Origin of the sequence: Streptomyces sp. NPDC050287 (assembly GCF_044459385.1) — a bacterium.
Taxonomy (GTDB): Bacteria; Actinomycetota; Actinomycetes; order Streptomycetales; family Streptomycetaceae; genus Streptomyces.
On the sequence record NZ_JBITIY010000001.1, the window covers coordinates 1 to 55,302 of the forward strand.

Sequence of the window (55,302 nt, forward strand, 5' to 3'; positions counted from 1 at the left end):
ACGCTGTTGAGTTCTCAAGGAACGGACGCTTCCTTTGTACTCACCCGAGAGACTCTCTCGCGGCTTTCCTCCGGGCGCTTCCCTTCGGTCTTGCGTTTCCGACTCTATCAGATCATTTTCTTGATCCGATTCCCTGTCGGCGGGATCTGTCGAAGGCCTGGGCTTTCGCTGTCGGCCTTTCGACATTCACTACGTTAGCCGATTCCCGAGCCAACTCATAATCGAGTTCCGCGAGTTCCGAATTCAGACGTGCGGACACGCCGAACTCACCCTCGCTGGAGGGAGTCGTAGGTAGTGGGTTGGCCGCTCCGGCTGCTGGCGATTGCCGTACCCGGTTCAGCGGCTCGGGCTACATTACGCGCCTGCCCTGGGCGAGTCAACTTCGGCGCCGCCTCGGCACGTGGGCCCGATAGGGGCTCACCGTCGGGTCGTTGGCGATCCAGAAGCGCCACGGGTGGACGTCTCCGTCGCCGCCCTCGCCGGCAACGCCGGTGCGTGGACCGTTGCGTACCTGGTCGGAGGCGACCGGGGTGCCGCTGAAGACCTTCAGCGGCGTCTCGCCGGGGGCGCAGGCGTCCGTGCCGTCCAGGGCTCGGTCCACTCCCAGCGCCGTGGCCAAGCGGGCCGGGCCTTTGGCCAGTTCCTTGTCGTTGCGGGCCGAGAGCCGACGGGTGCGGGCCAGTTCGGCGCCCTCGACGATCTCGCCGGCGCGGAGCAGGACCGCGCTCGCCGTGCCTACCGGGCCGCACACCAGGTTCATGCAGAACCACATGCCATAGGTGAAGTAGACGTACACGTGTCCGGGGGGACCGAACATCACGTCATTGCGGGCCGTGCGGCCGCGGAAAGCGTGTGAACCGGGGTCGTTCGGACCGTCGTAGGCCTCGACCTCTGTCAGGCGCAGGGTGATCGGACCGTCCGGGGTGGAGCGGACGAGCAGTCGGCCGAGCAGGTCGGGGGCGACCTGCAGTACGGGGCGGTCGAAGAACTCCCTGGGCAGGGGCGTACGGTCGGGGGTCGCGATCATGCCGTCCGAGGGTAGTGCAGACGGGTGGTCGTAACGGGGTGGTGCGGGGGCGTCCGCCTTGCCAGGGTGAGGACGCGGAACCGGTCGCGACCGGATCGCGTTTCTAAGGATCAAGGTTCCACACGCAGAAGCAGGACGACGGAACAGGCGGCGCTCTGTCGGTCGCCTGGAGAGGGAGAGACATGGCGTTCAAGAAGCTGCTCGCGAGCCTGGGGGCCGGCGGGGCTTCGGTGGAGACGGTGCTGACCGAGGTCAACGTCGTGCCGGGGGGTGTCGTCCAGGGTGAGGTGCGGATTCAGGGCGGGTCCGTCGACCAGCAGATCGAGGGGCTGTCGGTCGGGCTGCAGGCCAAGGTCGAGGTGGAGAGCGGCGACCAGGAGTACCGGCAGGACATCGAGTTCACCAAGCAGCGGCTCGGCGGCGCCTTCGAGCTGAAGTCGCAGGCCGTGCACGTGGTGCCGTTCGGTCTTGAGATCCCGTGGGAGACGCCGATCACAACGATCGACGGGCACCCGCTGCCGGGGATGCACATCGGGGTGTCCACGGAGCTTGAGATCGCGCGTGCGGTGGACTCCAGTGACCTGGACCCGGTCAACGTGCACCCGCTGCCCGCGCAGAAGGCGATCCTGGACGCCTTCATCCAGCTGGGCTTCCGGTTCAAGAACGCGGACATGGAGCGCGGCCTCATCCGGGGTACCCGGCAGAAGCTGCCCTTCTACCAGGAGATCGAGTTCCTGCCGCCGCAGCAGTATCGCGGGCTGAACCAGGTCGAGCTGAGCTTCATCGCCGACGGCAGCGCGATGGACGTCGTCCTGGAGATGGACAAGAAGCCGGGTCTGTTCAGCGAGGGCAGTGACACCTTCCGCTCGTTCCAGGTGGGTCTGCACGACTACCAGAGCACCGACTGGGCGGCGTACCTCAACCAGTGGCTGTCCGAGGTCGGCAGCAGGCGCAACTGGTTCTAGGCTCGGAACTGCTGATTCCAGTCATCGATCAGGAGGTACCGAGGTGACCGAGCTCAAGAGGCGGCCGCTCCCCCACGACTTCCATCCGCCCGTGCCGTCGTTCACGGTCGCGAGCGAGGACGTCACTCAGGGCGCGGCGCTCAAGGACGCTCAGGTCCACGCGGCCGGCAACACCTCGCCGCAGCTGCGGTGGGAGGGCTTTCCGCCCGAGACCAAGAGCTTCGCCGTGACCTGCTACGACCCGGACGCCCCGACGGGCAGCGGGTTCTGGCACTGGGTCGTGTTCGACATCCCGGCCTCGGTGACCGAGCTGCCGGCGGGCGCGGGCAGCGGCAAGTTCGAGGGGCTGCCGGAGGGTGCCGTCCAGGCGCGCAACGACTACGGGACGAAGGACTTCGGTGGTGCCGCGCCGCCGCCCGGGGACGGACCGCACCGGTATGTGTTCACGGTGTACGCCGTGGACCAGGAGAAGCTGGGTCCGGACGCGGATGCCACGCCCGCCGTCGTGGGCTTCAACCTGCGGTTCCACACGATCGCGCGTGCGCAGTTGATCGGTGAGTACGAGGTGCCCGCCGAAGGCTGAGGTTCATGGAACGTTTGCTCGCCCCTGGTCTTGGAAGTGATCAGGGGCGGGCACTTTTTATTTCGTTGTCCATCTCGGCGTGCCCGGCCAGAGTTGATCCCAGTCCGCCGAGGGGTGGGCGGGTGCACACGGGAGGTGGGCTGGTCGTGCGGGACACGTTGGTGCTGAACGCGAGCTTCGAGCCGCTGTCGACGGTGACGTTGAACCGAGCCGTCGTTCTGGTGCTTCAGGACAAGGCCGTCGTCGAGCAGGCCCACCCCGAACTGCGTATGCGGGGAGCCGAGGTCGACATACCCGCGCCCCGGGTGATCAGGCTGTGCAGGTATGTGAGGGTGCCCTTCCGAAGACAAGCCCCGTGGTCGAGGCGGGGTGTGCTGGTGCGGGACCGGCACAGGTGCGCGTACTGCGGCCGGCGGGCGACGACCGTGGACCACGTGGTGCCGCGGTCGCACGGTGGTCAGGACACCTGGCTGAACACGGTGGCCTCGTGCGCGGAGGACAACCACCGCAAGGCGAACCGGACTCCGGAGCAGGCGGGGATGCCGTTGCTGCGGGAGCCGTTCGAGCCGACGCCGGCGGACGCGATGCTGTTGTCGCTCGGGCGTGAGGACCTGGGGGCTCTGCCGGACTGGCTGGCACGAGACGCGGCGTAGGGCTGCGGTTGTTCGGTGGCTGCGAGTGGTTGGTGGCCGGCTGCGCGGTTCCCCGCGCCCCTGAGGGGGTGCGGGGAACGCTCGTCTCCGGCAGGCGTCAGTCGATCGACGGCTTCTCGCGGCGTTCCGCCCCGCCGCTGTTGCCGCCGCCGCCCGAACCGCCGCCCATGCCGCCGAAGTTGCCCATGGCGCCGGACAGGCCCTTGAGGGCGTCGCCGATTTCGCTGGGGACGATCCAGAGCTTGTTGGCGTCTCCCTCCGCGATCTTCGGGAGCATCTGGAGGTACTGGTAGGAGAGGAGCTTCTGGTCCGGGTCGCCGGCGTGGATGGCCTCGAAGACCGTACGGACGGCCTGGGCTTCGCCCTCTGCTCGCAGGGCGGCGGCCTTGGCCTCACCCTCGGCGCGCAGGATCTGGGACTGCTTCTCACCCTCGGCGGTGAGGATGGCGGCCTGGCGCGTGCCTTCGGCGGTGAGGATCGCGGCGCGCTTGTCACGGTCGGCGCGCATCTGCTTCTCCATCGAGTCCTGGATGGAGGTCGGCGGCTCGATCGCCTTGAGTTCGACGCGGTTTACCCGGATGCCCCACTTGCCGGTGGCCTCGTCGAGGACGCCGCGCAGGGCCGCGTTGATCTCCTCGCGGGAGGTCAGGGTCCGCTCCAGGTCCATGCCGCCGATGATGTTGCGGAGCGTGGTGACGGTGAGCTGCTCGATCGCCTGGATGTAGCTGGCCACTTCGTAGGTCGCGGCCCGGGCGTCGGTCACCTGGTAGTAGATGACGGTGTCGATGTTGACGACCAGGTTGTCCTGGGTGATCACCGGCTGGGGCGGGAACGGCACGACCTGTTCGCGAAGGTCGATGCGGTTGCGGATGGTGTCGATGAACGGGACGACGATGTTCAGTCCCGCGTTGAGGGTCCGCGTGTAGCGGCCGAAACGCTCGACGATCGCGGCGCTCGCCTGCGGGATGACCTGGATCGTCTTGATCAGGGCGATGAAGACCAACACCACCAGGATGATCAAGACGATGATGACCGGTTCCATCGTGCTCCCCGTACCCTTCTCCGCCTCGGCGCTTTCGGAAGATCTTATGGTTGTTGAAGATCTTGCTGGTCGAGTGTGACAGACCGCCGCGAACCTCGTGGCCGTTCCGTCCAGTTACGTCGTACGAGGTCACATCACGATCGCGGTGGCGCCCTCGATCTCCACGACGTCCACTTCCTGGCCCACGTCGTAGGCGCGACCGGTGTCGAGGGAGCGGGCCGACCAGACTTCGCCGGCGAGCTTGATCCGGCCGCCCGAGCCGTCGACGCGTTCCAGGACGACGGCTTGTCTGCCCTTCAACGCGTCCACGCCGGTGACGAGTTGGGGGCGCTGTGTGCGGTGCCGCGTGGCGATGGGCCGTACGACGGCGATGAGGGCGACCGAGACGATCACGAAGGTGAGCACCTGGACGACCGCGCCCCCGCCCACTGAGGCCGCGATCGCGGCGGCCACGGCGCCCACCGCGAACATGCCGAATTCCGGCATCGCGGTCACCACGAGCGGGATTCCGAGCGCTGCCGCGCCGACGAGCCACCACACCCATGCGTCGATGTCGTTCACACGGTCATGGTAGGGCTGCGAGTCGTGCCGCCGACAGGGCGCCGGGGGCCCGGAAACAGCTTCTTACCGGGGTCTTCACAGGACAGGAGGGGGTTTCAGGACAACGGGAGGCCCTGCGCGGTCCAGCGCTCTCCGACCTGTTCGACGACGAGCGGGAGTCCGAAGCAGAGGGAGAGGTTGCGGGAGGTGAGTTCGAGCTCCAGGGGGCCGGCGGCGAGGACCCTGCCCTGGCGGATCATCAGCACATGCGTGAAGCCGGGGGCGATCTCCTCGACGTGGTGGGTGACCATCAGCATCGAGGGGGCGATCGGGTCGCGGGCGAGGCGGCCGAGCCGTCGTACGAGATCCTCCCGGCCGCCGAGGTCGAGGCCGGCCGCGGGCTCGTCGAGGAGCAGCAGTTCGGGGTCGGTCATCAGGGCGCGGGCGATGAGGGTGCGCTTGCGCTCGCCCTCGGAGAGGGTGCCGAACTTGCGGTCCAGGTAGTCGCTCATGCCGAGGCGGTCGAGGAAGGCGCGGGCGCGCTGTTCGTCGATCTCCTCGTACTCCTCCTGCCAGCCGGCGGTCATGCCGTAGGCGGCCGTGAGCACGGTCTGCAGGACGGTCTGGCGCTTGGGCAGTTTGTCGGCCATGGCGATGCCGGCCATGCCGATGCGCGGGCGCAGTTCGAAGACGTCGGTACCAGGGGTGCCGAGGGTCTCGCCGAGGATGGTGGCGGTGCCCTTGCTGGGGTAGAGGTAGCTGGACGCGACGTTCAGGAGGGTGGTCTTGCCGGCGCCGTTCGGGCCGAGGATGACCCAGCGCTCGCCCTCCTTGACCGACCAGGAGACCTGGTCCACCAGAGCCCGGCCCTCGCGGACCACGGATACGTCCTGAAGCTCCAGAACATCGCTCATGAGCGCGTTGTCTCCCCTTGCTGTGTGGCCGGTCTCGGCTGTCGCGTAAGCCTGTGGCTCGGTCCGCCGCGCCGGTGGGCGCAGCCCTCCACGAAATCTACGCCACGGGTGGCCCCGGACATTCCATCGGTCCGGTCCTTAGGGTGGGGGGATGCTCACGGAACCACGCTCTGGACGCCTTGCCTCTTGGGGAAATGCCCTGTTGGCCGGATTTGTCTCGCCGGACGACGCCGTGCTCTCGATCGTCGGGGAGGACGCCGTGCACCGGGTGGAGGGGCTGCCGGGTGAGTCGGCGCCCGTCGGTCTGACGCTCGCGCTGGGGCGGCTGCGGTCGCTCGGCGTCACGGGCCTGCGGGTCGCGCTGCCCGCGCCCGGGCATCCGCTGGGGCTGAGCGGGCCGCCGGAGTTCAACGCCCGGGCGTTGGACGCGGAGGAGGCGGTGGTCTGTCACGGGGCCGCGCTCGGGCTGGTGCCGGAGGTGTACGAGGCCGGTCCCGAAGGTGATGTACATGTCGAGGTGGTGTGGCATGTGCTGCCGGTGCGGGAGGCGCCGCCTGCCGATGTGCCGTCGCTCGGGGAGGCCGAGCGGGAGCTGGCCCAGGCGCTGCGGGAGGCGACCGAGGTGCTGACGCGGCTTGATGTGGCCGGGTCTGGGCCGGTGGCCGAGGCTGCCGTCGAGGCGTATCGGGCGCGGGCCGAGCGGGGGCGGGAGGTGCTGGCGCCGGGGTATCCGCCGCGGGCGGTACGGGTGCTGGAGTTGGCGCAGCGGGTCGGGTTGCTGGTGTCGCTGGCGTACGAGAACGGGCACGGGGGTGCGGTCAGTTCCGCGGAGATGGGGGCGCGTTCCGAGGCTCTGCGGCCGGTGGAGCGGACGGCTCGGCGGGCGCAGGTCGCGGCTTACAACGCGTATGTGGAGGAGCGGGAGCGCGGGGTGCGGTGAGCGGCTGCTTCACAAGCGGGTGGTGCCGCGCGAAAGGGCCCCGCGAGTCGCCTTTGACTCGCGGGGCCCTTCGTCGGCCGGGGCCGTTGTCAGTCGTTGTCGCGTTGTCGCGCTTGTTGCCGAGGGCGGGGTCGAACAGGGCGATGACGTCGACGGTGCCGCCGAAGACGTCACCGGGACGTGGGTCGGGATCCCTACGACGTCGCCCGAGGCCACGCCCGGCGACGTGACGTGGGCGTCGGCACCCGCGTCGGCGACGGCGGCCGAGCGCCCTCGGTGATTCCGGGCTGTGCGCGTCCGACCCGGCCGCGGGTCGTGCGCTGATCAACGCGGAAGCGATCCGGGACGGCACGGGAAGCCGGGTACCGCTGTCCGTGCGACCAGTCGGACGACAACTGGACCGGCCTCCCGGACGGGCCCGGGAGGCCGGAGGTCACTGGCCGCTCGGCGACCGGTGTCAGCGGTTGATGCCGAGGTTGCCGAAGGCGGGGTTCAGCACGCCGATGACGTTCACGCTGTTGCCGACCGCGTTCACCGGGACGTGCACCGGGGCCTGGACGAGGTTGCCCGAGGCGGCGCCCGGCGAGCCGACGGCCTTGCCGTCGGCGTGCGCGTCGGTGGCGGAAGCCATTCCGGCGCCGGCGGCGACCAGCGCGCCGGCCACCATCGTCACGGCCGCTGCCTTCTTCAGGTTCTTCACTTCTGAGCCCTCCCTAGCGATTGCCGCGGCAGTCGCCGCAGCACGCACTGGAGAACGGCGGAGATCCGTGAAGGATGCGCCATCCGGGGGACATTCCCACGACGGTATGAATCTCAGACCGGAGGGGAACGCTCCGTATTGCCGTCCCGTGCGTGCGCCGGGCGCGTTTCAGCCGGTCACGCCATGGCGTACGGCCCACAGGGCGGCCTGGGTGCGGTCTGCCAGGTCGAGTTTCATCAGGATGTTCGAGACGTGCGTCTTGACCGTCTTCTCGGACAGCACCAGGGCGCGGGCGATCTCGCGGTTGGAGCGGCCGTCCGCTATGAGACCGAGGACCTCCCGCTCCCGCTCGGTGAGCGAACCGCCTCTGCCTTGCCCCGAGTTGTTGTCGTCCTGGGACAACAGGGCGCTGGCGACCTCGGGTTGGAGAAGGATGTGGCCCGCGTGCACGGAGCGGATGGCACCGGCGAGGGCGTCGGGGTCGATGTCCTTGTACACGTAGCCGGCGGCGCCCGCGCGCAGGGCCGGGACGACCGTGCGCTGCTCGGTGAAGCTGGTGACGATGAGCACGCGCGCGGGGTTGTTCAGTTCGCGGAGCTTGCGCAGGGCGTCGACGCCGTCCATACCCGGCATCTTGACGTCCATGAGCACGACGTCGGGCTTGAGTTCCTCGGCCCGGGCGACGCCCTCGGTGCCGTCGGCCGCCTCGCCCACGACCTCGATGTCGTCCTGGACTTCGAGGAACGTGCGCAGGCCCCGGCGGACCACCTGGTGGTCGTCGACCAGCAACACCTTGATCGGTTCAGCCACCGGGGACCTCCATCTCGATCGTGGTGCCCTTGCCGGGCGCCGATTCCACGGCCAGTGTGCCGCCGACGCCGCTCGCGCGGTCCCGCATGGAGACCAGGCCGAGGTGGCGCCCCGCGCGGCGTATCCCCTTCGGGTCGAAGCCCCTGCCGTCGTCCGTCACTCGCAGGACCGCTCCGCCGCCGCGCCGGTCCAGGGTCACGTCGACGTGTGCGGCGCCCGAGTGCCGCAGGGCGTTGTGCAGCGCCTCCTGGGCGACGCGGAGCACGGCTTCCTCCTGGGTGGCGGGCAGGGCGCGGACGCCGTGGCTCGTGAAGGTCACGCGCGCCGTGTGGGCGCGGTCGAGGACCTGGATCTGGGTGCGGAGGGTGGCGACCAGACCGTCCTCGTCGAGCGCGGCCGGGCGCAACTCGACGACCGCGGCGCGCAGTTCGTCGGCGGCCTCGGCGGCGAGCGCGGCCACCTGCTGGAGTTCGCCCTTGGCGCGGGACGGGTCGCGGTCGACCAGGGCGGCGGCGGCCTGGGCGGTCAGGCGCAGGGAGAACAGCTTCTGGCTGACCGCGTCGTGCAGTTCGTGGGCGAGGCGGGAGCGCTCCTCGGCGATGGTGAGCTCGCGGCTGCGTTCGTAGAGGCGGGCGTTGGTGAGGGCGATCGCGGCGTGCTGGGCGAGGATGGCCAGGAGTTCCTCGTCCTCCTCGGTGAAGCCGCACCTGCCCTCTTCCGGGGAGCTCGGGTGGCGTGGGGGCGTGCGCCCCGCGGGGCGCAGTTTGTTCGCGAGGAAGAGGGCGCCGATGACCTCGTCGCCGTCGCGGATGGGCAGTCCCAGGAAGTCGACCATGTCGGGGTGGGCGGAGGGCCAGCCCTCGAAGCGGGGGTCCCTGCGGACATCGGCGAGGCGCTCGGGCCGGGCCTCGTGCAGCATCGCGGCGAGGATGCCGTGCTGGCGCGGGAGCGGGCCGATGGCCTTCCACTGCGCGTCGCTGACGCCGTCGACCACGAACTGCGCGAAGCCGCCGTGGTCGTCGGGGACGCCGAGGGCGGCGTACTGCGCGTCGAGCAGCTCACGGGCGGAGGCGACGATCGTCTTGAGGACGTCGCGCACCTCCAGGTGTCTGCTCATGGCCAGCAGCGCGGAGCTCACCGCGGCGAGGCCTGACCGGGGGCCTTGACTCATGCCCTCACGGTACCGGCGGGGTGTGACAGTCCGTATCGGACCTGTGGCGGCCGCCGCCTGGGCCGGAAGACCTAGGGCGAAGGGCCTCGCCGGTTGCGGCCCCCGTCGGAGGCGGGGCGGGCGGCCCGGTTCCTACGTTGGGGGCACGCCGATCAGGAGGCGTCGAGGACGAGGGGACGTGTGTCATGCCGGTAGCGATCATCACGGGGGCTTCGAAGGGGCTGGGGCGGGCGCTGTCAGAGGCCCTGGCCGCCCGCGGCTGGGACCTGGTGCTGGACGCGCGGGGTTCTGGGGCCCTCACGGAGGCGGCCGAGGCCGTGTCGGCCCACGGGACACGGGTCACTGCCCTGCCCGGGGACGTCACGGACGCCGGACACCGCTCCGAGCTGGTGGCGGCGGCGTGGCAGCTCGGCGGGGTCGATCTGCTGGTGAACAACGCGAGCGCGCTGGGCGCCGAGCCACTGGTCCGGCTGGCGGGGCTCCCCCTGGAGGGACTGCGGCGAGCCCTTGAGGTGAACGTGGTCGCCGCGCTCGGCCTGGTCCAGGAGGCGCTGCCCCTGCTGCGGGCGTCCGAGGCGGGCGCGGTGATCGCGGTCAGCTCGGACGCGGCCGCCGAGGCGTACGAGACGTGGGGCGGTTACGGGGCGTCGAAGGCGGCCCTGGACCACCTGTCGGCGGTGCTCGGCGAGGAGGAGCCCGGTCTGCGGGTCTGGGCGGTCGACCCCGGGGACATGGCGACCGACCTGTACGCGGCGGCCGTACCGGACGACGAGGATCCACGGCCGGAGCCGGCGAGTGTGGTCCCGGCGTTTCTGCGGCTGCTGGACGAGCGTCCGGCGAGCGGGCGCTACGGGGCCCCGGCCCTGCTGGAGTCCCGATGACGCCGGCGACGGGGGTCCCCCCGCTGCGGCCCGTCCGCGAGTGGGGGAAGGTGCCGGCGGAGCTGTCGGCGCGGGTGCCGGCCGAGCAGCGTGGTCCCGGGCGCGACCGGGATGCCGTACGGCTGCTCGTGTCGCGGGGCACGGCGGTGTCGCACCACGCGTTCGTGGAGCTGCCGCGGCTGCTGCGGGCCGGGGACCTGCTCGTCGTGAACACCTCGCCCACGCTGGCCGCCGCAGTCGACGGGCGGATGGGGCACGCGCGCGTGGTGGTGCACTTCTCCACGCGCGGGGACGACGGGCGGTGGGCGGTCGAGCTGCGGGATCCGGACGGACGTGGCACTACGCGCGCGCGTGCCGGAGGGCCCGCGGGGACGGAGGTGCGGCTGCCGGCGGGTGTGCGGCTGGTGCTGGAGGAGCCGGTGGGCGCGGGCAGCGAGCGGTTGTGGTGGGCCCGGGACCACGGAGCGGGCGTTCCGGGGCTGCTGCGGGAGCACGGGCGGCCCATCCGCTACTCCTACACGGAGCGGGACCAGCCGCTGTCCGTGTACCAGACGGTGTTCGCGCTGCCGTCGCCGGACGGATCGGGCAGTGCGGAGATGCCGAGTGCGGCGCGGCCGTTCACCGCGCGGCTGGTGGCGGAGCTGGTGAGCCGGGGTGTGCAGTTCGCGCCGATCACGCTGCACACCGGGGTGGCCTCGGCGGAGGCGCACGAGCCGCCGTATCCGGAGCGGTTCTCGGTGCCGGAGGCGTCGGCGCGGTTGATCAACGCGGTCCGGGCAGGAGACGGGCGGGTCGTGGCGGTCGGTACGACGGCGGTACGGGCCGTGGAGTCGGCCACCGGGCCGGACGGCGTCGTACGCGCGCGTGCCGGGTGGACCGATCTGGTGGTCGACCCGGAGCGCGGGGTGCGTGCCGTGGACGGGCTGCTGACCGGGCTGCACGAGCCGGAGGCCTCGCATCTGCTGATGCTGGAGGCGGTCGCGGGGCGGGCGGCCATCGACCGGAGCTACGAGGAGGCGCTGCGCGGGCGCTATCTGTGGCACGAGTTCGGGGACGTGCACCTCATCCTGCCCGAAAAGCCTCACACAGAGCATTGCGTCAGCAACTGTTGGTGAGGCCGATGTCAGCCTGATGTGACGCCGCACATAGGGCGCAGATCACGTACTAGGGACAATAGGAGACAAAGCCTCCACGCGTGAACGGGATGGACGTCTCGGTCTGTCCCGTTTTGCCCTTCCCTGATCCACTACCCGGCTTCGTACGTCACACCTTTGCCTGGTGTTTTTGCTGCCGCTAAGAATGGCTGCCGTCGCTCAGCGCCGTGGGTTCTGCCCGCGGCGTTTGTGCCGGAAGCACGTGTCCCCACCGGACGAAGAGCGACCTCCGCGCTATTCGACGAGGTCCATTTCGCCATGCTCAAGAACGTCAAGAACCGAAGTCGCGCCCTGACCCGTACGCACAAGATCGCGATCAGCGGTGTCGCCGCCCTCGGCGCCGCCACCATCGCCTTCACCGCGGTCCCGGGCAGCCAGACGACCACGTCCGAGGCGGCCGCCGCCCCCGCACGGGTGGCCTACAGCTCCGAGCAGCTCACAAGCCTGCACTCGGACGTCACCGAGCAGCTCGCCGGTACCAGCCTGCAGGGCAAGGCGATCGAGGCGCAGCAGAAGGCCAAGTCGGAGGCGGAGGCAAAGGCGGAAGCCAAGGCAAAGGCGGAAGCCAAGGCAAAGGCAGAAGCCAAGGCAAAGGCAGAAGCCAAGGCCAAGGCAGAAGCCAAGGCCAAGGCAGAAGCCGCCGCGAAGAAGAAGGCCGCCGCCCGGGCCGCCGCCAAGAAGAAGGCCGAGCGGGCGCACAAGGCGAAGAAGGCCGCGAGCCGGGCCGCCAAGCGCGCGCACATCAAGCCCGCCGCGAAGAGCTACGGCAACAACCTCAACGGCTGGATCAGGGAAAGCCTGGACATCATGAAGGCCAAGGGCATCCCGGGTTCGTACAACGGTCTGTACCGCAACATCATCCGGGAGTCCTCCGGCAACCCGAACGCGATCAACAACTGGGACATCAACGCCATCAACGGCATCCCGTCGAAGGGACTGCTCCAGGTCATCCCGCCGACCTTCAAGGCGTACCACGTCCCGGGCACGTCCTGGAACATCTACGACCCGGTCGCCAACATCACCGCAGCCTGCAACTACGCGGCCGACAGGTACGGCTCGATGGACAACGTCAACAGCGCGTACTGAGGCCGCGCGGACCTCTTCACGCCGAAGGGCGGCGCCCCCACCGGGGCGCCGCCCTTCACCGTCGTACCAGCGCTTCGCGTCGTACGACCTCGATCACTTGCGCATGACCTCGGGTTCGTGGCGGCGCAGGAAGCGGGCCACGAAGAAGCCGCAGATCACGCCGAGGACGAGCAGGGCGGCCATGTCCAGGCCCCAGGCGCCGACGGTGTGCTCCCACAGCGGGTCGGTGTCGCCGCCGTCCTTGGGCGGGCTGATCTTGTTGAAGTCCAGCGTGGCGCCGGCGGCGCCGACCGCCCAGCGGGACGGCATCAGATACGAGAACTCGTTGACGCCGACCGCGCCGTTCAGGGTGAACAGGCAGCCCGTGAACACGACCTGGATGATCGCGAACATGACCAGCAGCGGCATGGTCTTCTCGGCCGTCTTCACCAGCGAGGAGATGACCAGGCCGAACATCATCGAGGTGAAGCCCAGCGCCATGACCGGGATGGACAGTTCCACCATGGTGGCGCTGCCGAGGACCAGGCCTTCCTTCGGGATCTCCCGGCCGGCGAACCCGATGACGCCGACCAGCAGGCCCTGCAGCACGGTGATCAAGCCGAGCACGAACACCTTGGACATCAGGTACGCGGAGCGGGACAGGCCGGTGGCGCGCTCCCGCTCGTAGATGACCCGTTCCTTGATCAGCTCACGGACGGAGTTCGCCGCACCCGCGAAGCAGGCGCCGACCGCGAGGATCAGCAGAACCGTGGTCGTCGTGCCGTTGGGGATGATCCGGCCGGTCTTCGGGTTGGCCGGATTGGGCAGCAGGCTGTTGCCCGAGTCGATGAGCAGGCTCACCGCGCCCAGGACCGCCGGCAGGATCACCATCAGCGCCAGGAAGCCCTTGTCGGAGGCGATCACCGAGACATAGCGCCGCACCAAGGTGGTGAACTGGGACATCCATCCCTGTGGCTTGGGCGGTTTCATCGCCTGCATCGGCGGCATCTGTACGGACTGTGGTGCGACGGCGTCTATGTCCGCGGCGTACATCTGGTAGTGCTGCGAGCCCTTCCAGCGGCCCGCCCAGTCGTAGTCGCGGTAGTTCTCGAAGGCGGAGAAGACATCGGCCCAGGTGTCGTAGCCGAAGAAGTTCAGCGCCTCCTCGGGAGGGCCGAAGTAGGCGACCGCGCCGCCGGGAGCCATCACCAGGAGCTTGTCGCACAGGGCGAGTTCGGCGACGGAGTGGGTGACGACGAGGACCGTACGGCCGTCGTCGGCGAGACCGCGCAGCAGTTGCATGACGTCACGGTCCATGCCCGGGTCGAGGCCCGAGGTGGGCTCGTCCAGGAAGATCAGCGACGGTTTGGTGAGCAGCTCCAGGGCCACCGAGACGCGCTTGCGCTGGCCGCCGGAGAGGGAGGTGACCTTCTTCTCCCTGTGGACATCCAGCTTCAGCTCGCGCAGCACCTCGTCGATGCGGGCCTCGCGCTCGGCGCCCGTGGTGTCGGCCGGGAAGCGCAGCTTGGCCGCGTACTTGAGGGCCTTCTTGACGGTCAGTTCCTTGTGCAGGATGTCGTCCTGCGGGACCAGACCGATGCGCTGGCGCAGCTCGGCGAACTGCTTGTAGAGGTTCCGGTTGTCGTAGAGGACATCGCCCTCGTTGGCGGGCCGGTAGCCGGTGAGCGCCTTGAGCAGGGTCGACTTGCCGGAGCCGGACGGGCCGATGACCGCGATCAGCGACTTCTCCGGGACACCGAAGGAGACGTCCTTGAGGATCTGCTTGCCGCCGTCGACCGTGACGGTCAGGTGGCGGGCCGAGAAGGAGATCTCACCGGTGTCGACGAACTCCTCGAGACGGTCGCCGACCAGGCGGAACGTGGAGTGGCCGACACCGACGATGTCGTTCGGGCCGAGCAGTTGCGTGCCGCCCTTGGCGATCGGCTGGCCGTTGACGTACGTGCCGTTGTGCGAGCCCAGGTCACGGATCTCGAAGCGGCCGTCGGGCGTGGCGTGGAACTCCGCGTGGTGGCGGGAGACCTGGAGGTCGGAGACGACCAGTTCGTTGTCCAGGGCGCGGCCGATGCGCATCACGCGGCCCAGCGAGAACTGGTGGAACGTGGTCGGGCTGCGGTCGCCGTAGACCGGCGGCGCCCCCGCGCCACCACCGGGAGCCTGCTGTGCGTACGGATCGCCCGGACCGCCCTGCTGCTGCGGCACGTGCGGCACGGCCTGCCTCGGCTGTTGCCGCCCGGCCTGCGGGGCCTCCTGCCGCGGCGTCTGCGGGGCCTCCTGCTGCGGCGTCTGCGGGGCCTCCTGCTGCGGCGGGGCCGCCGCCCAGCCGGGGCCCGCGCCCTGGGCCGCGTACGGCTGCTGCTGGGCCTGCGGCGTGGCGACGGCGGCCGCGGCGCCGGAGATGTCCAGGCGCGGTCCGTCGGTCGCGTTGCCGAGGTGCACGGACGAGCCGGGGCCGATCTCCAGCTGATGGATCCGTTGCCCCCGCGCGAACGTGCCGTTGGTGCTGCCGTGGTCCTCGATGACCCAACCGCGGCCGTTCCAGCTGATCGTGGCGTGACGCCAGGACACCCTGGCGTCGTCGAGCACGACGTCGCCCTGCGGATCACGTCCGAGGGTGTATGGCCTGGCCGCATCGAGCGTCCAGGTCCGTCCGTTCAATTCCAGTACGAGTTCCGGCACTCCATGCCCCACTGAGTAGTCCCCCGAGTTACCCCCATCACAGGGAGTCTAGGGATGTCGAACATCGTCGGGAACTATTTCAGGCTCGTCCTCCTGACCGAAAGTCGGACCTTGAGAAGACCACGTACGTACGCTTCGTCCGGTTCCGTTGACGGGGTTGAAACCGACCCGGAGAGTGGTAATCCACGCGAGGGGGACATGCGCGGCGACCGGCCGTGCCGCGGATCGGGGGGTCTGCCATGAGTGCGTCCATGAGTGCCGAGACGACGGAACACGGCACGCGGTTGCCGTGGGGCGACATCCTGCTGTCCGCGATCGCCTCCGTGAGCTGGGCGTTGATCGGAATGGCGGGCACCGCGGCGCTGGGTCTGCATCTGCTGGAGGCGGACTCGACGGCCTCGCTCGGCCCGATGACCGCGGCGGTGGTGGCCCTTGGGGCGGGTGGTTCGGTCACACCGTCCGGCGATGTGTCGGCGTTCGGGCTGACGGGCGCCGAGACCGCGACCGCCATCGAGATCACGCCACTGGGGGTCACCCTGGTGGGCGCGCTGCTGTTGTCGTGGTTCTTCCTACGATCCCTGCGCACGGCCGGGGTTGTGATCGCCCCCTCCGAACTCCTCGCGCGCGCGGGCGCCGTGGTCGCACTGTTCGTGGCGATGCTGGGCGGGCTGGCCTGGGCGGGGCACGACCTCATCACCATCGACGGGAGCTCGCTCGGGCTCGACGACCTGCCCGGTGGTGGCTCGGGCGGCGGCATCAAGATCCCCGGGGTGGGCGACATCGGGGACATCGGGGGGCTGCTGCCCGACAAGATCGGCTCTCTCGTCGGCGCGAAGGCGGCGGTCGGCTTCACGGTGGACACCGCGCCGACGCTGCTCGGCGGGCTCGGCTGGTCGGCCGGGATCCTGCTGATCGCGCTGCTGGCCTCGCGCCGGACGCCGCTGCCGCGCGGCTGGGAGGCCGTGCACCGGGTGGTCCGGCCGGCGGTGTCCGCCCTCGTCACGGTGCTGCTGGTGGCGGTGGCCGCGGGGTTCGCGGCGGCGGCGTACGCGGCGATCGGGGACGATCATCCCCGGCGGATCGCGGGCGCGGCGGTGCTGGGCGCGCCGAACGGGGTGTGGCTGGGCGTTCCCATCGGCCTGTTCGTCCCCTGGGACGGCAAGGCCACCGGTGAACTGACCCGGCTCCTGCCGGACCCCTTGGACGACCTGCTGGGCAACGGCTCGGACCAGTCCGTCACGCTGGGCCGGCTGGCCGAGCTGGACGGGCGGGTGTGGCTGCTGGGGGTCGCGATGGCGCTGATGATGCTGCTGGCGGGGGTGCTGGTGGGGGTGCGGACGCCGGTGGGAGCGGGGGGTGCGCGGACGCCGGTGGGAGCCGGGGGTGCGCGGACGCCGGTGGGTTCCGGAGGGGTTCGTATGCCGGTGGGTTCCGGAGGGGCGGGGGCGCCGGTGGGAGCGGGAGGGGCGGGGGCGCCGGTGGGAGCGGGAGGGTTGCGGTCCGGTTCGAGAGCTGTACGGGATGACGGAGCCCTCGGTTTCGCGGGGCGGTGTGCGCTGCGGCTGGGGATCGCGACCGCGCTGACGTTGCCGTTGCTCGCCTGGCTCACGGAGGTGTCGGTGGACGCCTCGCTGTCCGTCCTGGGCTTCGACGCGTTCGGCGCCGGGATCGAGCTGCACGGACAGCTCGGTATGGCACTGCTCCTCGGCGCGGTGTGGGGCGCGGCCGCGGGAGCCGTCGGCGCGCTGCTCGCCCGCGCGACGGGCGCGGCGGGGCGGCGGGCGACGCCGTTGGCGCCGTTGGCGCGGTGGGCGCTGGGCGACGGGGCGGGGGTGCGGGGGCCCGGGGTGACTGGGGGGCCTGGTGTGCCTGGTCTGCCTGGTGTGGAGAGCTCCGGGGTTGCTTCGTATGGGGGTGGAGAGGCGAGGCCGCCGTATACGGGTGAGTCCGGTCGGTCGTACGAGGCTGAGCCCGCAGATCCGTATCCGGCCGGGCCTGGACGGCACCAGGTGGGTGGGGCCGAGGGGCCGTACTCCCCCGGCTCGCCCTACCGGCCGCCCAACCCGGCCACCAATCCGTATCTACGGGTTCCGGACGAGTTGCGGGAACCGGAGGACGCGCGGCCGTCCGACCAGGAGCGGTGGGCGGACGGCCCTCGGAGGCCCGGTGGCGACATGTACGGCGCGCCCACGGTGGCCCGGCCGATCGGCCCTGCGCACCGGTCGCCCCGTAAGCCGCCCGAGCCACGGTCCGCCGACCGCCCGTCGCCCACGCCGAACGACGGGCCTCCCCCGCCGCCACCACCGCCACCACCACCACCGGGGAAGCCGAAGGGACGCCGCTGATCGATCCGCCGGGCCGGCGCGGGCGATGCCGGCCCGTACCTCCACGCGCGGCCGGCCCGTGAGGTCGGACCACCCACCGGACCACCCATCGGGCCACCAGGACTCCACTCGGACGCCACCCAGCCGCCACCCAGAGTTCCGTGTCCGTCAGACGGACCGCGCGAGCGTCGGGCACCGCGTGCCGGATACGGTGGAGGCACCATGAGCGCTTCGCAGACCTCGTCCCATGAGTCCTCCGAGTCGTCTGAGTCCGAGTCCTCCGACGTCCCCACTCTTCTCGTCAAGATCTTCGGGAAGGACAGGCCGGGCATCACGGCCGGACTCTTCGACACCCTCGCCGCCTACTCCGTCGACGTGGTCGACATCGAGCAGGTCGTCACCCGTGGCCGCATGGTGCTGTGCGCGCTGGTGACCGCGCCGCCGCGCGGACTGGACGGCGATCTGCGGGCCACCGTCCACAGTTGGGCGGAGTCCGTGAAGATGCAGGCGGAGATCATCTCCGGCCTCGGTGACAACCGGCCGCGCGGACTCGGCCGTTCCCTGGTCACCGTGCTCGGGCATCCGCTGACCGCGGAGGCGACGGCGGCCATAGCCGCCCGGATCACCCGGTCCGGCGGCAACATCGACCGCATCTTCCGGCTGGCCAAGTACCCGGTGACCGCGGTCGAGTTCGCGGTGTCCGGCGTGGAGACGGAGCCGCTGCGCACCGCCCTGGTGACGGAGGCGGCGGTGCTCGGTGTGGACGTCGCCGTGGTCGCGGCGGGCCTGCACCGGCGGGCCCAGCGCCTGGTCGTGATGGACGTGGACTCGACGCTCATCCAGGACGAGGTGATCGAGCTCTTCGCCGCGCACGCCGGCTGCGAGGAGCAGGTCGCCGAGGTGACGGCGGCCGCGATGCGCGGGGAGCTGGACTTCGAGCAGTCGTTGCACGCGCGCGTGGCGCTGCTCGAGGGCCTTGACGCCTCGGTCGTGGACAAGGTGCGCAGCGAGGTGCGGCTGACACCGGGGGCGCGCACACTGATCCGCACGCTCAAGCGGCTCGGCTTCCAGGTCGGGGTCGTCTCCGGTGGCTTCACCCAGGTCACCGACGACCTGATGGAGCGGCTGGGGCTGGACTTCGCCCAGGCCAACACGCTGGAGATCGTCGACGGGAAGCTGACCGGCAGGGTCACCGGCGAGATCGTGGACCGCGAGGGCAAGGCGCGGCTGCTGCGCCGGTTCGCCGCCGAGGCCGGCGTACCGCTGTCGCAGACGGTGGCGATCGGCGACGGGGCGAATGACCTGGACATGCTCAACGCGGCGGGGCTCGGGGTCGCCTTCAACGCCAAGCCAGTGGTGCGGCAGGCCGCACACACCGCGGTGAACGTCCCCTTCCTGGACACGGTCCTGTATCTGCTGGGCATCACCCGCGAAGAGGTCGAGGCGGCGGACGCGCACGAGCAGGACTGAGCGCCCGGCGCAGGTGGCGACGGACTGACTCAGCACAAAAGAGGCGACGGACTCCGCACAAGAGACGGACTCGGCACAAGAGAGAAGGGGCCCGGCGCAGTCGCGCGCCGGGCCCCCTCGCGGGTCGCGGGGCCGGAGTCAGTCGGACGGCGCCCAGTAGTCGAGGAGGGTGCCCACACCCGGCTCCAGGGCCTTCCAGGAGCCGCTGAACGACAGGACGGCGAAGGCGGCGGCCGGGAAGCCGCGGCTGCTCATCTGGTCGCGTGCGTCGCCCTCGGCCGAGCCGGCGAGGATGTCGGCGAGTCCCTGGATGCCCGGGTTGTGGCCGACCAGGAGGACGTTCTGGGCGTCGTCGGGCGTCTCGTTCAGCAGCGCGATCAACTCGCCGGGTGAGGCCTCGTAGATCCGCTCCTCGTAGACCGTCTTCGGTCGATGCGGGAATTCGTGGACGGCGAGCTTCCAGGTCTCCCGGGTCCGGGTCGCGGTGGAGCAGAGGGCCAGGTCGATGGCGAGGCCGGTGTCGGTCAGTCTCCGTCCGGCCTCTGCCGCGTCCTTTCGGCCCCGATCGGCGAGCGGTCGCTCGTGGTCGGTGACCTGTGGCCAGTCGGCTTTCGCATGCCGGAAGAGGACGATCCTGCGGGGTTCTGCGACGCTCATGGGATCCAGCTTCGCATGAAACAGGCCATGGGGCGCAGGCAGTTGGTGGGCGGCCAAAGCGGTGATCAGCGGGATATCAGCTGCTGGAGGTGCTCGAAGAGCCGGGTGATGGCCGGGTCGCCGGTTGCCGCCTGGGCGTCCGTCGGGTTCAGGATCAGCCCGAGCAGGACGACGAAGGCCAGCGTCGGCAGGGCGAGGGCCCACCAGGGCAGCCGGATGTCGACGCCGCCCCGGGAGGCCGGGTGGGGCCGGGTGTGCGTAGGGGCCGACATGAGTGCCTCCGCTGGTCTTCGAGTGGTCCGTGGCCGCCTTACGCGGTCACATCTCGAAGTTACGGAATCCGCGCCCCTCAACCCATCCGGAGATCCACCCAGTTGACCCTGACACTCACCCCCTAGGGGATGGTGGGGGTAGCCCCACCACGGGCCCGGCGGACGGCCTCGGGCACGGTCACGGTCATGGTCACGGGGAGGCGATCGTCGCGATGACGGCGATGACCACGAAGATGGCGAAGAACGAGCCGAAGACCAGCAGCATCTTCTTCTGGCCGTTCTGGGGGTTCGGATCGAGCACTGGCATACGGCAAGTCTCGCACCCGTCCCGCGCGCCGACTCTTCCGGGGTCCCGCACCGCCTGGCCGGGATGCGGGCGACCGGCAACCGGGGTGCGGGCAACCGGATTCCCTGGGTACGGGCGACCGGATCCCTCGCCGTACGGGCTCAGCGCGCCACCTCGTCCTCCACCGTGCGGTCGCGGCCCGCGAGGACGCCCACCACCATCTGCGGAATCATCAGCGCGGTCATCAGGGCGATCGGCAGGCCCCAGCCGCCGCTGCTCTGGTAGAGCACGCCCACCAGGAGCGGGCCCGGGATGGAGATCAGATAGCCGGCGCTCTGCGCGAAGGCCGACAGCTGGGCCACCCCGGCAGCGGTGCGGGCCCGCATGCCGACCAGCGTGAGGGCGAGCGGGAAGGCGCAGTTGGAGACGCCGAGCAGCACCGCCCAGGCCCAGGCGCCGCCGGCGGGGGCGAAGTACAGCCCGGCGTAGCCCGCCAGACCGCAGACGCCGAGCGCGAGGACGATCGGGCCCTGGTGCGGCAGCCCGGTGGCGACCCGCGGGATGACGAAGGCCAGCGGTACACCCATGACCATCGTGACGGCGAGCAGCAGCCCCGCCGTGCCCGCGGGCACGCCCGCGTCCCGGAAGATCTGCGCCATCCAGCCCATGGTGATGTAGGCGGCGGTGGCCTGGAGTCCGAAGAAGACGGCGAGCGCCCAGGCGGTACGGCTGCGGGTGATCCGTACGGCGGGCGAGGGCTCCGCGCGCGTGGGCGCCTGTTCGGCGGGCGCCGGCCCCCGGTCCCGTACGAGCGGGATCCACGGCAGTACGGCCGCCGCCGCCAGCGCGCCCCACACGGCGAGCCCGGACCGCCAGTCGCCGCCCAGCGCCTGGGTCAGCGGCACGGTCACGGCCGCCGCGGCCGAGGTGCCGAGGGCGAGGGCCATCGAGTAGAGACCGGTCATGGAGCCGACCCGGTCGGGGAACCAGCGCTTGACGATGACCGGCATCAGGACGTTGCTGACCGCGATGCCCATCAGTGCGAGGGCGCTGGCGGTCAGGAATCCTGCCGTGCCGGCCGCGCCCACGTACGGCCGTACGAGCAGGCCTGCCGTGATGGCGGCCATGCCCGCGCACACCACCGCCACCGGCCCGAAGCGGCGGGCCAGCCGTGGGGCCATGACGCCGAAGACGGCGAAACACAGCGGGGGTACGGAGGTGAGGAGTCCGGCCACGCTGCCGCTCATGCCGAGCCCGTCGCGGACCTCTTGGAGGAGGGCGCCGAAGCTGGTGATGGCGGGGCGCAGGTTGAGGGCGGACAGCACGATGCCGACGACGACCAGACGGGTCGTCCACGCGCGTGTCCGGGGCGCGGTGGGTACGACGGCTTTCTGGGAGTCGTTCACGGCCGGGCTGTGGTCGCTCGTGGACTTCATCGTCCGGGTTTCCTCGCGTGCCATGCCGTCCATCATAGAATCATAGGATGATTGGTTGTCCATCCCTGGGGCGTCCGCTCCGGCTCCGCCCGTGCGAAGGTGTGCCATGCCTCTGAGCCATCCCCGCCGCTCGGCACTGTCCGAGCAGGTCATCGCCGCGCTGCGGCAGCAGATCACCTCGGGTGAGTGGCCGGTCGGCTCCCGGGTCCCGACGGAGCCCGAGCTGGTCGAGCAGCTCGGGGTCGCCCGCAACACCGTCCGCGAGGCCGTCCGCGCGCTCGCGCACAACGGTCTGCTGGACATCCGTCAGGGATCGGGCACGTACGTCGTGGCGACCAGCGAACTGGCCGGCGTCATGCAGCGCCGTTTCGCGGACGCGGACCCCCGGCACATCGCCGAGCTGCGGTCCACCCTGGAGTCGTCGGCGGCGCGGCTCGCCGCCGAGCGGCGCACGGAGAAGGACCTCAAGCAGCTCGACGCGCTTCTCGTGCGGCGCGAGGAGGCCTGGGAGTCCGGCGATACGGAGGCGTTCGTGACGGCGGACGCGACCTTCCACCTGGCGGTGGTGGCGGCCTCCCACAACGACGTGATGAGCGCGATGTACGCCGACCTGGGCGAGGTGCTGCGGGACTGGCTGCGCGACGACGTCGGCACGGAGCTCACACCGGAGACGCACATGGACCACGGGCGGCTCGTCGACGCGATCCGCGCCGGTGACGCGCGGGCGGCGGCAGCGGAGGCCGCCGACTACCCGTTCCTGTGCCGTCCGGGCCGCTTCAGCGCACCTGCCTGAGCTGATCCCGACCGACCGGGGCCTGCCCGCGCTGGTACTGGCCGACCGGCTCCCGGCCGAGGTGATCCGGACCGGCTGGGTCCCGGCCGAGCTGATCCCGACGACCGGCTCCCGACCCCGCTGCCCCTGACCGACCGGCTCCCGGCCGAGCCGACCATGACCGACCGGCTCCCGGCCGAGCTGGTACTGGCCCGATGTGGTCCGGTCTGACCGGGTCCGGCCCGATCTGGCCCTACCCGGCCTGGCCCTGTCTGCGGTGGCTGACCCACACCGAGCGGACCTCCTTCCAGCAGCGGCCGGTCAGCCGCACGGTCTGCGCGGGGCCGGCCGCGACCTCGGCGCCGTCGCTGTCGACGTCCCACCACCGGTCGCACTCGATGTGCAGGCTGACCTGGTCGACCAGCACGTACGGGTTGTGGCAGTACGCGATCACACGGGAGCCGGTGACCCGGGTGAGGCAGGTGGCACCGAACGGCTCCGGCGAGGCGGTCCGGTGTGCCCGCACGCGCGCGTGCGGCGTCGCATCGTAGGCCAGGGACAGTACGAGGCAGACCGCGAGGGTCACTGGGGCCAGGCTCCGGGACAGGCGCACAAGGGGACCTCCTCGGCCGGGCTGGGGAGGGAAGCGCTTGGTAACGCGTACTCCAGAGTGCCCAGTTGTGGGCGCCCCGTGCCTGGTCGAGCGGGCCGAACGAGTGAGGGGTGGGCTCCGCATCCGGAAGGACGCGGAGACCACCCCTCAGCAGAGCCGCAGGGGCGGCGTCACGCACCGATCGCGTGCAGACCGCCGTCCACGTGGATGATCTCGCCGGTGGTCTTCGGGAACCAGTCGCTCAGCAGGGCGACGATGGCGCGGCCGGTCGGCTCGGGGTCCTTGAGGTCCCATTCCAGGGGGGCTCGGTTGTCCCACACGGAGGCCAGCTCGGCGAAGCCCGGGATGGACTTGGCGGCCATCGAGGCGAGCGGGCCGGCGGAGACCAGGTTGCAGCGGATGTTCTGCTTGCCCAGGTCACGGGCCATGTAGCGGCTGGTGGCCTCCAGGGCGGCCTTGGCCGGGCCCATCCAGTCGTACTGCGGCCAGGCGTACTGCGCGTCGAAGGTCAGACCGACGACGGAGCCACCGTTCTGCATCAGCGGCAGGCAGGCCATGGTCAGCGACTTCAGGGAGTACGCCGAGACGTGCATGGCCGTGGCGACCGACTCGAACGGCGTGTTGAGGAAGTTGCCGCCGAGCGCGTCCTGCGGGGCGAAGCCGATGGAGTGCAGCACGCCGTCGAGGCCGCCGAGCTCCTCGCCGACGATGTCGGCCAGGCGCCCGAGGTGCTCGTCGTTGGTCACGTCGAGCTCGATGACCTTGGTGGGCTTCGGCAGCTTCTTGGCGATGCGCTCGGTCAGCGTGGGCCGCGGGAACGCGGTCAGGATGATCTCGGCACCCTGCTCCTGGGCCAGCTTGGCGGCGTGGAAGGCGATGGAGGACTCCATCAGCACACCGGTGATCAGGACGCGCTTGCCCTCGAGAATTCCGCTCATGGTGATCAGTGACCCATTCCCAGTCCGCCGTCAACGGGAATGACGGCTCCAGTGATGTACGAGGCGTCGTCGGAGGCGAGGAACCGCACCGTCGCGGCGACCTCCTCAGGCCGCGCGTACCGGCCGAGCGGCACCTGCGACACGATGCCGGCGCGCTGCTCGTCGGTGAGGACCTTGGTCATGTCGGTGTCGACGAAGCCGGGAGCGACGACGTTGAAGGTGATGTTGCGGGATCCCAGCTCACGAGCGAGAGAGCGGGCGAAGCCGACCAGGGCGGCCTTGGACGCGGCGTAGTTCGCCTGCCCCGGGGAGCCGTACAGCCCGACCACCGAGGAGATCAGGACGACCCGGCCCTTCTTGGCGCGCAGCATGCCGCGGTTGGCGCGCTTGACGACCCTGAAGGTGCCGGTGAGGTTGGTGTCGACGACGGAGGTGAAGTCCTCCTCCGACATCCGCATCAGGAGCTGGTCCTTGGTGACGCCGGCGTTGGCGACCAGCACCTCGACCGGGCCGTACACGGCCTCGATCTCCTTGTAGGCCTGCTCCACCTGCTCGGAGTCGGTGATGTCGCACTTGACGGCCAGGAAGCCGGCCGGCGGCTCGCCGGAGCGGTATGTGATGGCGACTTTGTCGCCGGCGTCGGCGAACGCACGGGCGATGGCGAGGCCGATGCCCCGGTTGCCTCCGGTGACGAGAACCGAGCGGCTCAACGGATCACCCTTTCGATAGCGGTCTGAGACACCCGCCCGAGTGTGTGGATGACAGGCGGCTTCACCGAAAACCTATCGGTCGGGCCGCGCCGGGAGCCAAGCGGGCACCGACAGTGGCGTGCGCGGGTGACTGTCGGGTTTCTACAGTCGGCCGCCAGGCCGGTCGGCCGTTCCGGGGGGCATGAGCGGGCAGGTCCCGATCAGCCGGCCGGCGAGAGTCGCGATGTACGCGGGCGGGTACGGAGGTTGCTCCCCTGCCCGCTCCAGGGTTTCGCCTGCACGCGACGGATATACGGCATGTGGGGCAGACCCCGGGCGTGCTTGACTTCGGGCTGGCGATTCGATGGATCGAGCAGGACCGACCTGGTGGTCAGAGCGAAGGGATTCCCACCCGTGCCTCACGAAGTCGATCAGTCATTCCTGGCACTCCCGCTCAGGGCCCTCGCCGACGCCGCGCTGGCGCGCGCACGTGCCCTCGGCGCCGATCACGCGGACTTCCGTTTCGAGCGGGTCCGCAGCGCCTCCTGGCGGCTGCGGGACGCCAAGCCCTCGGGGTCGTCGGACACCACCGACCTCGGGTACGCGGTGCGGGTCGTGCACGGCGGGACCTGGGGGTTCGCGTCCGGGGTGGACCTGAGTCTGGACGCGGCCGCCAAGGTCGCCTCGCAGGCGGTGCAGATGGCCAAGCTGTCGGCGCAGGTGATCAAGGCGGCCGGGTCCGAGGAGCGCGTGGAGCTGGCCGACGAGCCCGTGCATGCCGAGCAGACCTGGGTCTCGTCGTACGAGATCGATCCGTTCGCCGTGCCCGACGAGGAGAAGGCCGGGCTGCTCGGGGAGTGGAGCGCGCGGCTGCTGGCCGCCGACGGCGTCAACCACGTGGACGCCTCGCTGCTCACCGTGCATGAGAACAAGTTCTACGCCGACACGGCCGGGACCGTCACCACGCAGCAGCGCGTCCGGCTGCATCCGCAGCTGACGGCCGTGTCGGTGGACGAGTCGAGCGGCGAGTTCGACTCCATGCGGACCATCGCGCCGCCCGTCGGCCGTGGCTGGGAGTACCTCACGGGCACCGGCTGGGACTGGGACGCGGAGCTGGCGCGGATGCCGGAGCTGCTGGCCGAGAAGATGCGGGCGCCGAGCGTCGAGGCGGGGGTGTACGACCTGGTCGTCGACCCGTCCAACCTGTGGCTGACCATCCACGAGTCCATCGGGCACGCCACCGAGCTGGACCGGGCGCTCGGCTACGAGGCCGCCTACGCCGGCACCTCCTTCGCCACCTTCGACCAGCTGGGCAAGTTGCGCTACGGCTCCGAGCTCATGAACGTCACCGGGGACCGTACCGCCGAGCACGGCCTGGCGACCGTCGGGTACGACGACGAGGGCGTCGAGGGCCAGTCCTGGGACCTGGTCAAGGAGGGCACGCTGGTCGGCTACCAGCTGGACCGGCGGATCGCGCGACTGACCGGGTTCGAGCGCTCCAACGGGTGCGCCTTCGCCGACTCCCCCGCACACGTGCCCGTGCAGCGGATGGCCAACGTGTCGCTCCAGCCGGACCCGGCCGGGATGTCCACCGAGGATCTGATCGGCGGGGTGGAGCGCGGGATCTACGTCGTCGGTGACCGGTCCTGGTCCATCGACATGCAGCGCTACAACTTCCAGTTCACCGGGCAGCGGTTCTTCAGGATCGAGAACGGGCGGATCGCCGGGCAACTGCGGGACGTCGCCTACCAGGCCACGACCACCGACTTCTGGGGCTCCATGGCCGCGGTGGGCGGCCCCCAGACGTATGTGCTGGGCGGCGCCTTCAACTGCGGCAAGGCCCAGCCGGGACAGGTCGCGGCGGTCTCACACGGCTGCCCGTCGGCCCTCTTCAGGGGCGTCAACATCCTCAACACGACCCAGGAGGCCGGTCGATGAGCGTGAGGTCCGGAATCGGCTGGGGGTCCGGGGGTCGCCCCCCGGGACAGCACAGTCTCAACACGACCCAGGAGGCCGGTCGATGATCGTGAGGTCCGGAATCGGCTGGGGGTCCGGGGGTCGCCCCCCGGGACAGCACAGTCTCAATACGACCCAGGAGGCCGGTCGATGAGCGTCAGGTCCGGAATCGGCTGGGGGTCCGGGGGTCGCCCCCCGGGACAGCACAGTCTCAACACGACCCAGGAGGCCGGTCGATGAGCGTCAGGTCCGGAATCGGCTGGGGGTCCGGGGGTCGCCCCCCGGGACAGCACAGTCTCAACACCACGCAGGAGGCCGGTCGATGAGCTCTCGTACGAACAAGCCGCACGAGATCGTCGAGCGGGCCCTCGCCCTGTCCCGGGCCGACGGCTGTGTGGTGATCGCCGACGAGCAGTCCACCGCCAACCTGCGCTGGGCGGGCAACGCGCTCACCACCAACGGCGTCACCCGCGGGCGCACGCTCACCGTCATCGCGACCGTCGACGGCCAGCAGGGCACCGCCTCCGGTGTCGTGTCCCGGTCCGCCGTGACCCCCGAGGAGCTGGAGCCCCTGGTACGGGCCGCCGAGGCCGCCGCGCGCGGTGCCGGGCCCGCCGAGGACGCCCGGCCGCTGGTCACGGGCGTACCCGAGTCGCCCGACTTCCAGGACGCGCCCGCCGAGACCTCGTCCGCCGTGTTCGCCGACTTCGCGCCGGCGCTCGGTGAGGCGTTCGCACGCGCGCGTGCCGGCGGACGCGAGCTGTACGGCTTCGCCAACCACGAGCTGGTCTCGAGCTACCTCGGTACGTCGACCGGGCTGCGGCTGCGGCACGACCAGCCCAACGGGACGCTGGAGCTGAACGCCAAGTCGCCGGACCGTACCCGCTCGGCGTGGGCGGGCCGGTCGACGCGGGACTTCAAGGACGTCGACCCGGCGGCACTGGACGCCGAGCTCGCCGTCCGCCTCGGGTGGGCGGAGCGCAGGATCGCGCTGCCCGCCGGACGGTACGAGACACTGCTGCCGCCGACCGCCGTGGCGGACCTGCTGATCTATCAGATGTGGTCGGCGTCGGGCCGGGACGCGGTCGAGGGGCGCACGGTGTTCTCCGAGCCGGGCGGCGGCACCCGCCTGGGCGAGAAGCTGAGCGAGCTGCCGCTCACGCTGCGCAGCGATCCGAACGAGCCGGGCCTGGAGTCCGCGCCCTTCGTCCTCGCGCACTCCTCCGGTGGCGACTCGTCGGTGTTCGACAACGGGCTGCCGCTGGCCGCCACCGAGTGGGTGCGCCAGGGCGAGCTGAGCAACCTGCTCACCAGCCGGCACAGCGCCGAGCTGACCGGGCTGCCGGTGGCGCCGGGCATCGACAACCTGATCCTGGACGGGGGTGAGGACACCTCCCTCGAGGAGATGGTCGCGAACACCGAGCGCGGGCTGCTGCTGACCTGCCTCTGGTACATCCGCGAGGTCGACCCGGCCACGCTGCTGCTCACCGGCCTGACCCGGGACGGTGTCTACCTCGTCGAGAACGGCGAGGTGAGCGGTGAGGTGAACAACTTCCGGTTCAACGAGTCGCCGGTGGACCTGCTGGGGCGGGCGACGGAGGCGGGGCGCACCGAAAAGACGCTGCCCCGGGAGTGGAGCGACTGGTTCACCAGGGCCGCGATGCCCGCGCTGAGGGTGCCGGACTTCAATATGAGCTCTGTCAGTCAGGGCGTATAACCTCGTAGTCGGCTGGTCACTCGACCACCCCGAGATCATCTCGACTGACCGAAGATCATCCAAGGAGATACGAGAACCGTGACGGACATCGTCGACGAGCTGAAGTGGCGTGGGCTGTGGGCCCTGTCCACTGACGAGGACGCTTTGCGCAAGGCGCTCGCGGACGGTCCCGTCACGTTCTATTGCGGTTTCGACCCGACCGCGGCCAGTCTGCACGTCGGCCACCTGGTACAGGTCCTCACCATGCGCCGGCTCCAGCTGGCGGGACTGCGTCCGCTGGCCCTGGTGGGCGGGGCGACCGGCCAGATCGGTGATCCGCGCCCCACGGCGGAGCGCACGCTGAACGACCCGGAGACGGTCGCGAACTGGGTGACCCGGCTGCGCTCGCAGATCGAGCCGTTCCTGTCCTTCGAGGGCGACAACGCCGCGGTGATGGTGAACAACCTGGACTGGACGGCCGGACTGTCGGCCATCGAGTTCCTCCGCGACATCGGCAAGCACTTCCGCGTCAACAAGATGCTGACCAAGGACTCGGTCGCCCGGCGCCTGGAGTCCCAGGAGGGCATCAGCTACACGGAGTTCAGCTACCAGTTGCTCCAGGGCATGGACTTCCTGGAGCTGTACCGGCGGTACGGCTGCACGCTCCAGCAGGGCGGCAGCGACCAGTGGGGCAACCTCACGGCGGGTCTCGACCTGATCCACAAGCTGGAGCCCGAGGCCGAGGTGCACTGCCTGGCGACGCCGCTGATGGTCAAGGCGGACGGCACCAAGTTCGGCAAGACCGAGGGCGGCGCCGTCTGGCTCGACCCGGAGATGACGACGCCGTACGCGTTCTACCAGTTCTGGCTGAACGTGGACGACCGGGACATCTCGACGTACATGCGCATCCTGTCCTTCAAGTCCCGCGAGGAACTCGAGGAACTGGAGAAGCAGACCGAGGAACGTCCGCAGGCCCGGGCCGCCCAGCGCGCGCTGGCCGAGGAGCTGACGACGCTCGTGCACGGCGCCGGCCAGACGGCCGCCGTGATCGCCGCGTCGAAGGCGCTCTTCGGCCAGGGAGAGCTGGCGGAACTCGACGCGAGGACGCTGACCGCGGCCCTCTCCGAGGTGCCGCACATCCAGGTCGCCGAACTGCCGCCGGTGGTCGACCTGTTCGCCGAGGTCGGCCTGGTCGCCAGCAAGTCGGCCGCGCGCCGCACGGTCAAGGAGGGCGGTGCCTACGTGAACAACGCGAAGGTCGCCGCCGAGGACGCGGTCCCCGCCAAGGAGGACCTGCTGCACGGGCGCTGGCTGGTACTGCGCCGGGGCAAGAAGAACCTGGCGGCGGTCGAGGTCACGGGGTTCCTGAACACGTTCTCCTGAACGCGTTTTCCCGAACACGGTTTCCCGAGCATGGCGACGGGGGCGGTCTCCCGGTTGGGGGCCGCCCCCGTCGCGCTGTCCGCCATCAGGCTCGCTCCCGGCGGCGGCCGAGCGTCGCCATGTACGCCATGTCGCCGAGAGCGACGATCACGATCGCGGCGACCAGCTGGAACAGGTGCCGCATCCAGTCGATGCCCGGCGTGGCCTCGATGCCGAACGCTCGGGCGACCGCGTTGCCGACGATCGCGCCGAGGATGCCGAAGATGGTGGTCAGCCAGAGAGGGCTGTGCTGCTTGCCGGGGATGATCGCTTTCGCGAGCAGACCGAGCACGAATCCCACGATGATCGCCCACAACCAGCCCATGGCTGCCTCCTCGTACGGCTCTACGTGAGCATTACGCCCAGTGTCGGTCCATGTGCGCTACGACGCATGCTGGGCGCCGCCGTACGCGGTACGGCCGAGTCCGTTCGCCCTGGTTGGCGGTGCCCCGGTCTCGTAGGCGGCGCAGGCGCGGCGTAACCTGGGAGCTGTCCGGGTGCCGTTCCCCGACCGGAGGCGGACCTGGTGCGGGGTGGGCAGGCCGATGCGGGCGGATGGTGGAATGTGATGCGGAAGCAGCATGGCGGCGGCAGCGTCGAGGTGTTCCGGATCACCGGAGCCCGGACAAGCCTCCAGGAGGACGTGCGGGGACGGCAGCGCAGGTACGTCATCTCGATGACGGTCCGTACGATCTCGGTGATCCTCGCGGTCGCCCTGTGGAACGTGGAACGGCACGTCGCGATCGTCGCGCTGGTGCTCGGGGCGGTTCTGCCCTATATCGCCGTGGTGATCGCCAACGGAGGACGGGAGAACGCGCCGTCGCTTCCGACGACGTTCGTGACCGTGCCGACGCCGCCGATGATCAGTCCGCCGCGGGCGGAGGACACCTTCGACGACGTCGCGGACGATCCGGCGCCGGGTGCGCGGAACGAGCGGCCCGACAGGGCGTGATCATGGCGCATCCCCGGTGGGCGCCCCGCAAGCGGAAGTCAGTCACCCGCCAACCTCAAGAAAAGCTCAGATCAATCATGTTGTTCCGGTGCCGGGCGACGGGTTACCCGTGACATACTTCGTAGGCGCTCCGCATCCCCCGTCGGAGCGACAGACCGACGCCGGGCAGCTCCCCCCGTGGCTGCTCGGCGTCGCCTTTTGTGGACCTGTGAGACGAACGAGTGAGTGACGAGACCCCGATCTGTTCCGCCAAGGGCTGCCGTGTCGACGCTGTGTGGGTGCTCGCGTGGAACAACCCCAAGCTGCATACGCCGGAGCGGCGCAAGACCTGGCTGGCGTGCGAGGAGCATCGCGAGCAGTTGTCGCAGTTCCTCGGGGTGCGGGGGTTCCTGAAGGACGTGGTCCTGTTGAAGGAGTGGGAGTCCCCGGAAGGGGCCTAAGGCCCCCCGACCTCTGGTCAGCCCCCTGATCGCTGTCGCCGCTTCAGCCCCCGATCGCCGACATCGGTCGGTCCGGCTGGACGAATGTCGGGTCGTCGAGGCCCGCGCCCGCCTTCTTGCCCCACATGGCCAGGCGCCACAGGCGGGCGATCTCCTCGTCGGGTGCACCGGAGCGCAGGGCCGCGCGCAGGTCGGTCTCCTCGCGGGCGAACAGGCAGGTGCGTACCTGGCCGTCGGCCGTCAGGCGGGTGCGGTCGCAGGCCGCGCAGAACGGGCGGGTGACGGAGGCGATGACACCGACGCGGTGCGGGCCGCCGTCGACGATCCAGCGCTCGGCGGGGGCCGATCCGCGTGCGTCGGAGCCCTCCTCGGTGAGCTCGAAGCGGGTCCGCAGGGAGGTGAGGATGTCCCCCGCGGTGACCATGCCGTCGCGCTTCCAGCCGTGCTGGGCGTCCAGGGGCATCTGCTCGATGAAGCGCAGTTCGTAGTCGTGCTCCACCGCCCAGGCCAGCAGGTCCGGGGCCTCGTCCTCGTTGAACCCCGGCATCAGGACCGCGTTGACCTTGACCGGGGTCAGGCCGGCGTCGCGGGCGGCTTCCAGGCCGGCGATGACGTCCTGGTGACGGTCGCGGCGGGTGAGGGTCTTGAAGACGTCCGGCCGGAGCGTGTCCAGGGAGACGTTGACCCGGTCCAGGCCGGCCGCCTTCAGGGCGGTCGCGGTGCGCCCCAGGCCGATGCCGTTGGTGGTGAGGGACATCTGGGGACGCGGCTGAAGGGCGGCGACCCGTTCGACGATGCCGACCAGGCCGGGACGCAGCAGCGGCTCGCCGCCGGTGAAACGGACCTCTTCGATACCGAGCGAGGTGACGGCGATGTCGATCAGGCGGACGATCTCGTCGTCCGTGAGCAGGTCCGGCTTGGCCAGCCACTGCAGGCCCTCCTCGGGCATGCAGTAGGTGCACCGCAGGTTGCAGCGGTCGGTCAGCGAGACCCTCAGGTCGGTGGCCACCCGGCCGTAGGTGTCGATGAGCACGTGGGCCCCCTCCCTCGCGGATCACATGAACGAATCACGTGAACGGATCACAATTGTTCGACATCTGTGAGCCTACGCGACGGCACTGACATCGACCGAGCCCGATCCCACGGGACAGGACTCGGGGACAGGGCACGGCCGCGTCGTAAGGAGCTACGACGCGGCCGCTCAGGACGGACCCCTGGGGGCGGAATCAGTGGGCGCCGGTGCCGGTGAGGGACCGTACCTCCAACTCCGCGTACTTGGCGGTGTCCGGCTCCTCCTTGGAGAGGTAGGTACCGATGATGCCCAGCAGGAAGCCGACCGGGATCGAGATGAGGCCGGGGTTCTCCAGCGGGAACCAGTGGAAGTCGACGTCCGGGAACATCGACGTGGGCTTGCCCGAGACCACCGGCGAGAACAGCACCAGACCGACCGCCGTGACGAGGCCGCCGTAGATCGACCACAGGGCCCCGCTGGTGGTGAACCGCTTCCAGAAGAGGCTGTAGATGATCGTCGGGAGGTTGGCGGAGGCGGCGACCGCGAAGGCCAGGGCCACCAGGCCGGCGACGTTCAGGTCGCGGGCGAGGGCGCCCAGCACGATGGAGACGGCGCCGATGCCGACGGTCGCCCAGCGGGCCGCGGTCATCTCCTGCTTCTCGGTGGCCTGGCCGCGCTTGATGACGTTCGCGTAGATGTCGTGGGCGAACGACGAGGACGAGGCCAGGGTCAGACCGGCGACCACCGCGAGGATCGTGGCGAAGGCGACCGCCGAGATGGTGGCGAGCAGGATGGCGCCCCAGTTGGAGTCGACGCCGCCCAGATGCAGCGCGAGGAGGGGCGCCGCGGTGTTGCCCGCCTTGTTGGAGGCGATGATCTCGTCCGGTTTGATGAGCGCGGCGGCGCCGAAGCCGAGGGCGAGGGTCATCAGGTAGAAGGCGCCGATCAGGCCGATGGCCCAGATGACCGACTTACGGGCGGCCTTGGCGGTGGGCACCGTGTAGAAGCGGATCAGGATGTGCGGCAGGCCCGCGGTGCCGAGGACCAGGGCGATGCCGAGCGAGATGAAGTCCAGCTTGGTGGTGCCGGTGGCGCCGTACTTCAGACCGGGCTCCAGGAACGCGGCGCCCTTGCCGCTGTTGTCGGCGGCCGAGCCGAGCAGGTCCGAGACGTTGAAGTCGAACTTCAGCAGGACCAGGAAGGTCAGCAGCAGGGCGCCGACGATCAGCAGGACGGCCTTGACCATCTGGACCCAGGTGGTGCCCTTCATGCCGCCGATGGTGACGTACACGATCATCAGGACGCCGACCAGCGCCACGATGCCGATCTTGCCGCCGTCGCTGGTGATGCCGAGCAGCAGCGAGACCAGGACACCGGCGCCCGCCATCTGCGCCAGCAGGTAGAAGATCGACACCACGATCGTCGAGGTACCGGCCGCCGTACGGACCGGGCGCTGGCGCATCCGGTAGGCGAGGACGTCGCCCATGGTGTAGCGGCCCGAGTTGCGCAGCGGTTCGGCGACCAGGAGCAGGGCGACGAGCCAGGCGACCAGGAAGCCGATGGAGTACAGGAAGCCGTCGTAGCCGAAGAGGGCGATGGCGCCCGCGATGCCGAGGAAGGACGCCGCGGACATGTAGTCGCCGGAGACGGCGAGTCCGTTCTGGAAGCCGGTGAACTGCCGTCCGCCCGCGTAGAAGTCGGCGGCGTCCTTGGTCTGGCGTCCGGCCCAGACCGTGATGACGAGGGTCGCGACGACGAACACCGCGAACAGGCTGATGATCAGCGGCCGGTGCTCGCTCGCCTCTCCGGCCGCCAGGGTGATCGCGGGGCTCATGCGCCGCCCTCCATCCGGGACTTGATGGCTTCCGCCTTGGGGTCGAACTTGGCGGCGGCGTAGCGCGCGTACCACCAGGCGATGAGGAACGTGGTGAGGAACTGGGCGAGGCCGAGGACGAGGGCCACGTTGATGTTGCCGACGACCTTGGTGCCCATGAAGTCGCCCGCGTAGTTCGACAGCAGGACGTACAGCAGGTACCAGGCGATGAAGCCGACGGTCAGCGGAAAGGCGAAGGAGCGGTAGGAGCGGCGCAGTTCACCGAACTCCGCGCTCTCCTGCACCTCGGTGAACTCCTCGGGTGAGGGGAGTTTGTGTTGCTCTTTCGAGGGTGGCGGTGCGTCGGTGGCCACGGAGTCTCCTCGCGTTGCGGATGCGGTTGTGACGGGTTCGGGGGCGAGTGTCCTCACGCTCCCTGTCCAAGGTCACGGCGGCGCGCGAGGACCGGTTCAACAACGAGGGCTTCTTTCCGAAGTCACCTGCCAAAGGTCATTGCTGGCCAGCGACTTCGGAAGATAGCTTCGAGCCTGCACCACCCGTCATGTACCTGCCCGGGCCCACCTGTGCCTCGGGCCGGTTTCGTTTCCGGATGATGTGGAGACCCCATGCCTCATCTGCGTTCCAGACGCCGTCTCGCCCTCGCCGTGCCCCTTGTGCTGTCCCTGACGGCCTCGCTCGGCTTCCTTCCGGCGGCGGCGTCGGCCGCCCCGGGCGTGGAGAGCGCCGCGCCGACGGCGGACGCGCCGGCTCTGGCGTACGTCGTCAACACCCGAGTGGACCCCCGTGTCGTCGAGTCGGTGAAGCGGGCCGTCCAGGCGGCCGGCGGTACCGTGGTGACGGCGTACCCGAAGATCGGCGTGATCGTCGTCCACTCCTCGAACCCCGGCTTCGCCCAGGCGATACGGGCGGTGCGCGGCGTGCAGTCGGCGGGGGCCACCCGCACCACGCCGCTGACCTCCGCGGGGACGACGGACGAGGGCGCGGCCCGGTTCCTGTCGAAGGAGCAGGCCGCGAAGGTGGCGAACGCGTCCGCCGCCACGCCGGACAGCGAGCCCCTGGAGGCCGACCAGTGGGACCTCCGCGCGATCGGCGCCGACAAGGCCGCGAAGATCAACCCGGGCAGCCGCAAGGTGACGGTCGCCGTGATCGACACCGGTGTCGACGACACCCACCCCGACCTCGCCCCGAACTTCTCCGCCGCCCAGTCGGCCAACTGCGTCGGCGGCGTTCCGGACACCAGCGAGGGTGCCTGGCGCCCGTACACGGCGGAGGACTACCACGGCACGCACGTGGCCGGTGAGATCGCCGCGGCCCGCAACGGCATCGGCGTCGCCGGAGTCGCCCCCGGCGTCAAGGTCGCCGGCATCAAGGTGAGCGACCCGGACAACGGCCTCTTCTACCCCGAGAGCGTCGTGTGCGCCTTCGTGTTCGCCGCCGACCACGGCGTGGAGATCACCAACAACAGCTACTACGTCGATCCCTGGCTGTACAACTGCATGGACGATCCGGATCAGAAGGCGATCGTCGACGCGGTCAACAGGGCGCAGCTGTACGCCCAGAAGAAGGGCACGCTCAACCTGGCGTCGGCGGGCAACTCCAACCACGACCTGGACTCCGACGCGATCGTCGACGACACGAGCCCCGACGACTCCACGCCGGTGACGCGGACCGTCGACCCGCACGAGTGCTTCGACGTGCCGACCCAGCTGCCGGGTGTCGTCACGGTCAGCGCGACGGGCGTGCGGAACCTGAAGTCGTACTACTCCTCGTACGGCAAGGGCGTCGTCGACATCGCGGCGCCCGGCGGCGACCGGCGCTACCAGCTGCCGGACACGCCGTCGAAGGACGGCCGCATCCTGTCCACCATGCCGAACGGCCAGTACGCGTTCCTGCAGGGCACGTCGATGGCCTCGCCGCACGCCGCCGGTGTCGCCGCGCTGCTGAAGTCGAAGTACCCGTACGCCGGTCCGGCCCAGCTCCAGGCGCTGCTCAAGGCGCAGGCGGACAACCCCGGTTGCCCGGCCGCGTACGACCAGGACGGCGACGGCACACAGGACGCGGTGTGCGAGGGCGGCAGGCGCGTCAACGGCTTCTACGGGTTCGGCATCGTCAACGCGCTGCGCGCGGTGAAGTAGCCGCGTACCGCACGGCGTCCGGCCCTCTCCACGGCACCCCGGTGCCTTCTCGCTTCCCGCACGGACCGCCCATCTCTCGAATCCCCCGAACGACTGGAGACCCTGACACATGACAGCGCCTCACCCCCGCTACCGGCGCGCGATAACGATCCCGCTCGGTATGGCCACCGCCACGGCCCTGGCGTTCCTGCCCACGTCCACGGCGGCCGCGACGTCCGCGGCCGACGTGCCCGGGACCGTGGCCGGTGTCACCGGCGCCGTGAACGACATCCTCGCCTCGACGGGGACGGCCGACGCCACCGCCCTCAGCTATGTCGTCAACGTCCGTCCTGGGTACGGCCCTTCCGCGCACATCAAGAAGGCCATCACCGAGGCCGGCGGCACGATCGTGACGTCGTACGACCAGATCGGCGTCATCGTCGTCCACTCCTCGAACCCGGACTTCGCCAAGACCGTCCGCAAGGTGAAGGGCGTCGACTCGGCCGGCAACACGCGCAACGCGCCGCTGCCCGCGCAGTCGACGACCGACCTGGGGACGCCGAAGGCGCTCAGCGCCACGGAGGTCGCCGCCGCCGAGTCCAAGGCCGCCGCCGGGCAGGACCCGCTGGAGTCCCTGCAGTGGGACCTGCCGGCCATCAAGGCGGACAAGGCGCACGAGAAGTCGCTGGGCAGCAGCAAGGTGACGGTCGGTGTGATCGACACCGGTGTCGACGACACGCACCCGGACATCGCGCCCAACTTCGACCGGGCCGCCTCGGTCAACTGTGTGACGGGCAAGCCGGACACGGCCGACGGAGCGTGGCGGCCGAGCGCGGCGGAGAGCCCGCACGGAACGCACGTGGCCGGTGAGATCGCGGCCGCCAAGAACGGCGTCGGCATGACGGGCGTGGCGCCCGGCGTGAAGGTGGCCGGAATCAAGGTGGCGACCACCGACGGCTACTTCTACACCGAGGCCGTGGTCTGCGGCTTCATGTGGGCGGCCACCCACGGCGTCGACGTCACCAACAACAGTTATTACACCGACCCCTGGTACTTCAACTGCACCGACGACCCGGACCAGAAGGCGCTCGTGGACGCCGTGTCCCAGGCCTCGCGGTACGCGGAGAAGAAGGGCACGGTCAACGTGGCCGCGGCCGGCAACGAGAACTACGACCTCGCGGCCGACGAGATCACCGACCCGGTCTCCCCGAACGACGGCACGCCCTCGGACCGGGTGATCGACCCGTCGAAGTGCCTTGACATACCGACCCAGTTGCCGGGTGTCGTGACGGTCGCGGCGACCGGCGCCAAGGGCCTGAAGTCGTCGTTCTCCAACTACGGCCTGGGGATCATCGACATCGCCGCGCCCGGCGGCGACTCGACGGCCTACCAGAAGCCCGAGCCGCCCGCGACGAGCGGTCTGATCCTGGGCACGCTGCCCGGCGGCAAGTGGGGCTACATGGCCGGTACGTCGATGGCGAGCCCGCACGTGGCGGCCGTCGCCGCATTGATCAGGTCGACGCACCCGAACGCCTCGTCGGCCCTGGTGAAGGCGCTGCTGTACGCCGAGGCCGACGGCACGCCGTGCACGAAGCCGTACGACATCGACAGTGACGGCAAGGTCGACGCGGTGTGCGAGGGCTCGAAGAACCGCAACGGTTTCTACGGCTGGGGCATGGCGGACGCACTGGACGCCGTGACCAAGTAGCTCAACCCGCCACAGCCTGATCGACGTGGTTGAGCCGTGGACCTGGTTGACCTGGGCAGACACGGGCTCATCCGCTGGTTCGGTCCATACTGCATAGTGCGGTCATGACTGACATCGAGGTGGCCTGGTCCGAGCTGGGCGGCGATCCCGCACTGCTCTCCCGCGTGTCGACCGTCGTACGGGAGGGCGCTCTTCAGGGGCGCCTTCCCGTACGGGAGTTGGCGCGTGCCTGCGTCGGCGCCTGCGCGCTGGCCGCCGCCGAACTGGGGGCGCGGCGGGCCGGGCTCGCCGAGGTGCCGGCGGTGCGGGTGGACGACGGGGCCGTCGCGACCGCGTTCGTCAGTGAGCGGCATCTGCTGGTCGACGGCCGGGCACCGGTCACCTTCGCCCCGCTGTCCCGGTTCTGGCGGACGGCGGACGGATGGGTGCGTACGCACGCGAACTATCCGCATCACCGACAGCGGCTGCTCGCCGCCCTGGGGCTGCCCGAAGGGCGGGTCCCCTCCGTCGAGTCGGCGCTCGCCGAGCGGTCCGCCCTGGAGGTCGAGGAAGCCGTGTACGCGGCCGGCGGCCTCGCCGTGGCCCTGCGCACACCCGAGGAGTGGGCCGCGCACGCGCAGGGCGCCGCGGTGGCCGCACGTCCGCTGGTGGAGCGCGGGCGGCTGGACTCGGCGCCCGCTCGCGCGCTCGCGCCGATCACCCCCGGCGACGACGGCACTCCCCTGCTGCCCGCCGCCGGGCTGCGCGTCCTGGACCTGACGCGGGTCATCGCGGGCCCGGTCGCCACCCGCACCCTCGCCCTCCTGGGCGCGGACGTACTGCGTGTGGACGCCCCGCAGTCGCCCGAACTCCCCGACCAGCACGCCGACACGGGCTTCGGGAAGCGGTCGGCGGCCCTCGATCTCGCGGCCGGCCGCCGGACCTTCGAGGAGTTGCTCGCGGCGGCGGACGTGGTCGTCACCGGCTACCGCCCGGGCGCGCTGGACCGGTTCGGGCTGTCGGCCGAGGCGCTGGCCGAGCGGCGGCCCGGGGTGGTCGTGGCGCAACTGTCGGCGTGGGGCGCGTACGGGCCCTGGGCCGGGCGGCGCGGGTTCGACAGCCTGGTGCAGGTGGCCACCGGGATCGCGGCGGTCGAAGGATCCCCGCAGCAGCCCGGTGCCCTGCCGGCGCAGGCGCTGGACCACGGGACGGGGTACCTGCTCGCCGCCGCGGTGCTGCGGACGCTGACCGAGCAGTCGTACGAGGGCGGCAGCAGGGTCGTACGGCTGGCGCTCGCGCGAACGGCGCGGTGGCTGATGCACGGCGTCGGGCACGGCCGGACCGGCGGGACGGCGTACGACGAGGCGGGCGGGACGGCGTCCGAGGGGATGGGAGGCAGGGCGTACGACGGGGCCCGGCCCTGGCTGGCCGAGGCGGACAGTGTGCTGGGGCGGCTGCGGTACGCGCGCTCGCCGCTCTCCTTCGCGGGCGGACCACTCGACTGGACGCGCCAGCCGGGCCCCTGGGGGACGGACGCACCGTGCTGGAGCTGAGTCATGGAGCGGTCGGAAACCGTACTCACCCAGGGGGATCGCGCCGGATTTATGGGCGGAACGTCGTTCCTCCAGTTGTTTTCCTGGACTTGCCCCGTTCTGTGATAGCTGGTGAAGATCGTGAGGTGACGTTGATACGACCGACCTCCGAGGTGGCCGACCCGATCGGTCCCAGACCACGCCCCGGCACGGGCCGGGCCGTCGTCGTTCTTGTCCTGGTGGTCCTGGGCGCGCTGATCCCGCTGCTCGGGCCGTCCGCCGCACTGCACGGCACCGGCGAGGCATCCCCGCCCGGCGCGGGCGGCATCGCGCTCCTGCGCACGGTGCTGTTCGCGGCGTTCAGTGTCCCGCTGGGCGAACTGTTCGCGCGCCGGCTGGCGGACGCGGTGTCGGTCGCCACCCCGACCGCGCCCCGCAGTTGGGCTCCGTACGCTGCCTGCGCCGGTTTCCTCGCGGCCCTCGGACTCGCGTCGGTCGCGGCGACCGGCAACCTGGTGCCGGACAGCGTCACCGCGATCGACATCGGCGGCCTGTACGAGTCCCGTGCGGGCAAACTCGCCCTGGTGGAGGTCAACGCCTTCCTCGCGGTCGGCCTGTGCGCCCTCTCGCGCCGCCCCGCCACCCAGGTCTGGCCGCTGGCCGCGGTGGTCGTGGCGGAAGCCCTGCGAGCGCATCCCCCGACCGAGACGAGACCGCTGCTCGGTTCCGGCCTGACACTGGTGCACCTGACCTGCGCGGCACTGTGGACGGGCGGCCTGCTGTCCGTGCTGCGCACCCTGCGGCTGTGGCGCTCTCCCGAGATGGGCGCGGCGCTGCTCGGGCTGTACGCGCGCCTTGCTGCCGTTCTGCTCGCCGCCATCACGGCGAGCGGGCTGACGAGTTCGCTGCGCCGCATGCCGGCGGGCACGATCCTGGATCAGCTGACGACGACGGCGTACGGACGCACCCTGCTCGCCAAGGTGCTCCTGGTGGCCGTCGTCGCCCTGCTCGCCCTCTGGGCGCGGATCCGGCTGCGCCGCGCCACCGACCCGCTGACCGCCTGCGCACCCGCGCGCGCGGAGATCGTCGCCCTGGGGCTGGTGGTCGCGGTGTCGGGGCTGCTGACCGCGATGCCGCTGCCCATCAGATGGTGAACTTCAGGTCGCCGGGTTCCAGGGGTGAACTTCAGGTGGCGCGTTTTCCAGGGGTGAACTTCAGGTGGCGCGTTTCCAGGGGTGAACTTCAGGTGGCGCGTTTCCAGGGGTGAACTTCAGGTAGCGCGTTTCCAGTGGTGAACTTCAGGTGGCGCGTTTCCACGAGGTGAGCGTCGCAGTCACACCCCCGCCGCGCCCAGCAGCCGTCCCGCCGCGTAGGTCACCGCCATCGCCAGCGCCCCGCCCGCCACGTTCCGCAGCATCGCCCGGCCCGGTCCGGCCGCCCCCAGCCGGGCGCTGCTCCAGCCGGTCAGGGTGAGCGCGGCGAGGACCGACACCACGGTGACCGGCACCCGCCAGTCCGAGGGCGGCAGGACGATCGCCAGCAGCGGCAGCAACGCCCCGACGGTGAACGCCAGGAAGCTCGCCCAGGCCGCGTGCCACGGGTTGGTGAGGTCGTCGGGATCGATACCGAGCTCCACGCGCGCGTGCGCCCTCAGCGCGTCCCGTTCCGTCAGCTGCTCGGCCGCGTCCCGGGCCACCTCCCGGGTGAGCCCCCGTTCCTCCAGCAACTCGGTCAGCTCCTCCAGTTCGGCCTCGGGCTGCTCCCGCAACTCCCGCCTCTCCAGCGCCAGGGCGGCCTTCTCGGTGTCGCGCTGGGTGGACACGGACACGTACTCCCCCGCCGCCATCGACATGGAGCCGGCCAGCAGGCCCGCCAGGCCGGCCGTGAGCAGCGTGGAGCGATCCGCCGTCGCGCCGGCCACGCCGACGACCAGACCGGCGGTGGAGACGATGCCGTCGTTCGCGCCCAGGACCGCCGCGCGCAGCCAGTTGAGGCGGGCGCCGAGCGCTTGGCCGTGGGCCTCGTCATGAGTGGGTTCGGTCACACCCGGAGGATCGCATCCCCTGGGTCGGGCGGTCACTACCGACGCGGACGGCCCGTACCGACGAAGGGCGGGCGTCGAGGAGTGAAATGTCACTCCCGCAAAGGCACTTCGGCACGCGGACGGTTACGCGGCTGTCATCGACGCTCGAACACGCGGACGGCGCACGGCACCTGACGGACGGGTACGGGACGGCGCTGTCAGTCGGGGCCCGTATCCTCAGGGACCATGCTCGAAGACCTCACGACCGCAGCGCCCTCCGCCACGGGGTGGCCGGCCGCGTATCCGCCGGGATACGCGGTCGTTGACGTGGAGACCACCGGCCTGGCCCGCGACGACCGGATAATCTCCGCGGCCGTCTACCGCCTGGACGCGCGCGGCGAGGTCGAGGACCACTGGTACACGCTCGTCAACCCGGAGCGCGACCCGGGCCCGGTGTGGATCCACGGTCTGACGAGCGACGTACTGGAAGGCGCGCCCCTCTTCACGGAGATCGCCGAGGAGTTCTCGTCCCGTCTCGACGGGCGGGTGCTCGTCGCGCACAACGCGGTCTTCGACTGGCAGATGATCGCGCGGGAGTACGCGCGCGCGGAGCGCGAGGCGCCGGTGCGGCAGCGGCTGTGCACCATCGCGCTGTCCAAGGAGCTGGGCCTGCCGCTGCCCAACCACAAGCTGGAGACCCTGGCGGCGCACTTCGGCGTCGTCCAGCAGCGGGCGCACCACGCGCTGGACGACGCGCGGGTGCTGGCGGAGGCGTTCCGGCCGAGCCTGAGGGCAGCGGCCGATGGCGGCGTCCGGCTGCCGTTGCACGAGTGCCGGCCGCTGACCGAGTGGTCGGACCGGCCGACGCCCCGGATCGGGCAGCAGGCGGGCTCGGGCGGCGGCTACGGCGGCTCGGGCGGCAGCTACCGCGGTTCGGGCGGCTACGGTGGCTACCGGCCCGGCAGTTGGCGTCCCGCCCGTAAGAGGCCCGCGTGCCCCTACCCCAACCCGGGCCGCTACGAAGACGGCAAACCGCTCAAACAGGGCATGCGGATCGCGTTCTCCGGGGACACGTCAGTCGAGCGGGACCTCCTGGAGGACCGCGCGACCGAGGCCGGACTCCACGTGGCCACCAGCGTCTCCCGGCTCACCAGCCTGCTCGTCACCAACGACCCGGAATCGGGCACGTCGAAGGTGGTCAAGGCCCGCCAGTTCGGCACCCCGGTGGTCGACGAGGCCGCCTTCGGGCAGCTGCTCAGAGATGTCGAGCCGGCCGCGGAGCAGTGACCGTACGGAGGGCGACCCGCGGCCGTGCGACGCCCCGCAGCGACCGCACAGAGGCCGGACCCGCGGCCGTGCGACGCCCGGAGTGACCGTACGGACGGGTGATTGCCGGGCGACTCGCCCGGCGGCGGCTCGCCCGCGCGGTACCGACGGCTCACCCTGTGGCGCATGGCGACATGTGAAGTGTGCGGCAACCACTACGGAATGACCTTCGAAATTCACGCCCAGGGCGCGGTGCATGTCTTTGACTGCTTCTCCTGTGCGATCCACCGCATGGCACCCATCTGCGAGCACTGCCGGGTGCAGATCATCGGCCAGGGCGTCGAGGTCGAGGGTCACTGGTACTGCGGCGCCCACTGCGCCCGCGCGGAGGGAAGGGTGGGCATCGTCGACAAGGTCTGAAGCGGCCCCCCACCGCCGTGCACCCCACGACCGAGTTGTACGGTCGTGGGGTGTACCGCTTCCTTCTGTCCCGGCAGTGGGTGATCCTCACGCTGGTCGCCCTCCTTCTCATCCCCACGATGATCAGGCTGGGCATCTGGCAGATGCACCGCTACGAGGAGCGCAGCGCCCGCAACCAGCTGGTCGCCGACGCGCTGTCCTCGAAGCCGGTGCCCGTGGAGACTCTGACGTCCCCCGGGCACACGGTCACCACGAAGGACCGGTACCACAACGTGTCCGCGAAGGGCCGCTTCGACACCGACGACGAGGTCGTCGTCCGCCGCCGCACCAACTCCGACGACGAGGTCGGCTACCACGTCCTGACCCCGTTCGTCCTCGACGACGGCAAGGTCCTGCTCGTGAACCGGGGCTGGATCCCCGCGAACGGCCCGAGCCAGACCGCGTTCCCCGAGATCCCCGCGCCGCCGCGCGGCGAGATCACCGTCACCGGGCGGCTGATGCCCGACGAGACGACCGCGGCGAGCGGCATCAAGAACCTCAAGGGACTGCCGGACCGGCAGGTCATGCTGATCAACAGCGAGCAGGAGGCCCGCCGCCTCGGTGCCGAGGTGCTCGGCGGCTACATCGCGCAGACGACACCCGAACCGAAGGGCGACGTCCCCGAGCTGGTGGGCAGGCCCGGCAACGAGGACGCCGCACTGAACTACGCGTACGCCATCCAGTGGTGGCTGTTCTCCGCCGCGGTCCCGGTCGGCTGGGTGATCCTGGTCCGGCGCGAGCTGCGCGACCGCCGGGAGGCCGCCGACCAGCCGAGCGAGGAGCCCGCACCGGCCGCGGTGTGACGCCCCTCGACCCGGCGCCGCCCGGACTCCTCACTCCGGCACCCGAGCACCACGAACCCCCAGCGGCATCAGCTCCTCAGCAGCACCGCCCCTCGGGCCGCCCCTCCCTCCGCGCCGCGCGCAGCACCTCGTACTCCCGCCGGGTCGGTGCCGGAACCCCCGGATGCCGGCGCCGGTGCCGCTCGCAGTGGCGGTCGTACTCCGCCTCCCCGGTCAGCTCGCGCAGATACCAGCGCACGGCCCGGACCCAGCGCACAGCACTCCTCATGTCCGGGCCTCCGCGAGCGGCTCGGCCGGCTCCGGGGCGGCGCCGATACGGGACTCGACGTACGGCGCCTCGGTGAGCGGCAGGCCGCCCGGCGTGCGGAGCGCCCGTACGCACACCACCGCCGCGTTGCCGATCACCACGGCCACCAGCAGCAGGAACAGGGCGATGAGCACACCGTCGACGGCGGAGTTGGTGACGACGGTGTGCATGTCGTCGAGGGTCTTGGCGGGCGGCAGGACCTGGCCGGCGTCGAGGGCGTCGGCGTACCGGGTGCGCTGGGCGAAGAAACCGACCCTGGGGTCGTCGGAGAAGATCTTCTGCCAGCCCGCGGTGAAGGTGATCGCGACCACCCAGGCCAGCGGAGCGCCCGTCACCCAGGCCCAGCGCAACCGCCCGGACTTGATCAGTACGGTCGTGCAGAGGGCCAGGGCGATGGCGGCGAGGAGCTGGTTGGCGATGCCGAACAGCGGGAAGAGCTGGTTGATCCCGCCGAGCGGGTCGGTGGCGCCGGAGTGCAGGAAGTAGCCCCAGGCGGCGACGACCAGGCCGCTGCACAGCCAGATGCCGGGCTTCCAGTTGACCCGGCCCAGGGGCTTGAAGACGTTGCCGAGCATGTCCTGGAGCATGAAGCGTCCGACCCTGGTGCCCGCGTCGACCGTGGTCAGGATGAACAGCGCCTCGAACATGATCGCGAAGTGGTACCAGAACGCCTTCATCGCGGTGCCGCCGAGGATCCCGGAGAAGATCTCCGACATGCCGACGGCGAGGGTCGGCGCGCCGCCGGAGCGGGCGATCAGGGTCTGCTCCTCGACCGCCTTGGCCGCCTGGGTGAGCTGGTCGGGGGTGATGGCGAAGCCGAGGCCGGCCACCGCGTGGGACGCGGACTGGGCCGTCGTACCGAGAAGTCCGGCGGGGGCGTTCATCGCGTAGTACAGGCCCGGTTCCAGGGTGGCCGCCGCGATCAGCGCCATGATCGCGACGAAGGACTCCATCAGCATCGCGCCGTAGCCGATCAGCCGGACCTGGGACTCCTTCTGGATCAGTTTCGGGGTGGTGCCGGAGGCGACCAGGGCGTGGAAGCCGGACAGGGCACCGCAGGCGATCGTGATGAACAGGAACGGGAAGAGCGAGCCCGCGAAGACCGGCCCCGCGCCCGAGGTGGCGAAGTCGCTCACCGCGTCCGCCCGCAGCACCGGCGCGGCGACCACGACGCCCACCGCGAGCAGCGCGATGGTGCCGATCTTCATGAAGGTGGACAGGTAGTCGCGCGGCGCCAGCAGCATCCACACGGGCAGGACGGAGGCGACGAAGCCGTAGCCGATCAGGCAGAAGACGAGGGTCGTCGGGCTCAGGGTGAAGGCGCCGGCCAGTGAGGAGTTCTGCACCCAGCTGCCACCGGCGATGGCGAGCAGCAGCAGCGCCACACCGATGAGGCTCGTCTCGACGACCCGGCCGGGGCGGATGCGGTGCAGCCAGAAGCCCATGAACAGGGCGATGGGGACGGTCATCGCGACCGAGAAGGTGCCCCACGGGGAGTGGGCGAGGGCGTTGACGACGACCAGCGCCAGCACCCCCAACAGGATGATCATGATGGCGAACACGGCGATCAGGGCCGCGGTCCCGCCCGCCCGGCCGATCTCCTCGCGGGCCATCTGCCCGAGCGACGTGCCGTCCCGGCGCATCGACAGGAACAGCACGACCATGTCCTGCACCGCCCCGGCGAAGATCACCCCGGCGACGATCCAGAGCGTTCCGGGCAGGTATCCCATCTGGGCCGCGAGGACCGGTCCCACCAGCGGGCCGGCACCCGCGATCGCGGCGAAGTGGTGGCCGAGCAGCACCCGGCGGTCGGTGGGGTGGAAGTCGACGCCGTCCTCGAGGCGTTCGGCCGGGGTGGCCCGGCTGTCGTCCGGCTTCAGTACCCGGCGGGCGATGAAGCGGGAGTAGAAGCGGTAGGCGATGGCATACGAGCCGAGCGCGGCCACCACCAGCCAGACCGCGGAGATCCGCTCCCCCCGGGCCAGTGCGAGGACGCCCCAGGCGACGGCGCCGAGCAGGGCGACGGCGGCCCACAACAGGATCGACCGTGGTGACATACGTGATTTTTCCGGCACCGGTCGGCCGGTTTCGGGCAGGACGGACGTAGGCATGGCGACTCCTGGCTCAAACGCGGGATGAAAGGTCTCGACAGCTCGCAAAGGCACGCTGATCAGCGGTCGCGACGCCCGAGGGGTCCCGCTCGCTGTCGGTCTGTGCAAGAGTTGCCCACCCGCCGGAACCGGTTGACAGCGAATGTCCAGAAGATTTCCCGCCGGTTCCCTGTCCTCCGATCGGGCCACCCGCGCAACTCTCCCCTGAGGGCACAGGCACACCAAGGACGGTGACCCATGGCCGACGGCGCCATGACCGCGACGTTCCTCGCCGTGATCGGCGGGGCGTCGCTGCTCGCCGTCACCGCGCGGCGCCTGCGGCCCAGCGACCGGCTGCCCTCCCTGGAGGGCTGGGCGCTGGCCGACCGCAGCCTCGGCCCGGTGTGGACCTGGCTGCTGCTGGGCGGCACGATCTTCACCGCGTACACCTTCACGGCCGTCCCGGGCCTGGCGTACGGCAACGGGGCGCCCGCCTTCTTCGCGGTGCCGTACACGGTGATGCTCTGCCCGCTCGCCTTCGTCCTGCTCAGCCGGCTGTGGACGGTCGCCCGTCGGCACGGGTACGTCACCGCCGCCGACTTCGTGCGCGGACGGTACGGGTCGCCGCCGCTGGCCCTGGTGGTCGCGCTGACCGGGATCCTCGCGACGATGCCGTATCTGGCACTCCAACTGCTCGGTATACGAGCGGTGTTGACGGCCGGGGGCGTGTACCCGAGGGGGGCGTCCGGGGATCTGGTGATGGTGGCGCTGTTCGCGGGACTCGCGGTGGCCACCTACCGGCACGGGCTGCGGGCGCCCGCGGTCATCTCCGCGCTGAAGGCGGTGGCCGTCTTCGTCTCGCTCACCGCCGTGTGCTGGCTGGTGCTGCGGCGGCTCGGCGGACCGGGTGCCGTGTTCGACGGTGCGGCCCGGCGGTTGGGCGGCACGGACGTGGCCCACTCCCCCCTGCTCCTGTCCCCGCACCAGCAGCCCGCGTACGCCACCCTCGCGCTGGGCTCCGCGCTGGCCCTGCTGATGTACCCGCACGTGCTGACCGCCGGGTTCGCCGCCGACGGGCCGCGCACCCTGCGCAAGGTCTCCGTGGCGCTGCCCGCCTGGACCGGCCTGCTCGCCCTGTTCGGCTTCCTCGGCATCGCGGCCCTCGCGGCGGGCGTGCGGGCGCCGAAGGGCGGCGCCGAGTCCGCCGTACCGATGCTCGTCGACCGGCTGATGCCCGCGCCGCTGGCCGGACTGGTGTTCGCCGCGATCACCGTGGGCGCGCTGGTCCCGGCCGCCGTGATGTCGATCGCCGCGGCGACGAGCTTCGTACGGAACGTGTACGTCGAGTACGTCCATCCGACGGCCACGCCCAAGCGGCAGGTGCGCATCGCCAAGGCGGTCTCCCTGACCGCGAAGGTGGGCGCGGTCGCGTTCGTGTTCGGGCTGCGCGACCAGGACGCCGTCAATCTCCAGCTGCTGGGCGGGGTGTGGATCCTGCAGATCTTCCCGGCCGTGGCCGTGGGGCTGTTCACCGGGCGGCTGCATCCGCGGGCGCTGCTCGCCGGGTGGGCCGTGGGCATGGTGGCCGGGACCGTCATGGTCGTGCGCGAGGGGTTCTCGTCCATCGTGACCCTGGGCTTCGGACCGCTGGAGATCTACGCCGGGCTCGCCGCCCTGCTGCTGAACCTGACCGTCGCGGTGGCCGGCACCGCCACTCTCGAACGCCTCGGCGTCCCGCGCGGCGCCGACCTCACCGATCTGCCGTCCCGCCTGACCGTCAGGCGACGCCCCGAGACGGGAGCGAACAACCCGTGAGACGCACAGACCCGATTCCCGTGCAGGAACCGTTCGTCGGACAGCCGGCTCTCGCGCCCGTGGTGAGCGACCCGGCCGACCTGGAGCGCGAGGCCGGTCTCGCCCGCCTGTTCGAGCTGCACTATTCCTCGATGCTGCGGCTCGCCGTGCTGCTCGGCGCCGACGACCCGGAGAACGTGGTGGCCGAGGCGTACTACCAGATCTACCGCAAGTGGCGGCGGCTGCGGGACATCGAGGCGGCGGAGGCCTATCTGCGCTCCACGGTGTGCAATCTGACCCGGATGCGGATACGTCACCTTCAGGTCGCCCGCAAGCATGTGGAGAACCCGCCGGCCCTGCCGGACGAGGTCGTCGCCTCCGCTGAGAGCGCCGCGCTGCTCCGCGACGACCAGCGTGTCCTGATCGACGCGCTCCAGCACCTGCCGGCCCGCCAGCGCGAGGCACTCGTGCTGCGGCACTGGCTCGGGCTGAAGGAGGGCGAGATCGCCGCCGCGATGGGCATCTCCTGCGGTTCGGTGAAGACGCACACGGCACGCGGCCTGGCCGCGCTCACCCAGGCGATGGAGGCCCGGCGATGACGCACCGAGATGCGACTGAGTCGCGTGGCACCGGTCCAGGCCGCACGGAACGGGAGTTGGAGAAGGCGCTTCAGGCGCTGGCCGGCGGGGTGACGCCCGCTCCGGACGCCTACCGCACGGCACGCGGCGAGTGGCTGCGCCGGGAACGCCGGCGACGGCTCGTGCTCGGCGTGCTGATCGCCGTCGTCTTCACCCTGGCCACGCTGATCGGCCTGTGGGTGCTGAACCAGACACCGTCGGACCCCGGGGTGATCTTCTCGGGGGCGGGCGGCGGCACCCCGCACGCGTCACTCGCCCGGCCCCTGCCCTGATTGCCCCTTCGGCCCGCCGGGAACCCGCACTGCGTGCAGCCCCGCATCGAGGACTACGCCCTCATCGGCGACGAACAGACCGCTGCCCTGGTCGGCCGGGACGGCTCCGTCGACTGGCTGTGCCTGCCCCGCTTCGACTCGGCCGCCTGCTTCGCCAAGCTCCTCGGCGACGAGGAGAACGGCCACTGGCGGATCGCGCCCAAGGGCGTTCAGGGCCCCTGCACCCGGCGCGCCTACCGCCCCGGCACCCTCGTCCTCGACACCGAGTGGGAGACCGCTCAGGGCAGCGTGCGGGTCACCGACCTGATGCCGCAGCGTGACCGCGCCCCCGACCTGGTACGCGTCGTGGAAGGGCTCAGCGGCGAGGTCACCGTGCGCAGCACCCTGCGGCTGCGGTTCGACTACGGCACGGTCGTGCCGTGGGTGCGCCGGTCCGACGGGCATCGGGTGGCCGTCGCGGGGCCCGACTCGACGTGGCTGCGCAGCGAGCCCGCGGTGCCCACCTGGGGCGAGGACTTCGGCACCCACTCGCAGTTCACGGTCGCCGCGGGCGAGAAGGTCGCCTTCGTGCTCACCTGGCACCCCTCGCACGAGCCGCGCCCACCGCTCGTCGACCCGTACGAGGTGCTGGAGTCCAGCGTCGCCGACTGGCAGGCGTGGGTGTCCCGGTGCCGCTATCACGGTCCGCACCGGGACGCCGTCGTGCGTTCCCTGATCACCCTCAAGGCGCTCACCTACGCGCCCACCGGCGGCATCGTGGCCGCCGCGACCACCTCGCTGCCCGAGGAGATGGGCGGGGTGCGCAACTGGGACTACCGCTACTGCTGGCTACGCGACTCCACCCTCACCCTGGGCGCCCTGCTGTCCTGCGGCTACCAGGAGGAGGCCGAGGCCTGGCGGAACTGGCTGCTGCGCGCGGTCGCCGGCGACCCGGCGGACCTGCAGATCATGTACGGGCTCGCGGGAGAACGCCGGCTGCCCGAGTTCGAGGTGCCGTGGCTGTCCGGCTTCGCCGGCTCCAGGCCCGTACGCATCGGCAACGAAGCCGTGAACCAGCTCCAACTGGACGTGTACGGAGAGGTCATGGACTCGCTGTCGCTGGCGCGGGCGGCGGGCCTTTCGCCCGAGGGAGACATGTGGGCGTTGCAGAGCGCCCTGATGAAGTACCTGGAGTCGGCCTGGCGGCAGCCCGACGAGGGACTGTGGGAGGTGCGCGGGGGCCGCCGCCACTTCGTCCACTCCAAGGTGATGGTGTGGGTGGCCGCCGACCGTGCCGTGCGCACCCTGGAGGCGAACCCGACGCTGCGCGGCGACCTCGACGGCTGGCGCGCGATGCGCGAGGAAGTGCACCGGGCGGTCTGCGACAAGGGCTACGACCCCGGGCGCAACACCTTCACCCAGTACTACGGCTCCCGCGAACTCGACGCTTCCCTGCTGCTCATCCCCCGCGTCGGCTTCCTCCCGCCCGACGACCCGCGCGTGATCGGCACCGTCGACGCGATCCGCGACGAACTGGGCCACAGCGGCTTCGTACGCCGCTACAGCACCGTGGAGAGCGACGTCGACGGGCTGCCGGGCGACGAGGGGACCTTCCTCGCGTGCTCGTTCTGGCTGGCGGACGCCCTGCACATGACGGGCCGCACGAAGGAGGCACGCGAGCTGTTCGAACGGCTGGTGGACCTGGGCAACGACGTGGGGCTGCTGTCCGAGGAGTACGATCCCGTGGCGGGCGCCCTGCTCGGCAACGTGCCGCAGGCGTTCAGCCACATCGGCCTGGTGAACACCGCCCTCGCCCTGTTCGGGGGCGAAGGGGCAGGATAGGGGCCATGGATCTTGGACTGAAGGACCGGGTGTACGTCGTCACCGGGGCCACCCGCGGCCTCGGCAACGCCGCGGCGCGTGAGCTCGTCGCGGACGGGGCGAAGGTGGTCGTCACGGGGCGGGACGAGAAGAACGTCGCCGACGCGGCGGCCGGGCTGGGGCCGAACGCCGTGGGGCTGGCCGCGGACAACGCCGACCCGGCTTCGGCGGCCCGGCTGATCGCTGCCGCGCGGGAGCACTTCGACGGCTTCGACGGCGTGCTGATCAGCGTCGGAGGGCCCGCGCCGGGGTTCGTCGCCGACAACACGGACGAACAGTGGCAGGCGGCGTTCGAGTCGGTGTTCCTGGGGGCGGTACGCCTCGCGCGGGCGGCGGCGAGCGAGTTGGAGGCCGGCGGTGTCATCGGGTTCGTGCTGTCCGGGTCGGTGCACGAGCCGATCCCGGGGCTGACGATCTCGAACGGGCTGCGGCCGGGGCTGGCCGGGTTCGCGAAGTCGCTGGCGGACGAGTTGGGGCCGCGGGGGATCCGGGTGGTCGGGTTGCTGCCGGCGCGGATCGACACGGACCGGGTGCGCGAGCTGGACGGGCTGTCCGCGGATCCGGAGGCCACCCGGGCACAGAACGAGTCGCGGATTCCGTTGCGGCGGTACGGGAGGCCCGAGGAGTTCGGACGGACGGCCGCCTTCCTGCTGTCGCCGGCCGCTTCCTATCTGACGGGGATCATGGTCCCGGTCGACGGCGGGATGCGGCACGGGTTCTGACACCGGGTCGGGTCCGGGCTCCGCGGGTGGGTCCGGGTCAAGTGACCCTTTCCCCCCGGTGCTTGACGGCCGTCATCCTGACCTCCGCCGGGAGTGACGCCAGGCCCGCCGAATCGCGGGCGTGGGTCAGGGCTCCGGCCGTGAAGTCGTGCAGAGCCGTCCCGGGATCCACATACGGCTCCAGCTGGAGGCGTACCCGGGTCTCGGGGGCCGTCGGGCGGCCGGTGAGGTGGGCCCGGGCGTGGGACACGCCGTCCACGTCGGCCGACTGACTCGTCAGGACGCTCTCCAGGGCACGCCCCCGCAGCAGGGCGCCCTCCCCGTCGCCGGTGTCGACCAGTACCTCGGACAGGCGGCTGCGGCGCAGTACCGCCGTCAGCCACCACAGGGCGAGCAGCACGAGCACGGCGAGAACGGCGAGGACGGTCGGCCACCACCAGCCGGCGTCCCGCCAGCGCGTGCGCTCGGCGTCGGAGAGCAGCACGTCGTGCCGCCCCTGGTGGATCCACCAGGACGGCGACGGGGCGCCCAGCCCCACGGCGAGGACGGAGCCGCCGAGGAACAGCAGGACGAGGCCGACGGCTGTGAGCAGTACGCGGTTGACGGTCCTGAGCACCGTCCTCACCCCTTCCGTCCGGGCCGTGCCACACGCACCGTCAGCGCGGGCGGGCGGTCCAGCCCGAGTCCGTCGGCGGCCTCCCGGAGTGTGCCCTCCAAGTCCGCCTTCACGTCGTCCAGTTCGCGGAAGTGGCAGAGCGCGCGGACGTCCACCCGGGCGCGGCGCACCCGTACCCGTGCCGACCGCACGCCCGCGACGTCCATCGCCCGGTCGCGCAGCGTCAGGGCGGCCGCGGCCCGGTGGAGTCCGGCGCGGACGTCCCGGTGGGGGCGCCGCATCGGCAGCACGGACCGCAGGCCGGGGGTGAGGGCCAGGACGATCAGCCACAGGCCGAGGGCCGCGGTGACGCCCGCGCCGACCAGCACCCAGGTGTCGTCCAAGGGCCGCTCGGCGAGCTGCCGGGCCAGCTCCCGTCGCCAGGACAGGGCGTCCCGGTGGGCCCGTACGGCGGCGACGTCGTACAGGAAGGCTCCCGCGACGACCAGGAGCAGCAGTGCCACGATCCCCGCGGGGGCCCTGCGCGCCGACCAGAAACGGCCGCTGCCGCCCGCGTCGCCCGTCTCGTCGTCGAGCACAGGCGGAGCCTCGTACTCCCCGCCTGTGCCGGCCGCCTTCTCGATGACCGGCAGTCGCTGTGTGGTGCCCTCAAAGCCCTGGGGCTCGCTCATCGCGTCCTCCCCTGTACCACGCCGTGCGCCGTTGCCGGATGCAGCCGCTCCACTTGGACGGCGACCTCCGGCACCTCCATGCCCACCAACGCGCCTACCCGCTCCACCACATGCCGACGCACCCGACCGCACCGGGCGCCGATGTCGGTGGGGTAGTCGAGTTCGATGTGCACACGAACGCGGGCGGTGCCGACGGGGATCTCCCCACTCGGACGACGTGAGGAGTGGCGGAGGACGACGACGTCGGCGTGCGGACGCGCGGCCTCGTCAGGCAGCTCGCCGAGCGCCTCGCGCGCCGCCTGTCCGGCGATCTTCGCGACGACCCGGTCGGCGATCCGGGTGGCGCCGCGCTCGCCCGGCGGGACGACGGCCAGGGCTCCGTGCGGCTCGCCCGCCCCGCCGTTCACGGTGCTGCCGCTCCTGGTCCCGCCGCTCACGTCATCACTGCTCACGGGCGTCATCGCCGCCGGTCACGTCGGTCTTCACGGGTACGGAACAAGTCGCCGAGCTCCAGGTCCCCCTCCAGCAACCGGCCGACGACGAATCCGACCGCGCCCAGGGCGGCGACCAGCAGGAAGGCGCCGAACCCGCCGAAATACCCGGCGAAGCCCAGCGCCATGCCGGCGATCAGGCCGACCACGGCCATGCTCATGGTGAGTCCACTCCGTTCGGTTGTCGGTCCGGTGGGTCACTGGAGCCGGGATTCCGGTTCCTCGTCCGCTTCCTCGGGCAGCTTCACATCGCTCACCGCGATGTTGACCTCCACGACTTCCAGGGCGGTCATCCGCTCCACCGCCGCGATGACGTTCTCCCGCACGGCCTGGGCCACATCGGCGATCGCCACGCCGTAGTCGACGACGATCTCCAGGTCGAGCGCGGTCTGCACCTCGCCGACCTCGACCTTGACCCCGCGCGTCACCGACTTCGCCCCGCCCGGCACCCGGTCCCGGACCGCCCCGAAGGTGCGGCTCAGCCCACTGCCCATCGCGTACACCCCGACGACCTCCCGGGCGGCCATTCCGGCGATCTTCTCCACGACCCCGTCGGCAATGGTCGTCCGCCCCCTGGTTGCCGGGTCCCCTCCACCGCGCTTGATGTTCTTGCGAGTCTGGACCGGCGGCTCGAACTCACCCTCGGCGTTCTGCGTCCGGTTCTGCGTCATGTCGCTCATCGCCGTACGTCCCTTCCGCTTTGTCCCCTTCGACCACCGTAAGCGGGGTTGCGGGATACCGCGCCAGGGATGCGGCAGGCTGGAGCAATGACAGCGGAACAGTGGACGCGAGCGGTACGGGAGCAGCTGCGGCTCGGCAGACTTCTGCCCCTCGGGGGAGTCCGCGACGGCGCGTGGATCTCGGAGGAGGCGGCCGGCGCGGTGCTGCGGCGCGCGGCCGACGGCATGCGGGACGTACGGCTGGACCGATTGCGGATCGGGCACGCCGATTCCGGGGACGCGCACGAGTTCGCCGTACCACCGCCGCCGAGCGCGCTGGCGCCCGGACCGCTGCGGGTGACCGCGGAGTGCGCGGCTACGGCGGCCCGGCCGCTGCCCGCGACGGCCGAGCGGCTGCGCGCGGTACTGGCGGCCGCGGCGGAAGGCCTCGGCCTGGTGGTGACGGAGGTGGATCTGCGGGTGACGGACCTGCTGGACGCCGACGAGAAGCCTGAGGCCCTTCCCGTACGACCGCCGGAGCCGGCCGCGGCCGAGCCCGGCGAGGACGCCGACGCGGAACTGGCGGGTGCGGCGGCCCTGACCGTGCCGGGCGTGGCTCACCTGACCGGCACGCTGGGCCGGGCGGTGCACATCGAGGAACGGCAGCGGGGCGACGCCGCCCTGCCCCGCCGTCATGTCCGGGTGGAACTGGCGGTGCGCGCGGACCACCGGGCAGTGGATGTGGCCCGGGAGGTCCGCGTGCGGGTGCGGCAGGTGCTGCCGGACCATCCGACGGTGGGAGTACTGGTGACCACTGTCCGGTGAGTACGGTCGGTCAGCTCGGTGAGGCCGGTGGGACCGGTGCGATGTGTGTGTCGCCTGCGGACCTACTCGCCGACGCCCGCCAGGTCCCGCAGGCGTCGGGCCTGTGCGGCGCGTTCCGCGGTGCGCTGTGCCTCGTAGTCGCGGTCCTGGGCGCCGCGCAGCAGGGCCTTGGTCTCGATCACCGCGTCCCGGGGCGCGGCGAGGAGCGCCGAGGCGAGGTCGTGTACCGCGTCCCCGAGCTGGTCCGCGGGCACCGCGACATTCGCCAGGCCGGTGCTCACGGCCTCCTCGGCGTGCACGAACCGCCCGGTCGCGCAGATCTCCAGCGCGCGGGCGTATCCGACGAGTCCCACCAGCGGATGTGTGCCGGTGAGGTCCGGTACCAGTCCGAGGCTGGTCTCGCGCATGGCGAACTGCACGTCGTCGGCGACGACGCGCAGGTCACAGGCGAGCGCGAGCTGGAAGCCCGCCCCGATGGCATGCCCCTGCACCGCTGCGATGGACACGATGTCGCTCCGTCGCCACCAGGTGAAACCCTCCTGGTATCCGGCGATGGCAGCGT

At 71.0% G+C, this 55,302-nt stretch carries 56 protein-coding genes and 1 pseudogene (1 of these 57 only partly in view); 28 read left to right on the plus strand and 29 right to left on the minus strand.

Annotation, left to right across the window (positions count from 1 at the left end; translation table 11 throughout):
• Window positions 1–376: 376 nt before the first annotated feature.
• Window positions 377–1,027 carry a DNA-3-methyladenine glycosylase gene (locus ACIBK3_RS00005; RefSeq protein WP_399360164.1) on the minus strand — a complete coding sequence of 217 codons (651 nt, stop codon included), beginning with the start codon at window positions 1,025–1,027 and terminating at the stop codon, window positions 377–379.
• 182 nt (window positions 1,028–1,209) lie between these two features.
• On the opposite strand from ACIBK3_RS00005, the gene ACIBK3_RS00010 reads away from it, so the two are divergent.
• The 3 genes from ACIBK3_RS00010 (at window position 1,210) to ACIBK3_RS00020 (ending at window position 3,228) form a co-directional block, all read left to right on the plus strand.
• Window positions 1,210–1,992 (plus strand): sporulation protein, encoded by a 783-nt coding sequence (locus ACIBK3_RS00010; protein ID WP_399360167.1) that lies wholly within the window; start codon window positions 1,210–1,212, stop codon window positions 1,990–1,992.
• Window positions 1,993–2,035: 43 nt separating this feature from the next.
• A complete protein-coding gene (locus ACIBK3_RS00015; RefSeq protein ID WP_399360169.1) occupies window positions 2,036–2,575 on the plus strand; it encodes a YbhB/YbcL family Raf kinase inhibitor-like protein in 540 nt (179 codons plus the stop codon).
• A gap of 146 nt (window positions 2,576–2,721) precedes the next feature.
• Window positions 2,722–3,228 (plus strand): HNH endonuclease, encoded by a 507-nt coding sequence (locus tag ACIBK3_RS00020; protein ID WP_399360171.1) that lies wholly within the window; start codon window positions 2,722–2,724, stop codon window positions 3,226–3,228.
• A gap of 97 nt (window positions 3,229–3,325) precedes the next feature.
• Here the strand turns inward: ACIBK3_RS00020 and ACIBK3_RS00025 are convergent, their stop codons facing one another.
• The 3 genes from ACIBK3_RS00025 to ACIBK3_RS00035 form a co-directional block, all read right to left on the minus strand.
• Entirely contained in the window at window positions 3,326–4,270 is a 945-nt protein-coding gene (locus tag ACIBK3_RS00025) for an SPFH domain-containing protein (protein ID WP_399360172.1), read from the minus strand.
• 129 nt (window positions 4,271–4,399) lie between these two features.
• Window positions 4,400–4,831, minus strand: a complete 432-nt coding sequence (locus ACIBK3_RS00030) for an NfeD family protein (protein ID WP_399360174.1) — start codon at window positions 4,829–4,831, stop codon at window positions 4,400–4,402.
• A 95-nt stretch (window positions 4,832–4,926) separates the two neighbouring features.
• Window positions 4,927–5,724 (minus strand): ABC transporter ATP-binding protein, encoded by a 798-nt coding sequence (locus ACIBK3_RS00035; protein WP_399360176.1) that lies wholly within the window; start codon window positions 5,722–5,724, stop codon window positions 4,927–4,929.
• 151 nt (window positions 5,725–5,875) lie between these two features.
• On the opposite strand from ACIBK3_RS00035, the gene ACIBK3_RS00040 reads away from it, so the two are divergent.
• The gene (locus ACIBK3_RS00040) at window positions 5,876–6,664 is read left to right on the plus strand and encodes a hypothetical protein (protein WP_399360178.1); all 789 of its coding nucleotides are present in this window, start codon (window positions 5,876–5,878) and stop codon (window positions 6,662–6,664) included.
• A 9-nt stretch (window positions 6,665–6,673) separates the two neighbouring features.
• On the opposite strand, the pseudogene ACIBK3_RS00045 reads toward ACIBK3_RS00040, so the two are convergent.
• The 4 genes and pseudogenes from ACIBK3_RS00045 to ACIBK3_RS00060 form a co-directional block, all read right to left on the minus strand.
• A pseudogene (locus ACIBK3_RS00045) lies at window positions 6,674–6,886 on the minus strand (hypothetical protein); the annotation flags it as partial.
• A gap of 235 nt (window positions 6,887–7,121) precedes the next feature.
• Entirely contained in the window at window positions 7,122–7,364 is a 243-nt protein-coding gene (chpE, locus tag ACIBK3_RS00050) for a chaplin ChpE (RefSeq protein WP_399360180.1), read from the minus strand.
• 168 nt (window positions 7,365–7,532) lie between these two features.
• Entirely contained in the window at window positions 7,533–8,174 is a 642-nt protein-coding gene (locus ACIBK3_RS00055) for a response regulator (RefSeq protein WP_399360182.1), read from the minus strand.
• Complete coding sequence (locus ACIBK3_RS00060) at window positions 8,167–9,345, minus strand: GAF domain-containing sensor histidine kinase (protein ID WP_399360184.1); 1,179 nt, start codon at window positions 9,343–9,345, stop codon at window positions 8,167–8,169. Before ACIBK3_RS00060 ends, ACIBK3_RS00055 begins: the two co-directional genes overlap by 8 nt.
• Window positions 9,346–9,530: 185 nt before the next feature.
• On the opposite strand from ACIBK3_RS00060, the gene ACIBK3_RS00065 reads away from it, so the two are divergent.
• From ACIBK3_RS00065 to ACIBK3_RS00075, 3 genes are all read left to right on the plus strand, one after another.
• The gene (locus ACIBK3_RS00065) at window positions 9,531–10,226 is read left to right on the plus strand and encodes an SDR family NAD(P)-dependent oxidoreductase (RefSeq protein WP_399360186.1); all 696 of its coding nucleotides are present in this window, start codon (window positions 9,531–9,533) and stop codon (window positions 10,224–10,226) included.
• Window positions 10,223–11,341, plus strand: coding sequence for an S-adenosylmethionine:tRNA ribosyltransferase-isomerase (locus ACIBK3_RS00070; RefSeq protein WP_399360188.1), 1,119 nt, complete (start codon window positions 10,223–10,225; stop codon window positions 11,339–11,341). The genes ACIBK3_RS00065 and ACIBK3_RS00070 overlap by 4 nt, the downstream gene beginning before the upstream one ends.
• Before the next feature lie 297 nt (window positions 11,342–11,638).
• Entirely contained in the window at window positions 11,639–12,466 is an 828-nt protein-coding gene (locus ACIBK3_RS00075; RefSeq protein WP_399360190.1) for a transglycosylase SLT domain-containing protein, read from the plus strand.
• 93 nt (window positions 12,467–12,559) lie between these two features.
• Here the strand turns inward: ACIBK3_RS00075 and ACIBK3_RS00080 are convergent, their stop codons facing one another.
• A complete protein-coding gene (locus ACIBK3_RS00080; RefSeq protein WP_399360192.1) occupies window positions 12,560–15,142 on the minus strand; it encodes an FHA domain-containing protein in 2,583 nt (860 codons plus the stop codon).
• Window positions 15,143–15,393: 251 nt separating this feature from the next.
• On the opposite strand from ACIBK3_RS00080, the gene ACIBK3_RS00085 reads away from it, so the two are divergent.
• Window positions 15,394–17,487, plus strand: a complete 2,094-nt coding sequence (locus ACIBK3_RS00085; protein WP_399360194.1) for a streptophobe family protein — start codon at window positions 15,394–15,396, stop codon at window positions 17,485–17,487.
• Between the two features lie 201 nt (window positions 17,488–17,688).
• Window positions 17,689–18,936 (plus strand): phosphoserine phosphatase SerB, encoded by a 1,248-nt coding sequence (serB, locus tag ACIBK3_RS00090; RefSeq protein ID WP_399360196.1) that lies wholly within the window; start codon window positions 17,689–17,691, stop codon window positions 18,934–18,936.
• Between the two features lie 138 nt (window positions 18,937–19,074).
• Here the strand turns inward: serB and ACIBK3_RS00095 are convergent, their stop codons facing one another.
• From ACIBK3_RS00095 to ACIBK3_RS00110, 4 genes are all read right to left on the minus strand, one after another.
• On the minus strand, window positions 19,075–19,593 hold the full coding sequence (locus ACIBK3_RS00095) for a SixA phosphatase family protein (RefSeq protein WP_399360198.1): 519 nt from the start codon (window positions 19,591–19,593) through the stop codon (window positions 19,075–19,077).
• 65 nt (window positions 19,594–19,658) lie between these two features.
• Entirely contained in the window at window positions 19,659–19,865 is a 207-nt protein-coding gene (locus ACIBK3_RS00100; RefSeq protein ID WP_399360200.1) for a hypothetical protein, read from the minus strand.
• Between the two features lie 190 nt (window positions 19,866–20,055).
• Window positions 20,056–20,172 carry an SGM_5486 family transporter-associated protein gene (locus tag ACIBK3_RS00105; RefSeq protein WP_399360202.1) on the minus strand — a complete coding sequence of 39 codons (117 nt, stop codon included), beginning with the start codon at window positions 20,170–20,172 and terminating at the stop codon, window positions 20,056–20,058.
• A 140-nt stretch (window positions 20,173–20,312) separates the two neighbouring features.
• Window positions 20,313–21,623, minus strand: coding sequence for a CynX/NimT family MFS transporter (locus ACIBK3_RS00110; protein WP_399360204.1), 1,311 nt, complete (start codon window positions 21,621–21,623; stop codon window positions 20,313–20,315).
• 70 nt (window positions 21,624–21,693) lie between these two features.
• Between ACIBK3_RS00110 and ACIBK3_RS00115 the strand changes: the two genes are divergently transcribed.
• Window positions 21,694–22,380 (plus strand): FadR/GntR family transcriptional regulator, encoded by a 687-nt coding sequence (locus tag ACIBK3_RS00115; protein ID WP_399360206.1) that lies wholly within the window; start codon window positions 21,694–21,696, stop codon window positions 22,378–22,380.
• A 232-nt stretch (window positions 22,381–22,612) separates the two neighbouring features.
• Here the strand turns inward: ACIBK3_RS00115 and ACIBK3_RS00120 are convergent, their stop codons facing one another.
• From ACIBK3_RS00120 to fabG, 3 genes are all read right to left on the minus strand, one after another.
• Entirely contained in the window at window positions 22,613–22,972 is a 360-nt protein-coding gene (locus tag ACIBK3_RS00120) for a hypothetical protein (protein ID WP_399360208.1), read from the minus strand.
• A 170-nt stretch (window positions 22,973–23,142) separates the two neighbouring features.
• Window positions 23,143–23,910, minus strand: coding sequence for an enoyl-ACP reductase FabI (gene fabI / locus ACIBK3_RS00125; RefSeq protein WP_399360210.1), 768 nt, complete (start codon window positions 23,908–23,910; stop codon window positions 23,143–23,145).
• A gap of 5 nt (window positions 23,911–23,915) precedes the next feature.
• Complete coding sequence (fabG, locus tag ACIBK3_RS00130; protein WP_399360211.1) at window positions 23,916–24,620, minus strand: 3-oxoacyl-[acyl-carrier-protein] reductase; 705 nt, start codon at window positions 24,618–24,620, stop codon at window positions 23,916–23,918.
• Between the two features lie 393 nt (window positions 24,621–25,013).
• Here fabG and ACIBK3_RS00135 point away from each other — a divergent pair, with 393 nt between their 5' ends.
• From ACIBK3_RS00135 to tyrS, 3 genes are all read left to right on the plus strand, one after another.
• Window positions 25,014–26,537 (plus strand): TldD/PmbA family protein, encoded by a 1,524-nt coding sequence (locus ACIBK3_RS00135; RefSeq protein ID WP_399360213.1) that lies wholly within the window; start codon window positions 25,014–25,016, stop codon window positions 26,535–26,537.
• Window positions 26,538–26,877: 340 nt separating this feature from the next.
• The gene (locus ACIBK3_RS00140) at window positions 26,878–28,272 is read left to right on the plus strand and encodes a metallopeptidase TldD-related protein (RefSeq protein ID WP_399360215.1); all 1,395 of its coding nucleotides are present in this window, start codon (window positions 26,878–26,880) and stop codon (window positions 28,270–28,272) included.
• Window positions 28,273–28,350: 78 nt separating this feature from the next.
• Window positions 28,351–29,634, plus strand: a complete 1,284-nt coding sequence (gene tyrS / locus ACIBK3_RS00145) for a tyrosine--tRNA ligase (RefSeq protein WP_399360217.1) — start codon at window positions 28,351–28,353, stop codon at window positions 29,632–29,634.
• An 85-nt stretch (window positions 29,635–29,719) separates the two neighbouring features.
• Here tyrS and ACIBK3_RS00150 read toward each other — a convergent pair whose 3' ends face one another.
• Window positions 29,720–29,998: a GlsB/YeaQ/YmgE family stress response membrane protein gene (locus ACIBK3_RS00150; RefSeq protein ID WP_399360219.1), complete on the minus strand. Its 279-nt coding sequence runs from the start codon at window positions 29,996–29,998 to the stop codon at window positions 29,720–29,722.
• 243 nt (window positions 29,999–30,241) lie between these two features.
• On the opposite strand from ACIBK3_RS00150, the gene ACIBK3_RS00155 reads away from it, so the two are divergent.
• Both ACIBK3_RS00155 and ACIBK3_RS00160 read left to right on the plus strand, forming a co-directional pair.
• Entirely contained in the window at window positions 30,242–30,625 is a 384-nt protein-coding gene (locus ACIBK3_RS00155; protein WP_399360221.1) for a DUF3099 domain-containing protein, read from the plus strand.
• A gap of 221 nt (window positions 30,626–30,846) precedes the next feature.
• Complete coding sequence (locus ACIBK3_RS00160) at window positions 30,847–31,065, plus strand: hypothetical protein (RefSeq protein WP_399360223.1); 219 nt, start codon at window positions 30,847–30,849, stop codon at window positions 31,063–31,065.
• A gap of 43 nt (window positions 31,066–31,108) precedes the next feature.
• Here the strand turns inward: ACIBK3_RS00160 and moaA are convergent, their stop codons facing one another.
• The 3 genes from moaA to ACIBK3_RS00175 all read right to left on the minus strand — a co-directional run bounded on the left by moaA (window position 31,109) and on the right by ACIBK3_RS00175 (window position 34,264).
• Complete coding sequence (moaA, locus tag ACIBK3_RS00165; protein ID WP_399360225.1) at window positions 31,109–32,098, minus strand: GTP 3',8-cyclase MoaA; 990 nt, start codon at window positions 32,096–32,098, stop codon at window positions 31,109–31,111.
• Between the two features lie 193 nt (window positions 32,099–32,291).
• Window positions 32,292–33,911: a cation acetate symporter gene (locus tag ACIBK3_RS00170; RefSeq protein ID WP_399360227.1), complete on the minus strand. Its 1,620-nt coding sequence runs from the start codon at window positions 33,909–33,911 to the stop codon at window positions 32,292–32,294.
• Window positions 33,908–34,264, minus strand: coding sequence for a DUF485 domain-containing protein (locus ACIBK3_RS00175; protein ID WP_399360229.1), 357 nt, complete (start codon window positions 34,262–34,264; stop codon window positions 33,908–33,910). Before ACIBK3_RS00175 ends, ACIBK3_RS00170 begins: the two co-directional genes overlap by 4 nt.
• Before the next feature lie 252 nt (window positions 34,265–34,516).
• Between ACIBK3_RS00175 and ACIBK3_RS00180 the strand changes: the two genes are divergently transcribed.
• From ACIBK3_RS00180 to ACIBK3_RS00195, 4 genes are all read left to right on the plus strand, one after another.
• Window positions 34,517–36,046, plus strand: a complete 1,530-nt coding sequence (locus ACIBK3_RS00180) for a S8 family peptidase (protein ID WP_399360231.1) — start codon at window positions 34,517–34,519, stop codon at window positions 36,044–36,046.
• Window positions 36,047–36,155: 109 nt separating this feature from the next.
• Window positions 36,156–37,733, plus strand: a complete 1,578-nt coding sequence (locus tag ACIBK3_RS00185; protein ID WP_399360233.1) for a S8 family peptidase — start codon at window positions 36,156–36,158, stop codon at window positions 37,731–37,733.
• Window positions 37,734–37,837: 104 nt separating this feature from the next.
• Window positions 37,838–39,265: a CoA transferase gene (locus ACIBK3_RS00190; protein ID WP_399360236.1), complete on the plus strand. Its 1,428-nt coding sequence runs from the start codon at window positions 37,838–37,840 to the stop codon at window positions 39,263–39,265.
• Window positions 39,266–39,390: 125 nt separating this feature from the next.
• Window positions 39,391–40,398, plus strand: a complete 1,008-nt coding sequence (locus tag ACIBK3_RS00195; RefSeq protein WP_399360238.1) for a CopD family protein — start codon at window positions 39,391–39,393, stop codon at window positions 40,396–40,398.
• 179 nt (window positions 40,399–40,577) lie between these two features.
• Here the strand turns inward: ACIBK3_RS00195 and ACIBK3_RS00200 are convergent, their stop codons facing one another.
• Window positions 40,578–41,288 (minus strand): VIT family protein, encoded by a 711-nt coding sequence (locus ACIBK3_RS00200; protein ID WP_399360240.1) that lies wholly within the window; start codon window positions 41,286–41,288, stop codon window positions 40,578–40,580.
• A 225-nt stretch (window positions 41,289–41,513) separates the two neighbouring features.
• Here ACIBK3_RS00200 and ACIBK3_RS00205 point away from each other — a divergent pair, with 225 nt between their 5' ends.
• The 3 genes from ACIBK3_RS00205 to ACIBK3_RS00215 all read left to right on the plus strand — a co-directional run bounded on the left by ACIBK3_RS00205 (window position 41,514) and on the right by ACIBK3_RS00215 (window position 43,795).
• Window positions 41,514–42,554: a DEDDh family exonuclease gene (locus tag ACIBK3_RS00205; protein WP_399360242.1), complete on the plus strand. Its 1,041-nt coding sequence runs from the start codon at window positions 41,514–41,516 to the stop codon at window positions 42,552–42,554.
• A 165-nt stretch (window positions 42,555–42,719) separates the two neighbouring features.
• Entirely contained in the window at window positions 42,720–42,953 is a 234-nt protein-coding gene (locus tag ACIBK3_RS00210) for a hypothetical protein (RefSeq protein WP_399360244.1), read from the plus strand.
• Window positions 42,954–43,003: 50 nt separating this feature from the next.
• A complete protein-coding gene (locus tag ACIBK3_RS00215; RefSeq protein ID WP_399360246.1) occupies window positions 43,004–43,795 on the plus strand; it encodes an SURF1 family protein in 792 nt (263 codons plus the stop codon).
• A 76-nt stretch (window positions 43,796–43,871) separates the two neighbouring features.
• On the opposite strand, the gene ACIBK3_RS00220 is transcribed toward ACIBK3_RS00215, so the two are convergent.
• A complete protein-coding gene (locus tag ACIBK3_RS00220; protein WP_399360248.1) occupies window positions 43,872–44,063 on the minus strand; it encodes a YbdD/YjiX family protein in 192 nt (63 codons plus the stop codon).
• A complete protein-coding gene (locus ACIBK3_RS00225) occupies window positions 44,060–46,213 on the minus strand; it encodes a carbon starvation CstA family protein (RefSeq protein ID WP_399360250.1) in 2,154 nt (717 codons plus the stop codon). The genes ACIBK3_RS00220 and ACIBK3_RS00225 overlap by 4 nt, the downstream gene beginning before the upstream one ends.
• Window positions 46,214–46,450: 237 nt before the next feature.
• Here ACIBK3_RS00225 and ACIBK3_RS00230 point away from each other — a divergent pair, with 237 nt between their 5' ends.
• From ACIBK3_RS00230 to ACIBK3_RS00250, 5 genes are read left to right on the plus strand one after another with little or no spacing between them, the layout of a single operon-like run.
• Window positions 46,451–48,007 (plus strand): sodium:solute symporter, encoded by a 1,557-nt coding sequence (locus ACIBK3_RS00230; RefSeq protein WP_399360252.1) that lies wholly within the window; start codon window positions 46,451–46,453, stop codon window positions 48,005–48,007.
• A gap of 14 nt (window positions 48,008–48,021) precedes the next feature.
• Window positions 48,022–48,585 (plus strand): sigma-70 family RNA polymerase sigma factor, encoded by a 564-nt coding sequence (locus tag ACIBK3_RS00235; protein WP_399362020.1) that lies wholly within the window; start codon window positions 48,022–48,024, stop codon window positions 48,583–48,585.
• The gene (locus tag ACIBK3_RS00240) at window positions 48,582–48,896 is read left to right on the plus strand and encodes a hypothetical protein (protein WP_399360253.1); all 315 of its coding nucleotides are present in this window, start codon (window positions 48,582–48,584) and stop codon (window positions 48,894–48,896) included. Before ACIBK3_RS00235 ends, ACIBK3_RS00240 begins: the two co-directional genes overlap by 4 nt.
• A 33-nt stretch (window positions 48,897–48,929) precedes the next feature.
• The gene (locus tag ACIBK3_RS00245; protein WP_399360255.1) at window positions 48,930–50,717 is read left to right on the plus strand and encodes a glycoside hydrolase family 15 protein; all 1,788 of its coding nucleotides are present in this window, start codon (window positions 48,930–48,932) and stop codon (window positions 50,715–50,717) included.
• Window positions 50,718–50,722: 5 nt separating this feature from the next.
• Complete coding sequence (locus tag ACIBK3_RS00250; RefSeq protein WP_399360257.1) at window positions 50,723–51,478, plus strand: SDR family oxidoreductase; 756 nt, start codon at window positions 50,723–50,725, stop codon at window positions 51,476–51,478.
• A 37-nt stretch (window positions 51,479–51,515) separates the two neighbouring features.
• Here the strand turns inward: ACIBK3_RS00250 and amaP are convergent, their stop codons facing one another.
• Genes amaP through ACIBK3_RS00275 form a run of 5 tightly spaced genes read right to left on the minus strand, consistent with a single transcriptional unit; the run spans window position 51,516 to window position 53,936 of the window.
• Window positions 51,516–52,103 carry an alkaline shock response membrane anchor protein AmaP gene (amaP, locus tag ACIBK3_RS00255; RefSeq protein ID WP_399360259.1) on the minus strand — a complete coding sequence of 196 codons (588 nt, stop codon included), beginning with the start codon at window positions 52,101–52,103 and terminating at the stop codon, window positions 51,516–51,518.
• Window positions 52,100–52,765, minus strand: a complete 666-nt coding sequence (locus tag ACIBK3_RS00260) for a DUF6286 domain-containing protein (protein ID WP_399360261.1) — start codon at window positions 52,763–52,765, stop codon at window positions 52,100–52,102. The genes amaP and ACIBK3_RS00260 overlap by 4 nt, the downstream gene beginning before the upstream one ends.
• Window positions 52,762–53,226, minus strand: coding sequence for an Asp23/Gls24 family envelope stress response protein (locus tag ACIBK3_RS00265; protein WP_399360263.1), 465 nt, complete (start codon window positions 53,224–53,226; stop codon window positions 52,762–52,764). The genes ACIBK3_RS00260 and ACIBK3_RS00265 overlap by 4 nt, the downstream gene beginning before the upstream one ends.
• On the minus strand, window positions 53,223–53,417 hold the full coding sequence (locus ACIBK3_RS00270; protein WP_399360265.1) for a hypothetical protein: 195 nt from the start codon (window positions 53,415–53,417) through the stop codon (window positions 53,223–53,225). Before ACIBK3_RS00270 ends, ACIBK3_RS00265 begins: the two co-directional genes overlap by 4 nt.
• A gap of 36 nt (window positions 53,418–53,453) precedes the next feature.
• Entirely contained in the window at window positions 53,454–53,936 is a 483-nt protein-coding gene (locus ACIBK3_RS00275) for an Asp23/Gls24 family envelope stress response protein (protein WP_399360267.1), read from the minus strand.
• Between the two features lie 87 nt (window positions 53,937–54,023).
• Between ACIBK3_RS00275 and ACIBK3_RS00280 the strand changes: the two genes are divergently transcribed.
• Window positions 54,024–54,740 (plus strand): nucleopolyhedrovirus P10 family protein, encoded by a 717-nt coding sequence (locus ACIBK3_RS00280; RefSeq protein WP_399360269.1) that lies wholly within the window; start codon window positions 54,024–54,026, stop codon window positions 54,738–54,740.
• A gap of 62 nt (window positions 54,741–54,802) precedes the next feature.
• On the opposite strand, the gene ACIBK3_RS00285 is transcribed toward ACIBK3_RS00280, so the two are convergent.
• Window positions 54,803–55,302: the 3' portion of an enoyl-CoA hydratase/isomerase family protein gene (locus ACIBK3_RS00285; RefSeq protein ID WP_399360271.1), read on the minus strand. The gene runs 313 nt beyond the window's last position; the window shows 500 of its 813 coding nt (coding positions 314–813); the start codon falls outside the window, past its right edge; it ends in the stop codon at window positions 54,803–54,805.

Excerpts from the sequence above, each read along its gene's own strand:
- fabI (WP_399360210.1), bottom strand. The coding sequence starts at position 23,910 with ATGAGCGGAATTCTCGAGGGCAAGCGCGTCCTGATCACCGGTGTGCTG.
- ACIBK3_RS00180 (WP_399360231.1), top strand. The coding sequence starts at position 34,517 with ATGCCTCATCTGCGTTCCAGACGCCGTCTCGCCCTCGCCGTGCCCCTT.
- ACIBK3_RS00240 (WP_399360253.1), top strand. The coding sequence starts at position 48,582 with ATGACGCACCGAGATGCGACTGAGTCGCGTGGCACCGGTCCAGGCCGC.
- ACIBK3_RS00025 (WP_399360172.1), bottom strand. The coding sequence starts at position 4,270 with ATGGAACCGGTCATCATCGTCTTGATCATCCTGGTGGTGTTGGTCTTC.
- ACIBK3_RS00140 (WP_399360215.1), top strand. The coding sequence starts at position 26,878 with ATGAGCTCTCGTACGAACAAGCCGCACGAGATCGTCGAGCGGGCCCTC.
- ACIBK3_RS00005 (WP_399360164.1), bottom strand. The coding sequence starts at position 1,027 with ATGATCGCGACCCCCGACCGTACGCCCCTGCCCAGGGAGTTCTTCGAC.
- ACIBK3_RS00230 (WP_399360252.1), top strand. The coding sequence starts at position 46,451 with ATGGCCGACGGCGCCATGACCGCGACGTTCCTCGCCGTGATCGGCGGG.
- ACIBK3_RS00185 (WP_399360233.1), top strand. The coding sequence starts at position 36,156 with ATGACAGCGCCTCACCCCCGCTACCGGCGCGCGATAACGATCCCGCTC.
- serB (WP_399360196.1), top strand. The coding sequence starts at position 17,689 with ATGAGCGCTTCGCAGACCTCGTCCCATGAGTCCTCCGAGTCGTCTGAG.
- ACIBK3_RS00110 (WP_399360204.1), bottom strand. The coding sequence starts at position 21,623 with ATGATGGACGGCATGGCACGCGAGGAAACCCGGACGATGAAGTCCACG.
- ACIBK3_RS00035 (WP_399360176.1), bottom strand. The coding sequence starts at position 5,724 with ATGAGCGATGTTCTGGAGCTTCAGGACGTATCCGTGGTCCGCGAGGGC.
- ACIBK3_RS00095 (WP_399360198.1), bottom strand. The coding sequence starts at position 19,593 with ATGAGCGTCGCAGAACCCCGCAGGATCGTCCTCTTCCGGCATGCGAAA.
- ACIBK3_RS00155 (WP_399360221.1), top strand. The coding sequence starts at position 30,242 with ATGCGGAAGCAGCATGGCGGCGGCAGCGTCGAGGTGTTCCGGATCACC.
- ACIBK3_RS00225 (WP_399360250.1), bottom strand. The coding sequence starts at position 46,213 with ATGCCTACGTCCGTCCTGCCCGAAACCGGCCGACCGGTGCCGGAAAAA.
- ACIBK3_RS00075 (WP_399360190.1), top strand. The coding sequence starts at position 11,639 with ATGCTCAAGAACGTCAAGAACCGAAGTCGCGCCCTGACCCGTACGCAC.
- ACIBK3_RS00070 (WP_399360188.1), top strand. The coding sequence starts at position 10,223 with ATGACGCCGGCGACGGGGGTCCCCCCGCTGCGGCCCGTCCGCGAGTGG.
- ACIBK3_RS00100 (WP_399360200.1), bottom strand. The coding sequence starts at position 19,865 with ATGTCGGCCCCTACGCACACCCGGCCCCACCCGGCCTCCCGGGGCGGC.
- ACIBK3_RS00265 (WP_399360263.1), bottom strand. The coding sequence starts at position 53,226 with ATGACGCCCGTGAGCAGTGATGACGTGAGCGGCGGGACCAGGAGCGGC.
- ACIBK3_RS00280 (WP_399360269.1), top strand. The coding sequence starts at position 54,024 with ATGACAGCGGAACAGTGGACGCGAGCGGTACGGGAGCAGCTGCGGCTC.
- ACIBK3_RS00065 (WP_399360186.1), top strand. The coding sequence starts at position 9,531 with ATGCCGGTAGCGATCATCACGGGGGCTTCGAAGGGGCTGGGGCGGGCG.
- ACIBK3_RS00170 (WP_399360227.1), bottom strand. The coding sequence starts at position 33,911 with ATGAGCCCCGCGATCACCCTGGCGGCCGGAGAGGCGAGCGAGCACCGG.
- ACIBK3_RS00270 (WP_399360265.1), bottom strand. The coding sequence starts at position 53,417 with ATGAGCATGGCCGTGGTCGGCCTGATCGCCGGCATGGCGCTGGGCTTC.
- ACIBK3_RS00260 (WP_399360261.1), bottom strand. The coding sequence starts at position 52,765 with ATGAGCGAGCCCCAGGGCTTTGAGGGCACCACACAGCGACTGCCGGTC.
- ACIBK3_RS00220 (WP_399360248.1), bottom strand. The coding sequence starts at position 44,063 with ATGAGGAGTGCTGTGCGCTGGGTCCGGGCCGTGCGCTGGTATCTGCGC.
- ACIBK3_RS00150 (WP_399360219.1), bottom strand. The coding sequence starts at position 29,998 with ATGGGCTGGTTGTGGGCGATCATCGTGGGATTCGTGCTCGGTCTGCTC.
- ACIBK3_RS00210 (WP_399360244.1), top strand. The coding sequence starts at position 42,720 with ATGGCGACATGTGAAGTGTGCGGCAACCACTACGGAATGACCTTCGAA.
- ACIBK3_RS00275 (WP_399360267.1), bottom strand. The coding sequence starts at position 53,936 with ATGAGCGACATGACGCAGAACCGGACGCAGAACGCCGAGGGTGAGTTC.
- ACIBK3_RS00085 (WP_399360194.1), top strand. The coding sequence starts at position 15,394 with ATGAGTGCCGAGACGACGGAACACGGCACGCGGTTGCCGTGGGGCGAC.
- ACIBK3_RS00040 (WP_399360178.1), top strand. The coding sequence starts at position 5,876 with ATGCTCACGGAACCACGCTCTGGACGCCTTGCCTCTTGGGGAAATGCC.
- ACIBK3_RS00250 (WP_399360257.1), top strand. The coding sequence starts at position 50,723 with ATGGATCTTGGACTGAAGGACCGGGTGTACGTCGTCACCGGGGCCACC.
- ACIBK3_RS00060 (WP_399360184.1), bottom strand. The coding sequence starts at position 9,345 with ATGAGTCAAGGCCCCCGGTCAGGCCTCGCCGCGGTGAGCTCCGCGCTG.
- ACIBK3_RS00105 (WP_399360202.1), bottom strand. The coding sequence starts at position 20,172 with ATGCCAGTGCTCGATCCGAACCCCCAGAACGGCCAGAAGAAGATGCTG.
- ACIBK3_RS00205 (WP_399360242.1), top strand. The coding sequence starts at position 41,514 with ATGCTCGAAGACCTCACGACCGCAGCGCCCTCCGCCACGGGGTGGCCG.
- ACIBK3_RS00115 (WP_399360206.1), top strand. The coding sequence starts at position 21,694 with ATGCCTCTGAGCCATCCCCGCCGCTCGGCACTGTCCGAGCAGGTCATC.
- ACIBK3_RS00190 (WP_399360236.1), top strand. The coding sequence starts at position 37,838 with ATGACTGACATCGAGGTGGCCTGGTCCGAGCTGGGCGGCGATCCCGCA.
- ACIBK3_RS00010 (WP_399360167.1), top strand. The coding sequence starts at position 1,210 with ATGGCGTTCAAGAAGCTGCTCGCGAGCCTGGGGGCCGGCGGGGCTTCG.